The sequence below is a fragment of the Burkholderia sp. AW49-1 genome, from assembly GCF_053427845.1.
In genome coordinates, this window is the sequence record NZ_JBSAXF010000004.1 from 171,529 (window position 1) to 228,807 (window position 57,279).

The 57,279-nt window shown below is 67.6% G+C and carries 49 protein-coding genes and 1 tRNA gene (2 of these 50 cut by a window edge); 23 read left to right on the plus strand and 27 right to left on the minus strand.

Annotated elements, in window-relative coordinates:
- Together ACV22W_RS09110 and ACV22W_RS09115 are read left to right on the plus strand one after the other, a co-directional pair.
- Positions 1-34, plus strand: partial view of a porin gene (locus tag ACV22W_RS09110; protein WP_448018861.1) — the 3' portion only. Its footprint begins 1,028 nt before the window's first position; 34 of the gene's 1,062 nt are visible here — the last part of the coding sequence; the start codon falls outside the window, past its left edge; the stop codon is at positions 32-34.
- Between the two features lie 82 nt (positions 35-116).
- Positions 117-1,052: a LysR family transcriptional regulator gene (locus ACV22W_RS09115; RefSeq protein ID WP_448018862.1), complete on the plus strand. Its 936-nt coding sequence runs from the start codon at positions 117-119 to the stop codon at positions 1,050-1,052.
- Positions 1,053-1,368: 316 nt separating this feature from the next.
- On the opposite strand, the gene ACV22W_RS09120 is transcribed toward ACV22W_RS09115, so the two are convergent.
- Positions 1,369-1,453, minus strand: a tRNA-Leu gene (locus ACV22W_RS09120).
- 140 nt (positions 1,454-1,593) lie between these two features.
- On the opposite strand from ACV22W_RS09120, the gene ACV22W_RS09125 reads away from it, so the two are divergent.
- Positions 1,594-2,919 (plus strand): leucine-rich repeat-containing protein kinase family protein, encoded by a 1,326-nt coding sequence (locus ACV22W_RS09125; protein ID WP_448018863.1) that lies wholly within the window; start codon positions 1,594-1,596, stop codon positions 2,917-2,919.
- A gap of 44 nt (positions 2,920-2,963) precedes the next feature.
- Here ACV22W_RS09125 and ACV22W_RS09130 read toward each other — a convergent pair whose 3' ends face one another.
- The 8 genes from ACV22W_RS09130 to ACV22W_RS09165 form a co-directional block, all read right to left on the minus strand.
- A complete protein-coding gene (locus ACV22W_RS09130) occupies positions 2,964-3,593 on the minus strand; it encodes a LysE family translocator (RefSeq protein WP_448018864.1) in 630 nt (209 codons plus the stop codon).
- 90 nt (positions 3,594-3,683) lie between these two features.
- A complete protein-coding gene (locus ACV22W_RS09135) occupies positions 3,684-3,860 on the minus strand; it encodes a hypothetical protein (RefSeq protein WP_448018865.1) in 177 nt (58 codons plus the stop codon).
- Positions 3,861-3,891: 31 nt separating this feature from the next.
- Positions 3,892-4,338, minus strand: coding sequence for a copper chaperone PCu(A)C (locus ACV22W_RS09140; RefSeq protein ID WP_448018866.1), 447 nt, complete (start codon positions 4,336-4,338; stop codon positions 3,892-3,894).
- Positions 4,339-4,390: 52 nt separating this feature from the next.
- Positions 4,391-4,756 (minus strand): copper homeostasis periplasmic binding protein CopC, encoded by a 366-nt coding sequence (copC, locus tag ACV22W_RS09145; protein WP_448018867.1) that lies wholly within the window; start codon positions 4,754-4,756, stop codon positions 4,391-4,393.
- A 226-nt stretch (positions 4,757-4,982) separates the two neighbouring features.
- Positions 4,983-5,360 (minus strand): DUF2946 domain-containing protein, encoded by a 378-nt coding sequence (locus ACV22W_RS09150; protein ID WP_448018868.1) that lies wholly within the window; start codon positions 5,358-5,360, stop codon positions 4,983-4,985.
- 104 nt (positions 5,361-5,464) lie between these two features.
- A complete protein-coding gene (locus ACV22W_RS09155; protein ID WP_448018869.1) occupies positions 5,465-5,959 on the minus strand; it encodes an SRPBCC family protein in 495 nt (164 codons plus the stop codon).
- A gap of 56 nt (positions 5,960-6,015) precedes the next feature.
- Entirely contained in the window at positions 6,016-6,318 is a 303-nt protein-coding gene (locus tag ACV22W_RS09160) for a 2Fe-2S iron-sulfur cluster-binding protein (protein ID WP_448018870.1), read from the minus strand.
- A 99-nt stretch (positions 6,319-6,417) separates the two neighbouring features.
- The gene (locus tag ACV22W_RS09165; RefSeq protein ID WP_448018871.1) at positions 6,418-8,307 is read right to left on the minus strand and encodes a sigma-54-dependent Fis family transcriptional regulator; all 1,890 of its coding nucleotides are present in this window, start codon (positions 8,305-8,307) and stop codon (positions 6,418-6,420) included.
- A 378-nt stretch (positions 8,308-8,685) separates the two neighbouring features.
- Between ACV22W_RS09165 and ACV22W_RS09170 the strand changes: the two genes are divergently transcribed.
- Together ACV22W_RS09170 and ACV22W_RS09175 are read left to right on the plus strand one after the other, a co-directional pair.
- Positions 8,686-8,877 (plus strand): DUF2964 family protein, encoded by a 192-nt coding sequence (locus ACV22W_RS09170; RefSeq protein ID WP_059527249.1) that lies wholly within the window; start codon positions 8,686-8,688, stop codon positions 8,875-8,877.
- Between the two features lie 242 nt (positions 8,878-9,119).
- Complete coding sequence (locus ACV22W_RS09175) at positions 9,120-9,407, plus strand: DUF1488 family protein (protein ID WP_014898618.1); 288 nt, start codon at positions 9,120-9,122, stop codon at positions 9,405-9,407.
- 160 nt (positions 9,408-9,567) lie between these two features.
- Here the strand turns inward: ACV22W_RS09175 and ACV22W_RS09180 are convergent, their stop codons facing one another.
- Genes ACV22W_RS09180 through ACV22W_RS09190 form a run of 3 tightly spaced genes read right to left on the minus strand, consistent with a single transcriptional unit; the run spans position 9,568 to position 11,305 of the window.
- Entirely contained in the window at positions 9,568-10,431 is an 864-nt protein-coding gene (locus ACV22W_RS09180) for an MBL fold metallo-hydrolase (protein ID WP_448018872.1), read from the minus strand.
- Positions 10,432-10,434: 3 nt separating this feature from the next.
- Entirely contained in the window at positions 10,435-10,761 is a 327-nt protein-coding gene (locus ACV22W_RS09185) for a hypothetical protein (protein ID WP_448018873.1), read from the minus strand.
- Between the two features lie 13 nt (positions 10,762-10,774).
- A complete protein-coding gene (locus ACV22W_RS09190; RefSeq protein WP_448018874.1) occupies positions 10,775-11,305 on the minus strand; it encodes a sugar ABC transporter in 531 nt (176 codons plus the stop codon).
- A gap of 203 nt (positions 11,306-11,508) precedes the next feature.
- Here ACV22W_RS09190 and ACV22W_RS09195 point away from each other — a divergent pair, with 203 nt between their 5' ends.
- A complete protein-coding gene (locus ACV22W_RS09195; protein ID WP_448018996.1) occupies positions 11,509-12,360 on the plus strand; it encodes a LysR substrate-binding domain-containing protein in 852 nt (283 codons plus the stop codon).
- 104 nt (positions 12,361-12,464) lie between these two features.
- Here ACV22W_RS09195 and ACV22W_RS09200 read toward each other — a convergent pair whose 3' ends face one another.
- Positions 12,465-13,766: an NCS2 family permease gene (locus tag ACV22W_RS09200; RefSeq protein ID WP_059447241.1), complete on the minus strand. Its 1,302-nt coding sequence runs from the start codon at positions 13,764-13,766 to the stop codon at positions 12,465-12,467.
- 753 nt (positions 13,767-14,519) lie between these two features.
- Here ACV22W_RS09200 and ACV22W_RS09205 point away from each other — a divergent pair.
- Positions 14,520-14,798 (plus strand): hypothetical protein, encoded by a 279-nt coding sequence (locus ACV22W_RS09205; RefSeq protein WP_006480752.1) that lies wholly within the window; start codon positions 14,520-14,522, stop codon positions 14,796-14,798.
- Positions 14,799-14,970: 172 nt separating this feature from the next.
- Here the strand turns inward: ACV22W_RS09205 and ACV22W_RS09210 are convergent, their stop codons facing one another.
- The 5 genes from ACV22W_RS09210 to ACV22W_RS09230 all read right to left on the minus strand — a co-directional run bounded on the left by ACV22W_RS09210 (position 14,971) and on the right by ACV22W_RS09230 (position 19,640).
- Positions 14,971-15,345: a DUF2917 domain-containing protein gene (locus tag ACV22W_RS09210; RefSeq protein ID WP_448018875.1), complete on the minus strand. Its 375-nt coding sequence runs from the start codon at positions 15,343-15,345 to the stop codon at positions 14,971-14,973.
- 249 nt (positions 15,346-15,594) lie between these two features.
- Positions 15,595-15,882 carry a hypothetical protein gene (locus ACV22W_RS09215; RefSeq protein WP_448018876.1) on the minus strand — a complete coding sequence of 96 codons (288 nt, stop codon included), beginning with the start codon at positions 15,880-15,882 and terminating at the stop codon, positions 15,595-15,597.
- Positions 15,883-15,971: 89 nt separating this feature from the next.
- On the minus strand, positions 15,972-16,877 hold the full coding sequence (locus ACV22W_RS09220; RefSeq protein ID WP_059692079.1) for a metal-dependent hydrolase: 906 nt from the start codon (positions 16,875-16,877) through the stop codon (positions 15,972-15,974).
- Positions 16,878-16,911: 34 nt separating this feature from the next.
- Entirely contained in the window at positions 16,912-18,699 is a 1,788-nt protein-coding gene (locus ACV22W_RS09225) for an SDR family oxidoreductase (RefSeq protein ID WP_448018877.1), read from the minus strand.
- A 44-nt stretch (positions 18,700-18,743) separates the two neighbouring features.
- Complete coding sequence (locus ACV22W_RS09230; RefSeq protein WP_059692081.1) at positions 18,744-19,640, minus strand: M24 family metallopeptidase; 897 nt, start codon at positions 19,638-19,640, stop codon at positions 18,744-18,746.
- A 433-nt stretch (positions 19,641-20,073) separates the two neighbouring features.
- Here ACV22W_RS09230 and ACV22W_RS09235 point away from each other — a divergent pair, with 433 nt between their 5' ends.
- Positions 20,074-21,351 carry a haloacid dehalogenase-like hydrolase gene (locus ACV22W_RS09235; protein WP_448018878.1) on the plus strand — a complete coding sequence of 426 codons (1,278 nt, stop codon included), beginning with the start codon at positions 20,074-20,076 and terminating at the stop codon, positions 21,349-21,351.
- A gap of 81 nt (positions 21,352-21,432) precedes the next feature.
- Here the strand turns inward: ACV22W_RS09235 and ACV22W_RS09240 are convergent, their stop codons facing one another.
- The 3 genes from ACV22W_RS09240 to ACV22W_RS09250 form a co-directional block, all read right to left on the minus strand.
- Positions 21,433-22,206, minus strand: a complete 774-nt coding sequence (locus ACV22W_RS09240) for a slipin family protein (protein ID WP_448018879.1) — start codon at positions 22,204-22,206, stop codon at positions 21,433-21,435.
- Positions 22,203-23,765: an NfeD family protein gene (locus tag ACV22W_RS09245; protein ID WP_448018880.1), complete on the minus strand. Its 1,563-nt coding sequence runs from the start codon at positions 23,763-23,765 to the stop codon at positions 22,203-22,205. The genes ACV22W_RS09240 and ACV22W_RS09245 overlap by 4 nt, the downstream gene beginning before the upstream one ends.
- Before the next feature lie 121 nt (positions 23,766-23,886).
- A complete protein-coding gene (locus ACV22W_RS09250) occupies positions 23,887-24,921 on the minus strand; it encodes an AraC family transcriptional regulator (RefSeq protein ID WP_448018881.1) in 1,035 nt (344 codons plus the stop codon).
- 137 nt (positions 24,922-25,058) lie between these two features.
- Here ACV22W_RS09250 and ACV22W_RS09255 point away from each other — a divergent pair, with 137 nt between their 5' ends.
- The 6 genes from ACV22W_RS09255 (at position 25,059) to ACV22W_RS09280 (ending at position 32,580) form a co-directional block, all read left to right on the plus strand.
- Positions 25,059-26,192 carry an acyl-CoA dehydrogenase family protein gene (locus ACV22W_RS09255; protein WP_175908839.1) on the plus strand — a complete coding sequence of 378 codons (1,134 nt, stop codon included), beginning with the start codon at positions 25,059-25,061 and terminating at the stop codon, positions 26,190-26,192.
- 197 nt (positions 26,193-26,389) lie between these two features.
- Positions 26,390-28,096 carry an AMP-binding protein gene (locus ACV22W_RS09260; RefSeq protein ID WP_448018882.1) on the plus strand — a complete coding sequence of 569 codons (1,707 nt, stop codon included), beginning with the start codon at positions 26,390-26,392 and terminating at the stop codon, positions 28,094-28,096.
- Positions 28,097-28,205: 109 nt separating this feature from the next.
- A complete protein-coding gene (locus ACV22W_RS09265; RefSeq protein ID WP_448018883.1) occupies positions 28,206-29,735 on the plus strand; it encodes a CoA-acylating methylmalonate-semialdehyde dehydrogenase in 1,530 nt (509 codons plus the stop codon).
- An 18-nt stretch (positions 29,736-29,753) separates the two neighbouring features.
- A complete protein-coding gene (mmsB, locus tag ACV22W_RS09270; protein WP_059527008.1) occupies positions 29,754-30,656 on the plus strand; it encodes a 3-hydroxyisobutyrate dehydrogenase in 903 nt (300 codons plus the stop codon).
- A complete protein-coding gene (locus ACV22W_RS09275) occupies positions 30,653-31,444 on the plus strand; it encodes an enoyl-CoA hydratase (protein ID WP_448018884.1) in 792 nt (263 codons plus the stop codon). Before mmsB ends, ACV22W_RS09275 begins: the two co-directional genes overlap by 4 nt.
- The gene (locus tag ACV22W_RS09280; RefSeq protein WP_448018885.1) at positions 31,441-32,580 is read left to right on the plus strand and encodes an enoyl-CoA hydratase/isomerase family protein; all 1,140 of its coding nucleotides are present in this window, start codon (positions 31,441-31,443) and stop codon (positions 32,578-32,580) included. The genes ACV22W_RS09275 and ACV22W_RS09280 overlap by 4 nt, the downstream gene beginning before the upstream one ends.
- A 76-nt stretch (positions 32,581-32,656) precedes the next feature.
- Here the strand turns inward: ACV22W_RS09280 and ACV22W_RS09285 are convergent, their stop codons facing one another.
- The gene (locus tag ACV22W_RS09285; protein ID WP_322039389.1) at positions 32,657-33,562 is read right to left on the minus strand and encodes a LysR family transcriptional regulator; all 906 of its coding nucleotides are present in this window, start codon (positions 33,560-33,562) and stop codon (positions 32,657-32,659) included.
- A gap of 177 nt (positions 33,563-33,739) precedes the next feature.
- Between ACV22W_RS09285 and ACV22W_RS09290 the strand changes: the two genes are divergently transcribed.
- Positions 33,740-35,278 carry an MFS transporter gene (locus ACV22W_RS09290; protein WP_448018886.1) on the plus strand — a complete coding sequence of 513 codons (1,539 nt, stop codon included), beginning with the start codon at positions 33,740-33,742 and terminating at the stop codon, positions 35,276-35,278.
- Positions 35,279-35,313: 35 nt separating this feature from the next.
- Here the strand turns inward: ACV22W_RS09290 and ACV22W_RS09295 are convergent, their stop codons facing one another.
- Positions 35,314-35,895, minus strand: coding sequence for an HD domain-containing protein (locus ACV22W_RS09295; protein ID WP_448018887.1), 582 nt, complete (start codon positions 35,893-35,895; stop codon positions 35,314-35,316).
- A gap of 85 nt (positions 35,896-35,980) precedes the next feature.
- Positions 35,981-36,538, minus strand: coding sequence for a helix-turn-helix domain-containing protein (locus ACV22W_RS09300; RefSeq protein WP_448018888.1), 558 nt, complete (start codon positions 36,536-36,538; stop codon positions 35,981-35,983).
- Between the two features lie 326 nt (positions 36,539-36,864).
- On the opposite strand from ACV22W_RS09300, the gene ACV22W_RS09305 reads away from it, so the two are divergent.
- Together ACV22W_RS09305 and ACV22W_RS09310 are read left to right on the plus strand one after the other, a co-directional pair.
- On the plus strand, positions 36,865-38,268 hold the full coding sequence (locus ACV22W_RS09305; RefSeq protein ID WP_448018889.1) for a DUF308 domain-containing protein: 1,404 nt from the start codon (positions 36,865-36,867) through the stop codon (positions 38,266-38,268).
- 360 nt (positions 38,269-38,628) lie between these two features.
- Complete coding sequence (locus tag ACV22W_RS09310; RefSeq protein ID WP_448018890.1) at positions 38,629-39,360, plus strand: ribonuclease T2; 732 nt, start codon at positions 38,629-38,631, stop codon at positions 39,358-39,360.
- 69 nt (positions 39,361-39,429) lie between these two features.
- Here the strand turns inward: ACV22W_RS09310 and ACV22W_RS09315 are convergent, their stop codons facing one another.
- On the minus strand, positions 39,430-40,065 hold the full coding sequence (locus tag ACV22W_RS09315) for an isochorismatase family cysteine hydrolase (RefSeq protein WP_448018891.1): 636 nt from the start codon (positions 40,063-40,065) through the stop codon (positions 39,430-39,432).
- Between the two features lie 476 nt (positions 40,066-40,541).
- On the opposite strand from ACV22W_RS09315, the gene ACV22W_RS09320 reads away from it, so the two are divergent.
- Entirely contained in the window at positions 40,542-41,621 is a 1,080-nt protein-coding gene (locus tag ACV22W_RS09320; protein ID WP_448018892.1) for a linear amide C-N hydrolase, read from the plus strand.
- A gap of 154 nt (positions 41,622-41,775) precedes the next feature.
- Here ACV22W_RS09320 and ACV22W_RS09325 read toward each other — a convergent pair whose 3' ends face one another.
- Positions 41,776-42,690: a glutaminase gene (locus tag ACV22W_RS09325; protein ID WP_448018893.1), complete on the minus strand. Its 915-nt coding sequence runs from the start codon at positions 42,688-42,690 to the stop codon at positions 41,776-41,778.
- 224 nt (positions 42,691-42,914) lie between these two features.
- Between ACV22W_RS09325 and ACV22W_RS09330 the strand changes: the two genes are divergently transcribed.
- Both ACV22W_RS09330 and ACV22W_RS09335 read left to right on the plus strand, forming a co-directional pair.
- A complete protein-coding gene (locus ACV22W_RS09330; RefSeq protein ID WP_448018894.1) occupies positions 42,915-43,625 on the plus strand; it encodes a response regulator in 711 nt (236 codons plus the stop codon).
- Between the two features lie 64 nt (positions 43,626-43,689).
- Positions 43,690-44,820 carry an ATP-binding protein gene (locus ACV22W_RS09335; protein ID WP_059692101.1) on the plus strand — a complete coding sequence of 377 codons (1,131 nt, stop codon included), beginning with the start codon at positions 43,690-43,692 and terminating at the stop codon, positions 44,818-44,820.
- A 6-nt stretch (positions 44,821-44,826) separates the two neighbouring features.
- Here the strand turns inward: ACV22W_RS09335 and ACV22W_RS09340 are convergent, their stop codons facing one another.
- Positions 44,827-47,229, minus strand: a complete 2,403-nt coding sequence (locus ACV22W_RS09340) for a patatin-like phospholipase family protein (RefSeq protein ID WP_448018895.1) — start codon at positions 47,227-47,229, stop codon at positions 44,827-44,829.
- A 271-nt stretch (positions 47,230-47,500) separates the two neighbouring features.
- Here ACV22W_RS09340 and mreB point away from each other — a divergent pair, with 271 nt between their 5' ends.
- The 3 genes from mreB to ACV22W_RS09355 form a co-directional block, all read left to right on the plus strand.
- On the plus strand, positions 47,501-48,535 hold the full coding sequence (gene mreB / locus ACV22W_RS09345; RefSeq protein ID WP_448018896.1) for a rod shape-determining protein MreB: 1,035 nt from the start codon (positions 47,501-47,503) through the stop codon (positions 48,533-48,535).
- 810 nt (positions 48,536-49,345) lie between these two features.
- Entirely contained in the window at positions 49,346-54,949 is a 5,604-nt protein-coding gene (locus ACV22W_RS09350) for an autotransporter domain-containing protein (RefSeq protein WP_448018897.1), read from the plus strand.
- A gap of 155 nt (positions 54,950-55,104) precedes the next feature.
- Positions 55,105-57,279, plus strand: the 5' portion of a protein-coding gene (locus ACV22W_RS09355; RefSeq protein ID WP_448018898.1) for an amylo-alpha-1,6-glucosidase. The gene runs 51 nt beyond the window's last position; the window shows 2,175 of its 2,226 coding nt (coding positions 1-2,175); the start codon lies at positions 55,105-55,107; the stop codon falls past the right edge of the window.

Consider the following 57,279-nt stretch of genomic DNA (forward strand, 5'->3'; position numbering starts at 1 on the left):
CGGCGTGAGCGTCGGCATTCATCACCGGTTCTGATGCGGCACGCGGGCGCCCCGATCGAGACGTTGCGGCGAGGGGAGGCGACTATACTTGCCGCACGTGGGCAGGGTCGCTGCCCGTGAACGCCCGATTTCCCATGAATCTCCGCAAACTGCAACATGTCCTCGCGCTCGCTCGGTGCCAGAATTTCAGTCGCGCTTGCGCGGAGGTGCACCTGAGTCAATCCGCGCTGTCCCGCAGTATCCAGTCGATTGAAGCGGAGTTCGGCTTTTCGCTGTTCGATCGCAGCGCGCAACGTATCACGCTGACGCCGCACGGCAAGGTATTCGTCGAGCGGGCGCGCCGGATCGATTTCGAAGTGCGGGAGCTCAGGCGCGACCTCGCGCTGCTCGAGCGCGGGGAGTTCGGCGATCTCTGCATCGGGCTGGGCGCGACGCCAGCTGCATTGCTCAGGCAACCCATCCTGACGTTCGGGGCCGTCAACGCGCCCGAAGTGCGCGTGATACTCAAGCGCGGCAATACCGCCGACCTGCTCGGCATGTTGCTGGCGGAGCGCATCGACATGTTCGTTGGCGATATCGCGTCGCTCACACCGCAGCCGGAAATCGAGATCATGCCGCTGCCGAGATGGCGGGCCGCATTCTTCTGCGGCCACGCGCATCCGCTTGCGGGCATGGCGTGCGTATCGCCGGAGGATCTATTGAAATATCCGGTCGGCTGCACCCACCTGTCGAAGTACGCGCTCGACGATCTTCAGCGGCATCTCGGATTGCCGATCGCGGATCGCATCAAGCTCCAGAGCGACGATTTCGGCGAACTGGAGGCGGCGGCAGCCGTCAGCGATGTCGTCATTCTCGGCAGCCAGCCGGTATTCGACGAGGCGGTTCGGGCTGGAAGGTTGCATCCGGTGCCGCTCGATCCGCCGCTGGCGGGTTCGGCCCGTTTCGGGATCGTCGTGCTCTCGGGCAGAACCCAGTCGGCCACGATGCTGAGAATCAATGCCCTGGTGCAACGTGTGTTCGACGATTTCGCGGAAGATTTGTCGACAAGCTGACGTTGCTCCGGGTGCGCGCCGCGCCTCGTCGCGCAATGCGCGAGGTGATCTCGATCCCCCGGATATGGCGGCGCGTCGGCAGGCGATATCCGTTCTTTCCTGAACCGGGCGGACGAGCATTGATGCGTGTTTGCGTGCGGCTCCTCGTATGCGGGAGGCGCAGGTGCGAAAGGGCGCATGCGGATGCGGGCTGCCGTTTGCGCAGGCTCGCCGGCCGGGGTTGCCTCGGTCGTTCTGCAGCGGGCAACAAAAAACCCGCGAGGCTAAGCGCTGTCGCGGGTTTTTACAGATGCACGAAACACGGAAAAACCGCATTTGGTGCCGACGGCGAGACTCGAACTCGCACAGCTTTCGCCACTACCCCCTCAAGATAGCGTGTCTACCAATTTCACCACGTCGGCACTGCAAGGGGCCGAATTGTAGCGTTACATTGCGCGTTTGTGAAGGGGGTGTGACACGGCGAGCGGAGACCCGAATGCGATCCCGGTAGAATTCGGGCGATCGGTCCGACGACCATCGCCATGGCTACCCGTTTTCCACCGTGACCACCACCCTCGAACAACTGCAGGCCGGCCAGCTGTCGGGCGCCCGGCAACTCAAGCTCGCGTGCGGGCTGACCGAATTTCCGCGCGAGATCTTCGATCTGGCGGACACGCTCGAAGTGCTCGACCTGTCCGGCAATGCGCTGTCGGCGCTGCCGGACGACCTGTCGCGGCTGCATCGCCTGCGCATCCTGTTCGCGTCGGGCAATCGCTTTACCGAATTTCCCGACGTGCTCGGCACGTGCGCACAGCTCGACATGATCGGCTTCAAGGCGAACCGGATCCGCACGGTGCCGCGCGGGTCGCTGCCGCACGCGCTGCGCTGGCTGATCCTGACCGACAACGAAATCGATGAGCTGCCCGCCGGGATCGGCGATTGTTCGCACTTGCAGAAGCTGATGCTCGCGGGCAACCGGCTGCGCGCGTTGCCGCCCGAAATGGCCGCGTGCCGTGCGCTCGAACTGGTGCGGCTGTCGGCGAACCGGCTCGACGCGCTGCCGGATTGGCTGTTGCGCCTGCCGCGCCTCGCGTGGCTCGCGTCCGCGGGCAATCCGTTCGGCGCCGCGCCGGAAGCAGCGGCGTCGGCCGAGGCGGGCGTCGCAGACATCGACTGGACGTCGCTCGCCTTCGATCGGAAGCTCGGCGAAGGCGCATCGGGTGTCATTTATCGCGCGCAGTGGCGCGTGCAAGGCCAGGTGCCGCGTGCGGTCGCGGTCAAGCTGTTCAAGGGGGCCGTGACGAGCGACGGCCTGCCCGATTGCGAAATGGCCGCGTGTCTGCACGCCGGGCGTCACCCGAACATGATTCCGGTGATCGGCAAGGTGCGCGGCCATCCGGACGGCACGCACGGCCTCGTGATGGACCTGGTCGATCCGGCGTTGACGAACCTCGCCGGGCCGCCGAGCTTCTCGTCCTGCACGTGTGACGTCTATGCGGTCGATGCGCGCTTCGCGCCGGCCGAGGCATCGCGGATCGCGCTCGGCATCGCGTCGGTTGCAGCGCATCTGCACGCGCGCGGCATCATGCACGGCGACCTGTACGCGCACAACATCCTGCACGACGGCAAGGGCGGCGCGCTGCTCGGCGATTTCGGCGCGGCGTCGGTCTACGACGTAAACGACCGCATGCGCGCGGCGCGGCTCGAACGGCTGGAAGTCAGGGCGTTCGGCTATCTGCTCGGCGAGTTGCTGGTGCGATGCGAGCCGCGCGCGTGGGAAGGCTCGCACGCACTCGACGCGCTGGCGGCCGCCTGCTTGAACGAGGAGATCGACGCGCGGCCGTCGTTCGGCGAGATTGCGGCCGTGCTGGCCGCATCGAAGGGCTGACGGTTCAACCCGAGCCGTGGCGCCGGCCGTCGCCGCAGGAATGCTTACGCCTGCCGTGCAGTCAGCAGCTTGATCCCGAGGCCGACGAACAGCAGCCCGCTGGCGCGCTTGGCCGCGCGTACCCACGGGCTGACGCCGATGCCGCGATGGAGCCGGCGCACGCCGAACGAATAGACGCTGTGCACGACGACGACGGTGCATGCGATCGTCACGTACATCACGACGAACTGCATCGCGAGCGGGCGACCGTGTGCGATGAACTGCGGCATGAACGCCGACAGGAAGATCATCGTCTTCGGATTGCTGCCCGACACGAACAGCGCTTCGCGGAACAGCTTCCTGCGGTCGGGTTCGACGATCGCGGCCGGGCCGTCGGGCGAGCGTGCGTTGCGGTTGCCGCGCAGTTGCCGGATGCCCAGAAAGATCAGGTACGCTGCGCCGACGACCTTCATCGCGATGAACAGCGGCGGCATCGCGGCCAGCACCGCGCCGACGCCGAGCGCGACGAGCATGACTACCGCGCCTTGCGCGACGAGGTTGCCCGCGATCGTCGCGGCGGTGCCCCGCGAGCCGTAGCGCACCGTGTTGCGGATGACGAGCAGCACGTTGGGGCCCGGCGACAGCGTCGTCGCGAGATAGGCAGCGGCAAACAGCATCCAGGTCTGCATGGACATGCGTTGCTCCGAGGCGGTTCCGGCGGTGGGGACGCAGCGATGATGCCACACCAAAATGACGCGGACCGCCGCCCGAACCGACGCGGCGCGTCAGCGTGTGTCGCGCACGCAGTATGCGGCGATCGAAGACGGCGAATCGATCGCGGACGGCCGCGTCATCCACGCGATCCACGCCGCCCATAATCCGCAGGCGATCAACACGGCGACGTTCAGCGGCGTCCGGTAGCGGACGATCAGGTTGGCCAGCGGCACGCGTTCCTTGCTCATGTGCATCTCCTTGATCGTTGCGTTTTCGGCGTTACTGGCCGGTGTAGGCGGGCGCCTTCGCGTCGCAGGTCACGGACACCGTCGCGCCGTCGGCGAAATGCAGCCGGAACGGCACCTTCGCGCCGGGCGCGACGGGCTGGCGCGGTTCCTCCAGCATCACGTGATAGCCCTTCGGCCTGAACGTCACCGAGCCGTGCGCGGGCACGTCGACCGCTTCGACGTGAACCATCTTCGCGGTACTGCCGGCCGTCTGCGTTTCGTGCATCATCGCCATCCCGAACGCGGGCGTATCGACGCCCGTGAGCGTGACGGGTTTGTCGCCGTCGTTCTTCAGCGTGAAATAACCGGACGACGGCACCGTCGCCGGCATCGTGCGGATCCAGCATGCATCGGCCTGGATGGCCGATGCGGCGAACGTGGCGGGCGCCTGCAGCGCCAGCAGTGCAAACAGCAGGCTGGTCGGAATCGAGCGTTTCATCGAGTGTGTTCCTGATCGGGTAGGGAAGGTTGCCGCGCGGGCATCGTGTGCGTTATTTCACCGTGAACGTGTAGCGGCCCTGCGTGCGGTGCCCGTCGCTCGCCACCGCAACCCATGCGACCGTGTACGTGCCGGGCGTCAGGTTCGCCAGCGTCACATGCATCCGCTTCCGGTTCCCGGCGTCGATGGCGGATTTCCCGTCGGCGACCGACTGTCCGTGGCTGTCGGTGACGGCGATCGAGCTGAACGCAGGTTCGAGCGTTTCGCTGAAGTCGATCGTGACCGCGTGCGGCGCGCCCGACAGCGTGGCGTCGGCCGCCGGGTCCAGGTTTTTCGGGTGTGCGTGCGCATGAGCAGCCTGGGCGACGACGAAGCCGAGTGCGACGAGTGTGCCGCGGAGGAAAGCAGTAGTTTTCATGACGGGATGATCCGGTTGGAAATGACAAGGAGAACGATGCATTCGACGCACGGCCGCGCGTTCGTGCACGCGCAACCGACGAAGGCGGGCGAGCGCGCGCACGGCGCGACGCCGCAAGCGATACGGTCGAACATGAGATCGTCCTTCGAAACGTGACACGGCATGCACGCGCAGCGCGCGTGCGGACGGCATGATGCACAACGGCATCACGCGCGGTGACGACGAATCAGGACGCGAGCGGCGGGGCGCGCGGTTGCGCGGCCGTGAGCGGCAGCGTGCGGCGCAGGCTTTCGAAGCGGGTTGCTTCGCGATGCCGGAGCGGGTGGACGTTGGCCGCGAACGTCAGTTCGGGCGCGGGCAGGGCGGGTGTATGGGCGAGCAGGCTGCAATAGCCGCAAGCCTGCAGATGGGCCTGCAGGCTTTTCGACGACGCATCGCCGGCATGGTTGCCGCTCGCCGGCCCGGCCGTGCAGTAACCGGCAAGCAGTGAGTCGACGCGGTCTTGCGTCGTCAGCGCCTGCGAGATCGTCGGCGCGAGCGTCGTCATCAGGATGGCGAGCATCCCGATCAGACTGACGATCTTCCGGAAACGACGACTCAGCATGCGATGCGCGGGGCGGCGTGTGAACGACGATGGAGCGGATTATGCCACGCACCCGCCGCGAGGGCATGCGCGCATGCGCAGACCGGGAATGACGCGTGGCTCGCTTACGCGTGCTTTGCGAGATACTTCGTGATCAGCATCATCTGCGCGGCCCAGCCTTGATCGTTCATCTCGCGCGCCTTCGCGCGGCGCGTTTCGATCAACTGGTCGAAACCCGTTTCGGTGATCGTCAGCAGTGTGCCGCCGTTCGCTTCGGCGAGTGCGAACGTGACGAGCGTCATCGGCTCGGACGCGTAATCGACGTTCGGATCGATCGCGAACGGGTGCCAGCGGAAGGAGAACCGTTGCTTCGGCTCGACACGATCGACAACGATTTCGAACACGGTGCCGGCATACGGCTGCTGTGCCCTGGCGACGTCGTCGTCGACGCGCGTCGGCGTGATGCGGCCGAACAGCGGCCGGTCGGCGACGAACGGCCCGTCGAACGTCACGCCGAACCAGGTGCCGAATTCCCCGGCGTTGCTGACGGCTTCCCAGACGCGCGTCAGCGGCGCGGCGAGCAAGGCTTGTTTCTCGATGCGATCGGTGGACTGGGTCATCACGTTCTCCAGGCGGGCATCCTTGAGGCGGGACGGCGCACCGCCGCGCGCCGCGTTCAGTCGATCATCACCGCGTCGGGCACGTCGAGCACGACATCCGAGGTCGCGACGGCCACGCACGGCAGCGTATAGCCCTCGGCCTTTTCCTCGCGGCTCAGGCCCGGCCATTCGATCGTATAGCGTACGCTGCCGCTGACGATCCTGCACAGGCAGCTTCGGCACGTGCCGTTGCGGCACGAGCGCGGGAGCCGGACGTGCGCGAACGCGGCGGCCTCGAGCAGCGTCAGCGAATCGGGGGCGTCGAACGTCGTGCCAAGCGGCTCGATACGTACGAGTGGCGGGCGGTCGGGGGCGGTCATGGGGCGAAGCGGATGCCGGCGCGGCGGCTAGAAAGGGCAAGCACCAAGCATACCCGAAGGCGGTGCGGCCGGTGCCCGTCGGGCAGCCGGCCCGGGACGTCAGTGTCGGCGCAGGTAGCGGTACACGGTATTGCGCGCGAGCCCGAGCTCCCGCGCGGCGGCCGATACGTTGCCGCCGTGCCGCGCGAGCACCGCGTCGATCACCGCGGCCTGGTGGCTCTGCAGGGTCGTTGCTTCGCGCGTGTCGGACGGCGCGGCCTCGGTCGCGGGCGCGTCGTCGCAGTCGAGCCAGAAATCGTCGGGCAGGTGCGCGAGCGTGATTTCGGCTTCGTCTTCGGCGAGCATGCCGGCCGTGCGCAGCACGTTGGTCATTTGCCGCAGGTTGCCGGGCCAGCGGTGCCGCATGAACGCGTCGAGCACATCGGTCGCGAGGCGGCTCGGCATCGGCTCGCTGCGACCGAGCCGCGCGAGGATCCGCTCGACGAGTGCCGGCAGGTCGGTGCGCGCGGCGAGCGGCGGCAGCGTGACGGCAAGGCCGTTGATCCGGTAGAACAGGTCTTCGCGGAACGTGCCTTCGGCGATCATCGCGCGCAGGTCGCGGTGCGTCGCGCAGACCACCCGCACGTCGACCGGCACTGCGCGTGCGCCGCCCAGCGGCATCACCGCGCGCTCCTGCAGCACGCGCATCAGCCTGACCTGCTGCGCGAGCGGCATGTCGCCGATTTCGTCGAGAAACAGCGTGCCGCCGTCGGCCTGCGCGATCTTGCCGGGGCTGCCGCGCTTGCGCGCACCGGTGAAGGCGCCGTCCTCGTAGCCGAACAGTTCGGCCTCGATCAGCGAATCCGGCAGCGCCGCGCAGTTGACCGCGACGAACGGGCCATCCGCGCGCGGCGATGCCTGGTGCAGCGCACGCGCGAGCCATTCCTTGCCGGTGCCGGTCTGGCCGAGGATCAGCAATGGCAGGTCGCGTCCACGAATCTTCGCGACGCGTTCGAGCACGGCGGCCATCCGCGCATCGCCGGTGTCGAGCGTCGCGAACGTGATCGCGTCCGAGTCCGGTGCCCGCGTGCGCACGGCGGGCGCGGGCTGGGTGACGGCGACGGCCGTCTTGTGCGCTTCCGCGAATTCGCAGCGTGCGAGCACGCGCACGCCGGTCGACAGCGTGAGGCGGAACGGCGCGCCGGGTGCGCGGGCCGCCTGCTGCGCGAGCTGTCCGAAGTGCATGCCGAACAGCGCATCGCAGCCTTGATGCTGCAACGCATCGAAGGTCGCGCCGAGCTGGAATTGCGCGCTGCGGTTCGCGGCGATCAGCCCGCCGTCGGGGCCGAACGCGACGAGCCCGGCGAACAGCGAGTCGACGCAATCCTCGTGGGCGTGGAAGCGCAGCCGCAGTGCTTCCGCGCACTGGTTCGCGAACAGATGGTTCTCGATCAGTTGCGCGGACATCCGCACGAGCGCGAGCGTATGGGGGCTGAAGCCGCGCGGGTCGCCGCTCACGTCGAGCGTGCCGAGCGTGCGGCCGAACGGGTCGATGATCGGCGCGCACGAGCAGGTGAGGATATGGTTCGCGCGCAGGAAGTGCTCGGCCCCGTGCACGGCGACCGCCTGGCCCGATGCGAGCGCGGTGCCGATCGCGTTGGTGCCGCGTGCGCCTTCGGCCCATGACACGCCGGTGCACAGCGCGACGCGGTTCGCCTTTTCGATGAAATCCGCGTCGCCGATGCTGTGCAGGATCACGCCGTCGGCGTCGGTGAGCAGCACGAGGCTTTGCGTGTCGGCGATCTGCGCGTGGAGGTTTTCCATCACCGGGCGCGCATGTGCGAACAATGCGTGGTTCGTGTCGAGCAGTTCGCGCAGCGCAAGCCGCGACAGCGGCGAGAAATCGGGGCGCTCGTTTGCGCGCAGGCCGACCGCGGTCGAACGGGCATGCGCCTGCGCGAGCAGGTCGTTGCGGCCCGCGGTGGCGGGCAGCACGAAAGATTGAGGCATGTCTTGTCTCCTGTCGGCCCCAGTTAGCGCTTCAGCGCTTACTGGGGCCCCATGCTTCGCGGTCGGCCCCAGTTAGCGCTTCAGCGCTTACTGGGGCCCCATGCTTCGCGGTCGGCCGGAGTTAGCACTTCAGCGCTTACCAGGACCCATGCTTCCCGGTCGCCCCGCGTTGACGCTTTGCACCGCACCATCCGCCACCCGGGCCGCCGCCATCGATATCGCCTCATCATACAAGCGCCGCGCGCGTTGTGCGACTGCGTACAAAACCCCCTTGCTTTTAAGCGTCCGCCTGCAATGATGAAAGTGGAACACGCACGCGCCGTGTTCCGCATCGCAACATGCATGCGACGTGACATGCATCCGTTCGGGAGACCCATCATGGTTCGGACGGAACTGAGAGTCGTGTTGGCGGCCATCGCCACTTTCATCATGCTGGGCGGCATCGCCGTCGCGATCCACGGTCTGCTGTTCGACCTGAGCGATGCGGTGCAATACGGCGCCGCCGCGATCGCGGTAGGTGCCACGACCGCCGCGATCGCACTGAACATCTGGCCCACCGATCCCCACTGACGCCCCTCGGCAAAACGGTGCCGGATGTCGCGCTGGTCTGATGAAAATGCGCGTCGGAACGACGCACACCGTAAATTTTGCCTCGCGCGCGAAACCGTCTACAGTGGAATGCAACCGGCACGCGTTGTCCGCGCCATACCCCGTGGATGCTGCTGCTGCCGGCGAGCCCGCGTAAATTTTCGTCCGGCCGGTAGCGGACGACGGACGCGGTCATTTGCTTTCTACCGGACGAGGCGGCTCCCATGCAGATCCATTTCACGAATGAGAAGCCCGAATATTCGGGGCGCGACCTGATGCTTGGTTTCACGGCGCTGGTCAATGGCGAGCGCGTCCAATGTCAGATCACCGCAGAGGCGCTGGAGGATCATTTCGGTGCGGCGTCCCCGCGCTTCGAGGACATGGTCGGTGCGTACGATCAGCACCGCGAGCGTATCGAGGCGGCTGCACGGCGGTTGCTGTCCGAGACGCGCGCGCAATGCGTGACGCTGCGCAGCGGCTACGTGCGCTTCTACGAGGCGAACTGGCGCTGAGCCGGACGACCGGGCAGCGACGGAGCGGGCGCCGGATACCGGCGCCCGTGTCATATCGGCGCATGCTCGTCCGGTAGCGCGTCCGCGCGGGGCGGTGTTCGGCACGATTCGAGCGTCTTGCCGCGCGCTGGCGTGCGCGCGTTCCCGCGTTCCGTTTCGCTCAATCCGCGCCGCTCAGCACGTACGCGTCGCCGGTTGTGCCGTTCGTGCGCGCGATGCGTGCGAAGCCCGTGTCGGCGAGATGCATGCCCGCAATCAGCAAGTTATCCGAAGCGACTTCGGCGAGCGTGGCCGCGCGCGTCGATGATGCCTGCGACGGATCGTGATCGAACGCGATCGACACGTCTGGGCGAGCAACCTGAATCGGCGCGAAATGCACGAGATCGCCCCAGATCAGCAGGCGCTCGCCGCGCGATTCGATGCGATAGCCGGTGTGGCCGGGCGTGTGCCCCGGCAGCGGGACTGCGACGATGCCGGGCAGCACATCACCTGCCTCGATGGTCCGTAGCTGCGCGCGATACACGTTGAACGTGCGCCGCGCGATCCGGAAATTGCCGCGTGCGCGCTCACTTGCCCGCTCGTACATGCCATCGTCCAGCCAGAACGCGCGTTCCCGTTCGTGAATGAACACCTCCGCTTGCGGAAAGGCCGGATGTCCGTCCGTGTCGAGCAGACCGCCGATGTGGTCCGGATGTGCGTGCGTCAGCAGGACCGCGTCGATGTCGCGAGCATCGATGCCGGCTCGCGACAGCGACGGACGCAGCAGGCCGCCCCAGTTCCGGATGCCGCCGGCGCCGGTGTCGACGAGCACGGTGCGCCCGTTCCCGCGTATGACATAGCAGTTGATGTTGACGTCGGACGGCGGGTGTATGCCGGCACGGTGCATGATGCCGGTCGCGTCGTCGACGTCGATGTTCGACAGCAGGTCGAGGCCGGCCGTCAGCGTGCCGTCGCTGATCGCGGTCACCGTGAAATCGCCGACCTGGCGACGCGGGAAAGAAGGGCATGGAACGGGGGCGCTCATGGGTCAATGGCGGGCGTGAAGGTGGGTGGTGTCGTAGCCGAAGCAGCGGATCCGTGCGACGAATCCGGTGTGGCGAAGAATCTCGCGATCCAGTGCCGTCATGAACCGGTCCATCAGTTCAGTGGTGCGAAATGATGTGGTGCGAAAGCGGATCTCCGCGCTGACCGGATGTCCGCAGCCGTGCCGGACCGGCACGTATACGACATGGACCGTGCCGGGTGCGGTGCTCAACACGTCGGTGCAAAGCCTCTCGCAGGCCGACGACAACGCGTCGAGCGCCACGCTGGTCGGCATGCTCGCCTCGGGGATGAAAATCGTGACGCTGGGCATGGTCGGGCCCCGGTCAGCGTGCGGTTGCCGACGTCGGCGCGCTGGCGAGTCGATCACCCATCGGCGCATAGAGCCGGATCGCGGCATCGGACGCGAGCCGAGCCTGATCGTGCGCGAGGACGGCCAGCCAGCGCGCCGCCGGCCGGCGATCCAGCGCGACTGCATGCATGGCCGTGGCTGCGAGACCTGCTCGCGCGAACGGGGCCGGGTCGTCGCACACGGCCAGCCATTGATGGCCGGAGACGGCCGGCGCGGATGCCGCGCAGTCGTATACGTTGCGGCGCCATTCGACGATGTGCGGCTGCCAGCGCGAGAAATTGCCGCCGCCCTTGTCGCGATACTCGGCCGACGTCAGCACGTCCGGGCCGTCTATCGTATGCAGCGCGAGGTAGACGGGGCCATCGCCGCCGAGCGCGCGAAAGCGTTGCGACGTGCGAAAGCCGGATACGGAGATCAGCGCCGGCAGTTTGATCCGGCTGTAGAAGTCGTTCCACTCGGCTTCGACGGCGGGCTCGGCGATGCTGCATTCAACGGCATAGATCATGACTTCTCCAGGGGGGGGCGAGCGGCCTTCGGAATCGAACGGCCGGCTCGACTGGTTGAGTTTTTGTCATGATAATGAGCGGCCTGATGGGCGGAAAACGATGATTCGTCACCGTTCAATGACATTTGATCAAGCCATGACCAACGGCGGTCGGACCGGGAGCAATCGTGACGCGACGCAGGATTCCGAGCAATTCGGCATTGATGGCATTCGAGGCCGCGGCGCGGCATGCAAGCTTCGCGCGCGCCGCCGACGAGCTGGCGTTGACGGAAGGCGCGATCAGCCGGCAGATCGGCCGACTGGAGACGTTCCTGGGCGTCGCGCTGTTCGAGCGGGTCGGCAACCGCGTGCGGTTGGCGCCGAACGGCGTGCGCTACGCGGCGCAGGTTCGCGAAGTGCTGGACCGGCTCGAGCGCGACAGCCAGTACATGATGGGGCAGCCCGGCGACGGCGGCAGCGTCGATATCGCCGTGACGCCGACATTCGCGACGCGCTGGCTGATTCCGCGGCTCAAGGGATTCCAGGCGCAGCATCCGAACATCACGGTGCACTTCGCCGATCGCGCGGAGCCCTTCGTGCTGGCCGGCAGCGGTTTCGATGCGGCGATTCACTTCGAGCACCCGGCGTGGGCCGGCATGCACACGTACCGGTTGTGCGAGGAGGTGCTGGTGCCGGTCTGCCATCCGTCGCTGCTCGCGGGCGGGCAGCCGGACATATTGCTGGGCACGCTGCCGCGCCTGCACAAGCGCCAGATGCCCGATGCGTGGTCGGCGTACGTGCAGGAGACGGGATTGCCGGTGAGCAATCCGGCCGCCGGCGCACGCTACGACCTTTACTCGATGCTGATCGCGGCGGCGCTGGCCGGGCTCGGCGTCGCGCTGGTGCCGCGTCTCTATGTCGACGCCGAGATCGCGCAAGGGTTGCTCGCGGCGCCGTGGCCCGATGGGCGCGGCGTGGTCAAGCGCTTCTGTCTCGTGTTGCCCGACGCGCTGGAATTGGGCGACGGGCCGTTGCAGACTTTCGCGCGCTGGGTGCTTCGGCAGGCGGACTCATGACCCGAAGTCGCTTGCACCACCCGCGTCGCCTAAACAGGAACAAAACAAAAACGCCACCCGAAGGTGGCGTTCTTGTTTCATCGTGCAGCGCACCGGTGCGTGCGTCACTCGCTGCCGAGATAGAAGAAGCGGAACAGGAACACGGCCGCGATGATCCAGACGATCGGCTTGACCGTGCGGGCCTGGCCCGTCAGCAGCTTCAGGCCGCCGTACGCGATGAAGCCGAATGCGACGCCGTTCGCGATCGAGTAAGTGAACGGCATCAGCAGCGCGGTCAGGGCGGCCGGCACGGCTTCGGTCGCGTCGTCCCACGGCACGTCGACCATCTCGCGCAGCATCAGGCACGACACGTACAGCAGTGCCGGTGCCGTGGCGTAGGCCGGCACGACGCCGGCGAGCGGCGCGATGAACAGGCACGCGAGGAACAGCACGGCGACGGTGATCGCCGTCACGCCCGTGCGGCCGCCGGCCTGCACGCCCGACGCGCTTTCGATATACGCAGTGGTCGACGACGTGCCGAGCACCGAGCCCGCGACGATCGCGGTGCTGTCGGCGAGCAGCGCCTTGTTCAAGCGGTTCATCTTGCCTTCGACGAGCAGGCCCGCGCGGTTCGCGACGCCCATCAGCGTGCCGGTCGCGTCGAACAGTTCGACGAGGAAGAACACGAGTATCACGTTGATGATGCCGGTCGACAGCGCGGCGCCGATGTCGAGCTTGAACAGCGTCGCGTCGATCGACGGCGGCGCGGAGAACACGCCGTGGAACTGGTTGTCGCCGAAGAAGAACGACAGGATCGTGACGCCGATGATGCCGATCAGGATCGCGCCGCGCACGCGCAGGTGGTCGAGCGTGACGATGGTGAAGAAGCCGACGATCGCGAGGATCGTGTCGTGCTTGTGCAGGTCGCCGAGCGTGACGAGCGTGGCCGGGTTGCCGACGATCACGCCCGAGGTTTTCAGCGAGATGATGCCGAGGAACAGGCCGATGCCGGCGGTGATCGAGATGCGCAGCGATTTCGGAATGCCGTTGACGATCGCCTCGCGCACGCGGAACAGCGTGACGAGCAGGAACAGGCAGCCGGAGATGAACACGGCGCCGAGCGCGGCCTGCCACGTGAAGCCCATCCCCTTGACGACCGTATACGCGAAATACGCGTTCAGGCCCATGCCGGGCGCGCAGGCGATCGGGTAGTTCGCGTACAGCCCCATGATGATCGACGCCAGCGCCGCGACGAGGCAGGTCGCGACGAACACCGATTCCTTGGGCATGCCGGCATCGCCGAGGATCGCGGGGTTGACGAAGATGATGTAAGCCATCGTCAGGAACGTGGTGACGCCCGCGAGTATTTCGGTGCGGAAATCGGTGCCGGCTTCGTCGAAGCCGAAATACCGCTTGATGGATTCCATGAAGGCGTTTCTCCGGTCGGGTTGTCGTGTTGCTTGTTGTCTATGCCGAATTGTTGTAAGGCAGCGCGCGGCCGGCCTACTGTAACCAGCCACTATTGCGACGCTATCGGCGGATTGTAATAGCGCGGATAGCTCGGACGATATAGTTGCGGGGCATGATCGGCAGCGTTCGCGCGAGCGGTCGGACAGGCCGGCCGCGCGACGAAGGCGCGCATTTTACCGGTTCGGATCAGGCGGGCAGGTAGAAACGATGGAAACGATTCGATGGCGGGCGGGCCGTGTCGGCCGATGCGGGCGCAACGGCATGATCGACATGCGGCGCGCGGCCGCCACGCGACGGCATGCGACCGCAACGGCACGCCCGCACGAGGGGTGAACACATGATGGACGCAATGCACGCGAGCATGGCCGGCGCGGGTGCGCGACGGCGTGCAGCGGCCATTCGTCAGTCCAGGCGGTTGCAGATATCGGGCTATCCTGCGCCGAAGCCGTCGCGTCCGCAACTGTCATTTCGCGGTGCGAGCCCGACTGTGGTTTCTGTGTAAAAGATTGCAAGACGTCATCGCGTTAACCGGCAAGTCTTTCTAGGATAGATACACCGCGCGCACACGTCGGCCAGTCGTTGCCGACGCGGGGGAGTCGCAGTCCGTGCAGGCCAGGCGGTGAAGCGCGGTGACGGTCGTTGCGCTTTCGGGCAGGCGCGACCGGTTGCGATTGCCCGATGCGGGTTCGTCCGTCATCACGGAGGTCAGCATGTTGAACTGGATCAGCCGTTGGGCGATGCGGCACGCCCCCACGCCGGAAAAAACCGCTGCGTCGATGCTCGTGACGGCGCGCATGGAACTGTTCGCAGCCGAACAGCGCGTCATCGATGCGAAATTACAGGCGGATTACTGGCGTACGCGGGTGTCATTTCTCGAGGAGGTGCAAAAGCAAGGCATCGACCCGTGGGTGACCTCGCAGGCGGCGCAACGTCCCGACCTCGATTCCACGCCTCGCAGCACGGGCCCGCGTCTCGCCGCCAGCACCTGATGCACGTGATGCATGTCAGGGTTGCGCACGGCGCGCGATCGCTCGCGGCACGCGCGTGCGTGCCGCGTCATTCGATGCGCACCCGCGACGCCTTGCGTCGCGGGTGCGTCCGTTTCCGGATGCGGTGATTCCACGCGTTCCGGCATCCTGTCGCGCGCGTGACCGCGCATCGTCAATCCCGTCTTCGCCATCGTCCGACGAGCAAACGTTGCATTCGCGCGAGCGTGCGTCTCAGCCGTTCGCCGCGCTTCACGTATGCCGTCGTGATCGACGCCTCGGCCGGCCGGTCGTCATCGGTGCCGAGCCAGATGCGATCGCCGCGCGCAATGCGCAGCACGTCGCCGGGTTGTACCCAGTAGTCGTCGACGCTCGGCGGCCGCGTGATCCACAGCGGCGCGCCGTGCGCGCGGATTTCCGCATCGCTCGGCGCGCGCCAGGTGAGTGTCGTGCGCGGCGCGACCGCGAAACGGATCACGACGGTCGGTAACGCGATCGCGCCGACGCGGCGCGAATCGGGACGGTCGAACAACGGGCTTGCCTGGTCCATCGTCTTCTCCATTCGTTGAGCCGGACGGATGACGCGCACCAGAACAAAAAGGCCTCATCCGTTTCCGGTGAGGCCTTGTGACATGCGGTACTGCTCGGATGCTAACGCACAAGCGCCTCCCGTGATCCATTCTTTCGAATGTTCACCGGGCAATGATTCGCGATGGCGATGAGCTTGAACGTAGGCATGCGAACGAGTTTGTCGATGTCGTACGTTGTTGTCAACGACTATTTTCGAGATATGTGACGATCACGCGTCGCGCTGGGCGAGGCCGTTGACGAGCAGTTCGGACAGCAGGCCCGTCATCCCGTTCGGATGCGTGGCGGCGCGTGCCTTCAGCTGTTCGACGAGGTCGGCGTTGAGCTTGCACGCGAACGGCACGAGGCCCTGCTCCTGGTCGAGCTTGCGCTGCGCGCGGCGGTCGAGCTTCGCTGCGTCATCGGCGCCCTTGCCGAAGCGGGCGGAGCTGGACTGCTTCATCGCGTGCGTCAGCTTGAGCGCCTTGTTCTTTTCTAGATCGGTTTTCTTCATGGCCATCGCGGCACCTCCGGGAAATGAAGCCGCGATTGTACGCATTTCGGCCGGCGCCCCCGCCGAAACCGTCGCGAACCCGCGTGCGGGCCCGGTCACGCGCCCTTCGTCGTGCCCCAGTTGCCGCCGTGCGCGGCCGCCTGCGCGGCCGGCGAGCGCGCCAGATACGCGAGTGCCTGCTCGGTCGAGCCTTCGTGGTGCGGCGTATAGCCCGGCCTGAAATAGCGCAGCGCCGCGCCGATCACCTTCCAGAACGATGGCAGGTGCCCGCGCCGCGAACCCTTCCACCACGACAGCACGAAACCCGGATAACGGCCGGCGGCGGGATCTCGCCGGTACATGAATTTCGCGCCGCTCGTGATGAAGTAGAGCAGCAGCACGATCACGAACGCCATGTGCACGCAGCGTTCGGGATAGTTGCCGCCCATGTGGTTGTAGATGTCGAACGCGACGGTCCGGTGTTCGACTTCCTCCGCGCCGTGCCAGCGCAGCAGGTCGACCATCGTCGGGTCGGCGCGGCCTTCGTCGAGCCCGTGCGCGTTGAGCACCCAGTTGCCGAGATAGCCGAAGAAATGTTCGAGCGATGCGATCACCGCGAGTTGCTGACGCAGCCAGAAGCGCGTGTGGCCGATTTTCAGCCCGAACGGCGCTTCGCCCAGCACGCGCGTGAACAGCCAGTTCAGCTTCTGCGTGAACGGCTTCGTGTCGATCCCGTGCCGGTCGTAGTAATGCTTGAGCACGCCGCCGTGCGAGCGCGAATGCACGGCTTCCTGGCGCAGGAAGCCTTCGGCTTCGTCGCGCAGGCGCGCGTCGGTGATGTTCGGGAGCGCCTTGTTGTATACGCGGCAGAACCACAGTTCGCCTTCCGGGAACAGCAGGTTCAGCGTGTTGATGATGTGCGTGCTGCCCGGGTCGTTCGGCACCCAGGTGATCGGCGTGTCGCTGAAGTCGAACTTCACGTGCCGGGCCTTGATCTTGTGATAGTCGGCGGTAGCGGTCATCTGTGTCTCCGTTCCAGTGCGGCGCGCCGCGCCGTCAATGCGATGCCATGCTGACGCGGGCGAGCATCCGGCCGAGCCACGGCATGAAGCGGCCGACGAAGCGCAGCGCGTGCGCCTCGGTGCCCACGGCCACGACCGGCCGGTTACGCAGCACGCCGTCGACCATCGCCTGCGCGACGGTTTCCGGCTTCAGGCCGCGCATCTGGTACAGCTTCGTCGCGCGTTTGCGCAGTCGTGCCTCGTCCTGTGCGTTGGCGCCCGCGTATTGCGTCGACGCCATGATTCCGGTTTCCGCGAAGCCGGGGCAGACGGCCGTCACGCCGATGCCTTTTTCCGCGAGTTCCGCGCGCATGCATTCGCTGAGCATCAGCACGGCGGCCTTCGTCGTCGCATACGCGGGCAGATCGCGCGACGGCCCGAACGCGGCGGCCGACGCGGTGTTGACGATGTGGCCGCCCGTGCCGCGTGCGGCCATCTGCTGCGCGAACAGCCGCGAGCCGTGGATCACGCCCCACAGGTTCACGTGCAGGATGCGCTCCCAGTGCCGTTCGCTCGTGTCGAGAATGCCCCCGGCCATGCCGATGCCCGCGTTGTTGATCACGACGTCGGCGCCGCCGAGTTCGCTGCCGACCCATGCCGCGAGCGCTTCCATCTCGTCGGCGGAGCCGACGTCCACGCGTTTCGCATGCGCCTGCGCGCCGGTCAGCCCGAGCAGCAGCGCGGTGCGCTCGGCGCTCGCGAGATCGATGTCGCACGCGACGACGGTCGCGCCTTCGCGGGCGAATGCGAGCGCCGCGCAGCGGCCGATGCCGCTGCCCGCGCCGGTGACGACCGCGACCTTGCCGCTGAAGCGGCCGCTGGTCGCGCGGCGGCGGGCGTTCGCGAGCGCGGGCGGCTCGTCGCCCGATTCGACCGCGTCGATCAACTGTTCGGCGAGGCCCGCGAAGCGCGCGGGATCGGCGAGCGGCAGCCAGTGGCCGGCCGCGACTTCGCGGCGGTAATACTGCGGCACCCAGCGCGACAGGTTCTCGGACAGCGCCGGGCTCACGTATTTGTCGCCGAGCGGCACGATCGTCTGCACCGGCGCGTGCGCGTAGCGCTCGCGCGGCGCGAACAGGCAGCGGATGAAGTTCGCGCGATACAGGCGCACGCCGCGCGCGCCGTCGTCGGCCTGCGTCGCGCGCGGCGTGGCGGTGGTCTTCTCGACCCGGCGCAGCAGGCCCGGCCATGCGCGGCCGAGCCACAGCCGCCAGCCGAGCTCGGGGATGAACGGCAGATGAAACAGATACACGTACCACGAGCGCACGAGCTGCCCGCCGAGCCTGGCCAACGACGCGGGCGTCGGATGCAGCACGCGTTCGCGCAGCCAGAAGCCGACGTGGTCGAGGCATGGCCCCGAGCACGACGTATACGACGCGATGCGGCCGGCGAGCCGCGGATCCGTGACGAACTCCCAGCCCTGGATCGAGCCCCAGTCGTGCGCGATCAGGTGCACAGCGCGGCCGGGGCAGAGCGCGTCTATCACCGCGACGAAGTCGTCGGTCAGCTTCGCGAGGTGGTAATCGGCCGTGCGCTTCGGCGCGCCGGACAGGCCCGCGCCGCGCACGTCGTAGGCGATCACGTAGTGCTTGCGCGCGAGCAGCGGCGCGACGTGCTGCCAGACGCTGCTGTCGTCGGGGTAGCCGTGCACGAGTACGACCGGCGAGCGGGCCGGGTCGCCCCAGGTCCTGACCGCGAGTGTCAGGTCGCCGGAGGCGACGGCCGTCTCGCTGTGAACCGATTCGAACAGGGCCAGCGGCGCTTCATCGGAAAGAGGCTGCATCGTGAGTCCGTCGTTCAGGGATTCGGTGGAAGGCGGCGTTCGTGTCAGGCGGCCGCCGGCACGCTCGCGACGGCCTGCGCGCGTTCGGCCTGGCGGCGCTGCCAGCGGCGCACGTGCGGCAGGTCGTCGTCGAGCCAGTACGCGTCGTCGTCGGTGATCACCAGCAGTTCCTCGAATTTCGCGCCCACGCCGGCGAAGCCGAGATGCGGCTCCACGGCCCACAGGCCCGGCACCGGCGCGTGTTCGGAGCGGCGGTCGATCGACCACAGCGGAGACCAGCCTTGCTGTTTCGCCGCGCGACCCTGGTCGAGCAGCAGGTTGCGCGTCGCGTTCAGCCCGAAGCGCGCGACGAAGCGCGGTGTCGACAGCTTGTGGATCTTCGCGACGCGATGCGCGAGCACCTTGAACGGATAGGCCTTGTGGCGCGGCTCGACGCCCTGGCGGCGACACAGCGCGTCGACCGCCTGCGCGACCTCGGCCATCGGGCGACGCTCCTTCACCAGCCGCACGATCATGTCGCGATGGTCCATCAGGTCGTCCTGCAGCTGTTCGAGGATCGGGTTCTGGCCGAGACAGTGCGCGTAGCCGACGTCCGCGACGATCCCGTCGAGCACGGGCGCGACGTCGAGAATCACGGGCATGTCGGTTTCGAGCTGGCGGTTGCTCGGGAAGAACGCGAGGTTGAAGCCGCCCATGTGCTTCAGGCCGGAGAAGCCTTGGAACGCCGTGCGGTCGCCGAACCATGCGAACGGCTTGTGCAGCCAGTCGTGCACGCCGTTGTCCTGCAGCCATTCGGTCAGCAGGCGCGCGGCTTCCTTCTCGGTGATGCCGGGGTAGAGCATCGCGCCGACGGTCTCGACGCAGCGATAGGCAAGCTGCTGGACCGCGCGGAATTGCGGCAGCTCGTCGAGATGGACTTCCGGCAGCGGATGATCGGGCATGTTGCGTCTCCATGTGTCGGCCTGCGTTCGGCGACGCGGGCGAATTATTCAGTCAGCATTTAATGTGTCATTGACTGATGTAAAGATCATAGCCGGTTCGACGTGGCGCGGAGGTGAGGGCTTCTCCTAATGAAGGCCGAAATGGAGGGGACGCTCTAGGTCTCCGGCGGGCGGGGCCGGATGGCCGTCGCCGTGCACGTGGCCGGTGCGGGAGGGCCGGCCGGAGCGCGTGTGCGGTGGCGGCGCCGGCCCGGCATGTCGCGCCGGATCAATTCCCCGTCGTGTCGTGGCGAGACGCTGTCAAATTGCCGAAATAATTTCGTCACATCATTCGCCCCCGATTCGAAGCCTTTCCGGCTTCGCGGGGCGGGTGTGCCGCGCGTTGCGCGGGGCAGCGATCCAAGCCGATTCGACCATTCCACGGAGAGAGACCATGCAACGCCGCAAGTTCATGAACACCCTTGCCGCTGCGACCGCTGCGACGCCGCTGATGCTCAAGGCCGGCATGGCCGGCGCGAAGAGCGCGACCGCGCCGGACGCGCTGGACCCGGGCCGCTGGTCGCCGTTCAACGCCGCGCGCCTGCAGGCGGTGCTCGACCGGCACGGCGTCGCGAGCGCGCGCTACGACGGAAAGCGCCGCCCGTACGCGGTGTTCGACTGGGACAACACGTGCATCATGAACGACTGCGAAGAGGCGTTGCTGATGTACCAGATCAACCATCTGCAGTACAAGCTGACGCCGGACGAGTTCGTCGACGTGATGTGGAAGGACGTGCCGAAGGGCGCGTTCATGAAGGACTACACGACCGTCGACGGCAAGCCGGTGACGATGGAGGATCTCGCCGCCGACGTCGAGTCCGACTACCGCTGGCTCCATGCGAACTACAAGGGCCTCGGCGGCGACAGGAGCCTCGACGAGATTCGCGAGACCGACCAGTTCAAGGATTTTCGCGCGAAGCTGTACTTCATGTACGACGCGATCTGCGACACGCATCCGCTCGAAGTCGGCTACAAGTGGATCATCTATTTCTACAAGAACATGACGACCGCCGAGCTGCAGGCGATGGCGGAAGCGTCGAACAACTACGGTATCGGCGACGCGCTGCGCAAGGTCCGCTACGAAAGCCCGAAGACGCTGCCGGGCAAGGCCGGCGTGGTGGCCGACACGCATTTCCACGGCATCCGCATTCACGAGGAAATCCGCGCGGTGATGCACACGCTGCGCGCGAACGGCATCGACGTGTACGTGAGCACCGCGTCGCTCGACGATGTCGTGCGCGTGTTCGCCGGCAATCCGAACTATGGCTACGGCGTGGCGCCCGAGAACGTGATCGGCCTGCGGCTCGACATGCAGGACGGCAAGTACACGAGCACGTATCCGGCCGGCTGGCATTTCAACTGGGGGCCCGGCAAGACGGTGGGCATCCGCAACGTGCTCGCGTCGAAGAAGGGCTATGGCCCGCTGCTGGTGTTCGGCGACAGCGACGGCGACGCGTGGATGCTGCGCGACTTCAAGGACACCGCGGCCGGCGTGATCGTCAACCGGATGAAGAAGGGCGAGATCGGCGCGGACAGCAAGCTCGCGGCCGAACAGATCGGCAACCCGGACGCGCGCTTCCTGCTGCAGGGTCGCGACGAGCACACGGGCCTGATGATCCCGGACGAGAAGTCGATCAAGTACGGCAAGACGGATCGCAAGCTGCTGGCCTGACGCGGGCCGGGCGCCGGGCCGCGGCGGCCCCGCGCCCGTCGGCATCGGTCGCGGCATCGCGCGGGCCTGTGCCCGCACATCTCACCGCTCGTGCGGCGGGCCCAACCGATCCAGCAACGCGCTCAGCAGATCCACCGGCAGCGGAAACACGATCGTCGAATTCTTGTCCGCCGCGATCGTCGTCAGCGTCTGCAGGTAGCGCAGCTGCATCGCCTGCGGCTGCTGTGCAAGCCGCTGCGCCGCCTGCAGCAGCTTTTCCGACGCCTGCAATTCGCCTTCCGCGTGAATCACCTTCGCGCGCCGTTCGCGTTCGGCCTCGGCCTGCCGTGCGATCGCCCGGATCATCGTTTCGTTCAGGTCCACGTGCTTGATCTCGACCGTCGACACCTTGATTCCCCACGCATCGGTCTGCGCATCGAGCGTCTTCTGGATGTCGGCATTCAACTGCTCGCGCTCGGCGAGCAACGCGTCGAGTTCGTGCTTGCCGAGCACCGCGCGCAGCGTCGTCTGCGCGAGCTGGCTCGTCGCCTCGAAGAAGCGCGCGACCTGGATCACGGCCTTCTCCGGATCGACGACGCGGAAATACACGACGGCATTGACCTTCACCGACACGTTGTCGCGCGTGATCACGTCCTGCGCGGGCACGTCGAACACGACGGTGCGCAGGTCGATCCGCACGACCTGCTGGACGATCGGGATGATCAGCACGAGCCCCGGCCCCTTCACCTTCCAGAACCGGCCGAGCATGAACACGACGCCGCGTTCGTACTCGCGGAAGATGCGGATCGACGATGCGACGAGCACCACGACGAAGACGATCAGGACGCCGCTGAAGCCAAACGTGTAGCCCATCATGACGGTGCTCCCTGGTGTTGTTGTTCGTGTGCCGGCACGTCATAGAGCGGCGCGACGGTGAGCGTCAGCCCGTGGCGGCCGGTGACGCGCACGCGGCTGCCGGCGGCCAGCGGCGTGCTGCTCGCGACACGCCAGCGCTCGCCGTGCACGCGCGCCCAGCCCGCCGCCGACGGTGCGGTGCCGGCCGCGTCCTGCGGCTGGTCGGCGCGCAGGCCGTCGTCGAGCACTTCGCCGATGCTGCCGACCATCGCCTCGGCGCCCGTCACGACCGGCCGCCGCCGCGCGCGCAGCGCGACGCTCGACACGCCGGCGACGAGCAGCCCGCCGCCGACCGCGAGGCCCGCGATCACCTGCCACGGAATGCCGTAACCGGGCACGTCGGTATCGATCAGCATCAATGCGCCGATCGTGAACGACACGATTCCGCCGAAACCGAGCACGCCGAAGGTCGGCAGGAACGCCTCGGCGACGAGGCAGCCGAGACCGAGCAGCACGAGTCCGAGGCCCGCATAGCTGATCGGCAGCAATTGCATCGCGAACAGCCCGATCAGCAGGCAGATGGTGCCGGCGACGCCCGGCAGCACGAAGCCGGGATTCGCGAATTCGAAGAACAGACCGTAGATGCCGATCGTCAGCAGGATCAGCGCGACGTTCGGATCGGCGATGATCGACAGGAAGCGGCTTCGCCAGTCGGGCGCGAGCACGACGAGCGGCGCATGCGCGGTCGCGACGTGCACCGTGCCGGCAGTCGTCGTCACGGTGCGACCGTCGAGCTGGCGCGCGAGGTCGGCCGGGTCCTGCGCGATCAGGTCGACGACATGCTGCGCGCGCGCCTCGGTCGCCGACAGGCTCAAGGCCTCGCGCACCGCGCGCTCGGCCCATCCGGCATTGCGCCCGCGCAACTGCGCGAGGCCGCGGATGTACGCGGCGGCGTCCTGGGTCGCCTTGCGGATCTCGGTCGACTGCGTATCGTTCGGCAACTCGGCCGGAGTCGCGGATGCGCCGGCCGCACCCGATGCCCCGGACGGCGACGGCCGGGGCGCACCCGGCGCACCCGGCGTCCCTGGCGTCCCCGGCGCGCCACCGCCGATGCCGAACTGCACCGGCGACGCCGCGCCGAGATTGGTGCCGGGCGCCATCGCTGCGATGTGGCTCGCGTAGACGATATAGGTGCCCGCGCTCGCGGCCCGTGCGCCGCCCGGCGCGACGAACGCGGCGACCGGCACCGGCGAGCCGAGGATCGCCTTGATGATCTGCCGCATCGACGTGTCGAGGCCGCCCGGCGTATCGAGTTGCAGGATCGCGAGCGGCGCGTGCTCGCGCGCCGCTCGGTCGAGCGAGCGGACGATGAAGTCGGCGCTGGCCGGCCCGATCGCGCCGTTGACCGGAATCACGAACACCGGCGGTGCGGCGGCGGGAGGCGGGGCGGCGACGGCCGCGCACACGACGAGCAGCGCCGCGAACAGCGCGGCGCGCGCGACCCGCGCGGACAGCGGGTGACGGGGGCGGCCGCCGGGTGATGCAGGTGCCGGCGGCGGCTCATGACGGTGAATGCGCATCGGGGCGTCCGGGCGGCGCGCGGCCGCACGCCGTCCGGCTCGCGGAAAGGGCGTTGGCCCGATGCTTGAAGATTAGGCGGTTTCGGCGGAAAGCGCGAAGGCGAGGCGGCAGGCCGCGGATTCAGCCGGCGCCGCGGCCGCGCGCGAGCGCTTCTTCCCGATATTCGGCCGGGCTGCGTCCGCTCCATTTGCGAAACGCGCGGTAGAACGCGCTCGGTTCCGCGAAACCTGTGGCCGCCGCGACGTCGGCGATGGTCCGCGACGGATCGGCCAGCGCCTCGAACGCGAGGTCGCGCCGCAGCGTGTCCTTGATCGCCTGGTACGCATGGCCTTCCTGGTGCAGCTTGCGACGCAGCGTCGCCTCGGCCACGTGCAGCCGCGCGGCCATCCCGTCGGCGCCGGGCCACGCCGCAGGCGGCATGCCGCGCAGCACGGTGCGTACGCGCTGCGCGAGCGCGTTCGGGTTGCGGTACTTGACGATGAAGCTGGCCGGCGCGTTGCGCAGAAACGTTTTCAGCGTCCTGGCGTTTTGCACGACCGGCAGCGTCGCGAATTCGGGATCGAAATCGACATACGAATCGGGCTGGTTGAACCGCATGTCGTCGCACAGCATCGACGGGTATTCGTGGTCGGCCGGCGGCGTGTCGCAGCGGAAGCTCGCGTGCAGCAGCGGGATGCGCCGCCCGATCAGCCAGCAGGTCAGCCCGTACACGATGATGAAATAGGTCGCGTACGTGAACATCGCGGGCGCCGCGGTGCTGTTGCGGTGCACGAAACGCAGCCGCACGCGCTGCGGGTTGGCGTCGAGCTCCGCGTGCAGGTCGTCGAGCACGCAGTGCATGAAATTCACCGCGCGCGCCATCGCGTGCAGCCCGTCCTGCGCGGACAGCGCCGCCTGGCTCATCGCGATGAAGCTGCCGCTGCGCATCGGATGGCGATCCTGCCCGAAAAACTCGTCGTCGAGCGCGCGCGCAATGGCGTTCCACAGCGCGCCGTATTGCTGCGCGGACACCCGTGCACGCGGCTGCGCGAGCAGCGCCGGCGCGATGCCGGCCTGCGCGAGCAGCGGCTCGGCCGCGACGCCGCGCCGGGTCGCGAGCGCGACGCTGTAGGCGACGAGGCTGATCGCGACGGTTCCCTTGTCTTCCTGCTTCATCGAAGCCGCCGGTATGGCAAAAACGCTCAGTGTAAATGAGCGGCGCGAGCATCGAACAGTCGCGCGCGCTTGCCTACACTTGTTGCATCGAAACGAAAGGTCGGTCGCGGCACGCGGCCGCAGGAGACAGCAGCGCCATGGACGAGCTTTATACCGAAGACCAGCGGATGATCCGCGACGCCGCGCGCGCTTTTGCCACCGAGGTGCTGGCACCGAACGCCGCGCAATGGGACCATGACGCGCACCTGCCCGACGCCGTCGTCGCGCAGCTCGGCGAACTCGGCCTGCTCGGGATGATCGTGCCGCAGGAGCTGGGCGGCGCGTATACGGATTACGTCGCCTATGCGCTGGCGATGGAGGAAATCGCCGCCGGCGATGCCGCATGCGCGACCATGATGAGCGTGCACAACTCAGTCGGCTGCGGGCCGATCCTCGGCTTCGGCACGCCCGCGCAGAAGGATCGCTGGCTGGCCGAGATGGCTGCGGGCCGCATCATCGGCGCGTTCTGCCTGACCGAGCCGCAGGCCGGCTCCGAGGCGAACAACCTGCGCACGCGGGCGGAGCTGCGCGACGGCAAGTGGGTGCTGAACGGCGCGAAGCAGTTCGTGACCAACGGCCAGCGTGCCGGGGTCGCGATCGTTTTTGCCATGACCGACCCGGAAGCCGGCAAGCGCGGCATTTCCGCGTTCCTGGTGCCGACCGACACGCCCGGCTTCATCGTCGGCAAGCCGGAAAAGAAGATGGGCATCCGCGCATCCGACACGTGCCCGATCACGTTCGAGAACTGCGCGATTCCGGAAGAAAACCTGCTCGGCAATCGCGGCGAAGGGCTGAAGATCGCGCTGTCGAACCTGGAAGGCGGGCGCATCGGCATCGCCGCGCAGGCGCTCGGCATCGCGCGCGCCGCGTTCGACAAGGCGCGCCGCTATGCGGGCGAGCGCGTGCAGTTCGGCAAGCCGATCGCCGAGCATCAGGCGATCCAGCAGAAGCTCGCCGACATGGCCACGCAGATCAACGCGGCGCGCCTGCTCGTGCATCACGCGGCGAAGCTGCGCACGGCCGGGCTGCCGTGCCTGTCCGAAGCATCGCAGGCGAAGCTGTTCGCGTCAGAGATGGCCGAGCGCGTGTGTTCGGATGCGATCCAGATTCACGGCGGTTACGGCTACCTCGCCGATTACGAAGTCGAGCGTCACTATCGCGACGCGCGCATCACGCAGATCTACGAGGGCACCAGCGAAGTGCAGCGGATGGTGATCGCGCGACAGCTTTGAGTCCTGAATCGCGACGCGCGCGCCATCGGCAATCACACAAACCAATAAGGCAGGCAAACAGGCAGGGCACGAGGGCAGCGCGGCAAACGCGGCACGCAACGACGTGACCGTGCGCCGCGCGACACGGAACCGTGCATGCGCCGCGGCGCGTGCCCGGTCGACCGCTGGGCATGGAGACTCGAGACGGAGACGACACGATGACGGTACAGGCATTCCTGGACGCACGCGACTTTCTGCTGCGCCATCGCACCGACTACGAAACCGCGTACCGCGATTTCGAATGGCCGGTGCTCGATGCGTTCAACTGGGCGCTCGACTACTTCGACCCGATGGCGCGCGGCAACGACAAGCCCGCGCTGTGGATCGTCGACGCGGCAACCGGCACGGGCGACCCGTATTCGTTCGCGCAGATGTCCGAGCGCTCGTCGCGGATCGCGAACTGGCTGCGCGGCATCGGCGTCGTGCGCGGCGACCGGATCCTGCTGATGCTGCCGAACCGTGTCGAGCTGTGGGACGCGATGCTCGCCGCGATGAAGCTCGGCGCGATCGTGCTGCCCGCGACCACGCAACTGTCGGCCGACGACGTGCGCGATCGCGTGCAGATCGGCGGCGCGAAATACGCGATCGTCGACGAGAGCGAAACCGCGAAATTCGAACAGGCGGATCTCGGCCTCACGCAGAAAATCGTCGCCGGCGCGCCGTGCGCGGGCTGGCTCGCGATGAACGACGGCTACGCGGCGAGCGCCGCATTCGAGCCGGACGCCGTCACGCACGCGAACGATCCGATGCTGCTGTACTTCACGTCGGGCACGACGTCGAAGCCGAAGCTCGTCGAGCATACGCACCGCACCTATCCCGTCGGGCACCTGTCGACGATGTACTGGGTCGGCCTGCAGCCGGGCGACATTCACTGGAACATCAGTTCGCCGGGCTGGGCGAAGCATGCGTGGAGCTGCTTCTTCGCGCCGTGGAACGCGCAGGCGTGCGTGTTCGCGTTCAACTACGCGCGCTTCGAGCCGAAGGTCGTGCTCGACGCGCTCGTCAAATACCAGGTGACCACGCTATGCGCGCCGCCGACCGTGTGGCGCATGCTCGTGCAGCAGCCGCTCGCGTCGTTCGACGTGAAGCTGCGCGAGATCGTCGGCGCGGGCGAGCCGCTGAATCCCGAGATCATCGAACGCGTGAAGAAGGCGTGGGGCATCACGATTCGCGACGGCTACGGCCAGACCGAGACGACCTGCCTGATCGGCAACACGCCGGGCCAGCCGGTCGTCGCCGGTTCGATGGGCCGCCCGCTGCCCGGCTACCGGATCGCGCTGCTCGACCCGGACGGCGCGCCCGTCAGCGAAGGCGAGGTCGCGCTGCCGATCGGTGCGGGCGTGATGCGTCCGGTCGGGCTGATGACGGGCTATGCGAACAATCCCGACGCGACGGCCCACGCGATGCGCGACGGCCATTACCGCACGTCGGACATCGCGATGCGCGGCGACGACGGCTACTACGTCTACATCGGCCGCGCGGACGACGTGTTCAAGTCGTCCGACTACCGGCTGAGTCCGTTCGAGCTGGAAAGCGTGCTGATCGAGCATCCGGCGATCGCGGAAGCGGCCGTCGTGCCGAGCCCGGACCCGGTGCGGCTGTCGGTGCCGAAGACCTTCATCACGCTGCGCCAGGGCTACGAGGAAAGCCCCGCGCTCGCGCTGGAGATTTTCCGCTTCTCGCGCGAGAAGCTCGCGCCGTACAAGCGCATCCGCCGCCTGCAGTTCGCGGAGCTGCCGAAGACCATCTCCGGGAAGATCCGCCGCGTCGAGCTGCGCCGCCGCGAGATCGCGCGCGGCGACGATGCGACGACGCGGATGCCCGGCGAATACTGGGAAGAAGATTTCGCCGCGGAACTGAAATGACCTGTCGCGGGCCATGCGCGCCGCATGTCGCGGCCGTCGCCCGCAACACCGATTGAACCGGCCGCGCGTGGCATGACGCTACACGGCCCACTGCAAGGAGAGTGCATCGATGAACGCGAATCCGACGCCCCGCACGGGGCAAGACGTGCCGACGGTCAAGCTGCTGATCGACGGCGCCTTCGTCGAGTCCACCACGAGCGAGTGGCGCGACATCGTCAATCCGGCGACGCAGCAGGTCCTCGCACGCGTGCCGTTCGCGACCGTCGAGGAAGTCGACGCGGCCGTGCAGGCCGCGCACGCCGCGTATGCGACGTGGAAGAACACGCCGATTTCCGCGCGCATGCGCATCATGCTGAAGTTCCAGGATCTCGTGCGCGCGAACCTCCAGCGCATCGCGAAGACGCTGACGGCCGAGCAGGGCAAGACGCTGCCCGACGCCGAAGGCGACATCTTCCGCGGTCTCGAAGTGGTCGAGCACGCATGCTCGATCGGCACGCTGCAGCTCGGCGAATTCGCGGAGAACGTCGCGGGCGGTGTCGACACCTACACGCTGCGCCAGCCGCTCGGCGTGTGCGCGGGCATCACGCCGTTCAACTTCCCCGCAATGATTCCGATGTGGATGTTCCCGATGGCGATCGTGTGCGGCAACACGTTCGTGCTGAAGCCGTCGGAGCAGGATCCGATGTCGACGATGGAGCTCGTCGAACTCGCGATCGAGGCCGGTGTGCCGAAGGGCGTGCTGAACGTCGTGCACGGCGGCAAGGAAGTGGTCGACGCGATCTGTACGCATCCGCTCGTGAAGGCGATCTCGTTCGTCGGCTCGACGGCCGTCGGCACGCACGTGTACAACCTCGGCAGCCAGCACGGCAAGCGCGTGCAGTCGATGATGGGCGCGAAGAACCACGCGATCCTGCTGCCCGACGCGAACCGCGAGCAGGCGATCAACGCACTGGTCGGCGCCGGCTTCGGCGCGGCCGGCCAGCGCTGCATGGCGACCTCCGTCGCGGTGCTCGTCGGCAGCGCGCGCGACTGGCTGCCGGACATCGTCGCGAAGGCGAAGCTGCTGAAGGTCAACGCGGGCTCGGAAGCGGGCACCGACGTTGGTCCGGTGGTGTCGCGCGGCGCGAAGGCGCGCATCCTGTCGCTGATCGACACGGGCATCAAGGAAGGCGCGAAGCTCGAACTCGACGGCCGCGACGTGAAGGTCGCCGGCTTCGAGGAAGGCAACTTCATCGGGCCGACGATCTTCTCTGGCGTGAAGACCGACATGACGATCTATACGCATGAAATCTTCGGGCCGGTGCTGGTCGTGATGGAAGTCGACACGCTCGACGAAGCGATCGCGCTCGTCAACGCGAATCCGATGGGCAATGGCGTGGGCATCTTCACGCAGAGCGGCGCGGCCGCGCGCAAGTTCCAGAGCGAGATCGACGTTGGCCAGGTCGGCATCAACATCCCGATTCCGGTGCCCGTGCCGTTCTTCAGCTTCACCGGCTCGCGCGGCTCGAAGCTCGGCGATCTCGGCCCGTACGGCAAGCAGGTCGTGCAGTTCTATACGCAGACGAAGACGGTCACCGCGCGCTGGTTCGACGACGACACGACGGCCGGCCCGGTCAACACCACGATCCGGCTGCATTGAGCCGGGGAGGACACGAACATGAAGATCGGATTTATCGGACTGGGCCACATGGGTGCGCCGATGGCGCTGAACCTCCTGAAGGCCGGCCATGAAGTGCACGCGTTCGACCTGAGCGCCGACGCATTGCGCGCGCTGCAGGACGCCGGCGCGCAGGTGGCCGCGTCGCCGCGCGATGCGGCATCGGGCGCGGCGTTCGTGATCACGATGCTGCCAGCCGCGCCGCACGTGCGCTCGGTGCTCGCCGGCGAGAACGGCGTGCTGGCCGGCCTCGGCGCCGGCGCGACCGTGATCGATTCGAGCACGATCGACCCGGCGAGCGCGCAGGCGTTCGGCGCGCTCGTGCGCGAGCACGGCGGCGCGTTCGTCGATGCGCCCGTGTCGGGCGGCACCGGCGGCGCGGCGGCCGGCACCCTGACCTTCATGGTCGGCGGAAGCGACGCCGATTTCGAGCGCGTGAAGCCCGTGCTCGCCGGCATGGGCAAGAACATCGTCCATTGCGGCGCGACGGGCATGGGGCAGGTCGCGAAGGTCTGCAACAACCTCGTGCTCGGCATCTCGATGGCGGCGGTGTCGGAGGCGATGTCGCTCGGCGTCGCGCTCGGCATCGACCCGAAGGTGCTGGCCGGCATCGTCAACACGTCGACGGGCCGCTGCTGGAGCTCGGACACCTACAACCCGTATCCCGGCGTGATCGACACCGCGCCGTCGTCGCGCGGCTACAGCGGCGGCTTCGGCACCGACCTGATGCTGAAGGATCTCGGCCTCGCGAACGACGCCGCGAAGCAGGCGCGCCAGCCCGTCTATCTCGGCGCGCTCGCGCAGCAGCTTTACCAGACGATGAGCAGCCGCGGCGACGGGCAACTCGATTTCTCGGCGGTGATCCGCCTGTACCAACCGGCCACGAAGAAGGACGCCTCATGATCGAACTGGACTACGTCGACGACGGCGCGATCGCGTGCGCGACGCTCAAGCGTCCGCCCGCGAACGCCTTTACCGCCGACGGGCTGCGGCAACTGCAGGACACCGTCGCCGAATTGAACGCGAACCCGCGCGTGCGCGCGCTGGTGATCACCGGCGACGGCCCGAAGTTCTTCAGCGCGGGCGCCGACCTGAACACGTTCGCCGACGGCGACCGCGCGGTCGCGCGCGCGATGGCGGCGCGCTTCGGTGCGGCGTTCGAGGCGCTGCATGACGCGCGCGTCGTGACGATCGCGGCGATCAACGGCTACGCGATGGGCGGCGGCCTCGAATGCGCGCTCGCGTGCGACCTGCGGATTGCGGAGACGCACGCGCAGATGGCGCTGCCCGAACCGTCGGTCGGCCTGCTGCCGTGCGGGCTCGGCACGCAGACGCTGCCCTGGCTCGTCGGCGAAGGCTGGGCGAAGAAGATCATCCTGGCCGGCACGCGCGTCGACGCGGCGACGGCGCTCAGGATCGGCCTCGTCGAGGACGTGGTCGAAATCGGTGCGGCGCGCGATGCGGCGCTGGCGCTCGCGCGCAACGTGGCGCGGCAGAGCCCGCACGCGGTTGCGTACAGCAAGGAACTGATCGGCCTCGCGCGCCGCGGCGTGCCGCGCAGCGCGGCGCTCGCGATCGAGCGCGAACGCTTCGTCGACCTGTTCGACACGAACGATCCGCGCGAAGGCGTGGCCGCGTTTCTCGGCAAGCGCGCGCCGCAATGGCATACCGATGGAGAGCCGCAACGATGAGCACGCCGGTCACGACTCATGGCAGTTTCGCGCAACCCGCACCGGAGGTGCTGTTCCGCGTGGTGAACCGCGTGGCGCTCATCACGCTGAACCGGCCGGCCGCGCTCAATGCGTTGTCCTATCCGATGATCGGCGAGCTGGCCGCGCACCTCGAACGATGCCGCACCGACGACCAGATCGTCGCGGTCGTGCTGCGCGGCGCGGGCGAGAAGGGCTTCTGCGCGGGCGGCGACGTGCGCGCGCTGCACCGGATGGTCGCGCAGCGCGAGACCTGGCTGCCGTTCTTCGTCGACGAATACCGGCTCGACTACGCGATCCATACGTTCCCGAAGCCGATCGTCGCGCTGATGGACGGCGTGACGATGGGCGGCGGAATGGGCCTTGCGCAAGGCGCGGCGCTGCGCGTCGCGACCGAGCGCAGCAAGATCGCGATGCCGGAGACGCGCATCGGCCTCGTGCCCGACGTCGGCGCGACGCATTTCCTGTCGCGCATGCCGGTCGAACTCGAACTGTACGTGGGGCTGACGGGCGCGATGCTGTCGGGCGCCGATGCGCTGACCGCGAAGCTCGCGGACCTGTGCGTGCCGTCGTCGTGGCTCGATACGTTCGAGACGCGCATCGAGAGCGTCAAGTGGGATGGCGACGTGCTGCCGGCGCTGCGCAAGGTGTTCGAGCCGCCGTGCAACGTCGTGCCGCATTCGGCGCTCGACAGCCAGATGGCGTGGATCGTTCGTCACTTCGACAAGCGCTCGACCGTCGAGCGGATCGTCGCGACGCTGAAGCAGGATCTCGAGCGCGACGAGCTGGCGCGCGAGCACCGTCAATGGCTGCAGGCGACGCTCGACGCACTCACCGGCCATTCGCCGACGATGTTGTGCGTGACACGCGAAGCGCTGCTGCGCGGCCGTCAGATGACGCTCGCCGAGTCGTTCCGGATGGAGCTCGGCATCGTGGCGCGCGCGATCGAGGAGGGCGACTTTTGCGAAGGCGTGCGTGCGCATCTCGTCGACAAGGATCGCAAGCCGCGCTGGGCGCCGGCGTCGCTCGTCGAGCTGCGCGCCGAGCGCGTGCGGCATTTTCTGACTTCGCCGTGGAAACTGTTCGCGCATCCGCTCGCCGATCTCGGCGCGGCGTGAGGTGACGCGATGTGCCGACGCGCCCGTGCGGCGCGTCGGCTTCAACTTGTTTTCTCCCCGCGCTTCCCTTCCGCGCTCAGCGCTCGATCATCGGCGGCACCGCCTGCACGAGCGCGTCGATCACGCAGCGCGTCTTGCGCGGCAGGTAGCGCGTTTTCGGCCAGATCGCGTGGATGTCGCCTTCGCACACGAAGCAGCGATCGAGCACGACGACCATCTCGCCGCGCTTCACGTAATGATCGAGCAGCCAGCTCGGCAGCCACGCGATTCCGAACCCCGAGGCGCCTGCCGCCGCGATCGCCTGCACGTCGTCGAAACTGAGCTGGTGCGGCATGTCGATGCGCACCGTCGAGCCGTCCGGCGCGCGCAGGTCCCACGGCTGCACGACGCCCGAACGTGAATACGCGATCGTCCGGTGGTGCCTGAGGTCGTCGAGCGATTGCGGTATCCCGTAGCGCGCGAGATACGACGGCGCCGCGCCGAGACTGCCGTATTGCGTGCCGAGCCGCCGCACCGCGAGGCTCGTGCTGTCCGCGAGCGTGCCGATCCGCACCGCGAGGTCGATCCCTTCCTCGACCAGATCGACGAAACGGTCCGTGATCGACACGTCGATCCGCAGATGCGGATAGGTGCGCGCGAGGTCGAGCACGATCGGCGTCACGCAGTGATGCCCGAATGCGAGCGGCACGCTCAGCCGCAGCTTGCCGCGCGCTTCGTTGCGGCCGCAATCGAGATCGGCTTCGGCCGCTTCCAGCTCCGCCAGCGCGCGCACGCAGCGGTCGTAGTACGCCTGGCCGTCGTCGGTCAGGCTCTGGCTGCGGGTCGTGCGCTGCAGCAGCCGCGCGCCGAGCCGCTTCTCGAGCCGCGCGATCGCCTTGCCGACCGCCGAGCGCGTCATGTCGAGCCGTTCCGCGGCGAGCGCGAAGCTGCCGGATTCCACGACCTGGACGAAGGTCGTGACGCCGTCGAGTCTGTCGGTCATGGCGGGATCGGTTGATTGCGTCCTGTGATTCCCCAGTCTGGAGAAATGGTCGCGTCAATGGGGATGGAAATTCTCACTATAGTACCGATTCCCGTTCAGCGTGCGTTGCCGGCCGCACGCGGCGCATCCTTCTTATCTGGAGGCGCGCGGCCCGTCGCGGGCCGTCGCGCAATACGCATGACGCTATCCGACTCCCGCAGGAATGCGGTCGCGCTCGCGGCCGTCTGTCTCACGTCGCTGATGTTCGGCCTCGAAATCTCGAGCGTGCCGGTGATCCTGCCGACGCTCGAACACGTGCTGCGCGGCGACTTCAACGGCATGCAATGGATCATGAACGCGTACACGATCGCGTGCACGACGGTGCTGATGGCGGCCGGCACGCTCGCCGACCGGTTCGGCCGCAAGCGCGTGTACGTGATCGGCACGGTGCTGTTCGGCGCGACGTCGTTGCTGTGCGGGCTCGCGCCGAACGTGCCGGTGCTCGTCGCGGGCCGGTTGCTGCAGGGCGCGAGCGGCGGCGCGATGCTGATCTGCCAGATCGCGGTGCTGTCGCACCAGTTCCGCGAAGGGCGCGAGCGCGGTCGCGCGTTCGGAATCTGGGGGATCGTGTTCGGGATCGGTCTCGGCTTCGGGCCGATCGTCGGCGGCGCGATCGTCGCGCTGGCGAGCTGGCCGTGGGTGTTCCTCGTGCATGCGCCGCTCGCGGCCATCGCGCTCGTGCTGATCGGCGGCGCGGTTCAGGAGTCGCGCGATCCGCATGCGGGCACGCTCGACGTCGCGGGCATCGTCACGCTGTCGCTCGCCGTGCTCGGTCTCGCGTTCTATATCACGCAGAGCGCGGAGCTGGGGCTCACGAGTGCGGCCGGGCTCGGCGTGCTCGGCGCGACCGTGCTCGCGCTGGCCGGCTTCTCCATCGCGGAGCGCACGAGCGCGCGGCCGATGTTCGACTTCTCCGTGTTCCGGATTCGCGCGTTCACCGGCGCGATCTTCGGCTCGATGGGGATGAACTTCAGCTTCTGGCCGTTCATGATCTACCTGCCGATCTGGTTCCAGGTCGCGCTCGGCTACGACAGCGTGACGGCCGGCCTCGCGCTGCTCGCGTACACGCTGCCGACGCTCGTCGCGCCGCCTGTTGGCGAGCGGCTCGCGCTGCGCTACGGGCCCGGTGTCGTGATTCCGGGCGGCCTGTTCACGATCGCGGCCGGGTTCGCGCTGATGCGGATCGGCAGCGGCATCGAGCATGCCAGCTGGCTCACGATGCTGCCGGGCTGCCTGATCGCCGGCATCGGGCTCGGGCTCACCAACACGCCCGTCACGAACACGACGACGGGCGCGGTGCCAAGTTCGCGCGCCGGGATGGCGTCGGGCATCGACATGAGCGCGCGGATGATCTCGCTCGCGCTGAACATCGCGGCGATGGGCTTCGTGCTGGTCGCGGGGATCGTCGCGAGCCTGAAAGCGGGCGTCGCGGGGGCGGTCGATGCGGGGACGCTGCGCATGCTGGCGCAGCAGATCGCGTCGGGCCGCACCGACGGGCTGCAGGCGATCGCGCCGGCGCTCGCAAAGGCCGACCCGACCGGGACGGCGCTGCACGCGGCGCTCGTGCACGGGTTCGGCTGGGTGATGGTGTACGGCGCGGCCGGCGTCGCCGTGCTCGCGACCGCGAGCGCGGTGGTGTTCGCGCCGGCAAGGCGCAGGGCGGCGGTGTGCGAATGATGCGCGCAGTGTCGCGCGCGGCCGGTTCCGCGTGCTTACGCGCCGTCGCCGCGGGCATCGATCCGGCGCTGCGTGTCCGCGTCGACGATTGCGCGGATCGCGCCGAACAGCGGCGCCGCGTCGGTGTAGCGCCGGCCGTAGCCGAGATTGAACGCGTAGTCGAAATCCGGCGGATTGCTACCCTGGTTGTGCTGGAGGATCGTTTCGAGCTTGTCGAGCGCCTTCGCGGCGCGCGCTTCCGGTGATGCCGCCGCCTCGTATTCGTCCCACAGCGCGACGATCTCGTCGCGCAGCGCGCGATCGAGACCGGCCGTCAGCGTCAGCAGGTCGTCGCGTTCGTGCGTGCTCTTGTCCGGATGCGCGGCCTGCTCGATCGCGGGGATGTCGCCGTGCAGCGCTTCGCCGAGATCGTGAACGACGCACAGCTTCAGCAGCTTCGTCGTGTCGACGTCGGGCATTGCGTCGGCGAACACGAGCGCCATCAGGCACAGCCGCCAGCTGTGTTCGGCCGTGCTTTCGGCGCGCCCGGTCGACGTATGGCCGCTGCGCAGCACGTCTTTCAGGCGTTCGGCTTCGCGCAGGAAATCGAGTCGCGCGTGGATCGTGTCGAGGTTCATGGCAAGGAAGTGCTTGAATCGAGCCGTCAAGGGTACGTCGCGCGGACGCGATACGTCCACGCATGAAATATGCGCGCCGCGCTTGCTACAGCGTTTCGACGAGCCGCGCGGCGGAGCCGTCCGACAGCGTCATCCGCGTCCATCGGCAGGTGCTGCCGCGGATCGGCACGATGCGCGACGCATTGGCGCCCGTCGCGAACTCGACGCTCGGCGGCCCCGCGCGATCGTGCCAGCCGAGCGGGTCGAGCGCGGCTTCCATGCGGACGATTTCCGGCGTCGCGTAGCGCCACAGCGACGTACCGAGCAGCATCGGCAGCGGCCGCGTAAACTCGGCCGCGCGCGACGGCGAGCAGGCGAGCAGACGATGCGTGAGGTCGCACACGAGATGCATGCGGGCCGTGCTGTTCGCGATCAGCCGGGCGAGCGCGTGGTCGCCCGCCGAATCGAGACGCGCGGCAAGCAGCCGCTCGGCCATCGCGCGCTCGTCGGGCGACATCTGCCGGATGCCGGCTTCCCAACGCGAGATCGTCGATTGCGCGACGCCGAACAACTCGGCCGCATGGCTCTGCTTCACGCGATGCAGCGTGCGCCAGCGCTTGAGTTGCGGGCCGAGCGGCGGAGTGTGAAGTGGTGAGGCTGGCATGTTCGTGTTCCGTTCGGGATGCGGGCCACGCTGGCGCCGCGTTGCGAAATGGATGAATCGGCCGTTATTCCGGGGATGTCTGGATCACGACGAGCTTGACGTCGGGCGTCAGGACTCGCCGGATTCGTTTTCGCCAGGCTTTCAACCGGCCCGTCCATATCTTATTATTCGGCAAAAGCGGAGTGCTCCGGCCGCCATCGATCATGTAGAAGCGTGATGTGCCGGACAGCGTTACCGCCTTCCGACTTCCGCGTGGCACGATGCGCAGTCGGCACGACGGGAGACGCGTGGCCAGCGCGTATCCCGAAAAAACATACGAGGGCGCCATGGTACGACTGGTCTTGCTGCTGCTGGGCATCGAATATCTGCGAACGCGCTGGCGCGGGCTCACCGTGCTGGGCTGGCTGTGGGTCGTCGCGGGCGTCGGCATCTTCATCGACGCGCTCGATGGTGCGCTGCATTTTCCGATCGAACTGTTCGCGTGGCTGTTCCTGATCGAGGGGCTCGCGACGCTCGCGGTGGCCGGCAGCGGCGTGGGCGGGCAGCGCATCCTGCGCTACGTGAAGGGCGTCGCGGTCGTCGTGGCCGCCGGGCTCGTGTTCGCGGGCCATCATCACGGCCACTTCCTGCTGTCGATGATCTTCGGCACGCTGTTCCTCGTCGACGGGCTGCTGCAGTGCACGTCCGCATGGATGGTGCGTTACCGGCGCTGGAACGTCGCATTCGCGTGGGGTGTCGTCGAGATCCTGCTCGCGGTCTTCTTCTATCAGCCGTATCCGACCCACTATGTGGGCACCGTGCCGTACTGCCTCGGCCTGCTGCTGCTGTTCGGCGGGATGCACATGCTGAGCCTCGCCGCGCGCGTGCGGCGGCTGACGCGCAACCCCGCGTTCGTCACGTCGCCGGCGCCGTCGATCGTGCCGGACATCGACGCGGCGCCCGACATCCCGCGCTTCACGCAATCCGAATGGGACGGCCCGCCGGCCGACCACGAGCACGCGCTGACCGTGCACGTGTGGACGCCGACCGGCACGTCGAAGGCCGAAGCGCAGCGCTATCCGGTGATCGACCGCTACATCGCAGCGGTGGACGTCAACGGCGTGATCTCCACCGGCCACGCGGCGCTGGAGTCGCCCGAGGGCATCTACATCAGCCTCTATCCGGCCGTCGAGATCGATCGTTCTCCGGATGAATTCACGCGGATCCTGCGTGCGACGCGCGAGAACGACGTACCGGGCCTGTTCCAGCCCGACTATGCGACCGAGTCGAAGGCGTGGTGTCCGTCGACCGTGCGCGTGCGCATCCGCAACTACGATCCGGCGAAGCTGGCTGCGTTCTGGTCGTCGTATCGGCAGACCGTCACGTACAACCTCACGCACCGCAACTGCTCGAGCACGGTGTCGAACGCGCTCGAAGCGGCGCTCGACGGCGCGGCGTGGCGGCTCAGGGGCACGCGGGCCGGGTGGGGCGCATTCCTCCGGCTGCTGCTCACGCCCGAGCTGTGGGTCGCCGCGCAGATCCGCAAGCGTGCGGTGACGATGGCCTGGACGCCCGGCCTCACGCTCGACTATGCGCGCGCGCTCAGCATGCTCGCCGATCCGCGGCCGTTCGCGTGGTGGAAGGTCGCGCGCTCGGCCGTGAAGGCGATCATGGCGTCGCGCCGCGCGTGGCGCGAGCAGGACAGCGCGGCGCTGTCGCCGGGTGGATCGGAAGCCGCGTCAATGAAATAGTCGCGTGGCGCCGGGCGATCCGGCGGCGCGGCCTGCCTCATAACGTGCTTGGCGAACAATGATGAACTCCATGAGCGCGAGGCTTCGCCGTTTCCGATCTCGACGCGGCAGGGTTTGTTCGGCCGTCATCGTGTGGGTGCCCCGTTGCAGGATGAAAATGGCGACGCGGCAGGCCGGCGTCTCAGGCGGAGGAAGGCGAGCGTCGGTGCCGGTGCTGGAAGTAGCTGGTTCAGCGTTGCACTACGAATTCCTTCGTCCACCTTCATATTGATGCCACGTTGCGCGAGCAACAATCGCGGGCAGACATTCGACAATCTTGCGGCGCATCCCGCGACCGCGAGCCTTTTCCGAGGAAACGCCATGCTCAAGACGCTAGCCCGCGCCGCGGCCGCACTCGCCGTCGCATCTGCCTCGCTGCACGCCGTCGCGCAAACCAGCTACGACTACCTGTTGCTCGCGGCTTCGTGGGAACCCGGATTTTGCGCGTCGCACGACACGCCGGAGTGTACGAACCTCGCCGGCGCGTATGCGGCAACGAGCCTGTCGCTGCATGGCCTGTGGCCGAACAGGTATGACGGCAACCAGCCGTTCTACTGCGGCGTGCCACAGAGCGACATCGATCTCGACAACGCGCACCAGTGGTGCAGCATGGATGCGTATCCGATCAGCACCGCGACCCGCAACACGCTGTCGACCTACATGCCGGGCGTGGCGTCGTGCCTCGACAAGCACGAATGGTTCAAGCATGGCACCTGCTCGAATTCGGCGTCGCCGGACGCGTACTGGAATGAGGCGGCCGGCATGATCAGCCGGCTCGGCAACACCTCGTTCAACGCGTTCCTGCAGGCGAACGCGGGTAAGACCGTGACGCGCAACCAGCTGTTGTCCGCGTTCGAAGGCGCGTTCGGCAGCAATACGCGCAGCGCGGTGTCGCTGAAGTGCACGAAGACGAACGGCGTCAGCTATTTCACGGAAGCGTGGATCGCGGTCAAGACGAATGCGACTACCCAGTTTCCGAGCGCGGCGTCGCTCGTGACGGACGGGAATACGCAGGGCACGTGCCCGACGTCGGGCGTGTATATCGCGAAGTAACGCGCGAAGTTGCGTTGGGAGGGCGCCGGTCGGATCCGTTCCGGCCGGCGTGGTGCGGACGGTGCGCGTCTATGCGAGCAGTCGGAGTGCGTCCGCGAGAGACAGCACCGTCGTGCGGGTCTCGAACGCCGTCGCGAACAGATGCTCGTGCACGATCTCATCCGGGTCGTAGCAGCAGTCCTTCACCGTATACAGCCGGAAATCCGCGTCGCTTGCGTGTGCAACCGACGACAGCACGACGCCTGTGGACGCGATCCCGACGAGGATCAGCGTGTCGATACCTTGCGCGACGAGCCGTGCCTGCAAGTCGGTGCGAAAGAAGACGCTCGCGCGATGTGCGATGGTCAGCGGCTCGCTGTCGAGCCGCCCGAGTTCCGGGCACAGGCCGTCGTCGATGAACAGGCCGAGTTGCTTGATTCCTTGGCCGTTCTTGTTGCGCGGACTGACCTCCGGATAGCCGGGGCTGAAGTGGAGATTCGCGAAACAGACGTGGACCCCGCCCGCCCGGGCTGCATCGCACAACTTGCGCGTGTTGGCGAGCAGGGTCGGCGCGACCGATGGAAAGAGACCGAGGATGTCGGTCTGGTAGTGCATGACGATCAGTGCGGTTTTTGCCGGCACAATCGCGGGAATCGCTGTCTGCGTGCGGCCTTCCGCGTTTGCGTGGCGAGTCGTTGCGAAATCTGAAGCGTGTTCCGGTTGCATGACCGATGCTCTCCCATGAGTCATTTCGGTGTCTCAGAAAATCGATCGCTCGTTATACGTCGTCAACCATTTCAGTGCAAGTGGATCGGAACTCTGTCGATATGACCGGAGATGCAATCTCGTCGGGCGCGTGGAGAGGCCGTTGACGACTGATTTCGGCCGGGAAGCGACATTCACTGCGCTATCCAGAATGGCCGTTTGTCGGCGTTGAGGAGCCGATCGCACTCCGCTGAAAGAGTAACGAAATTGCACCGCAAGGAGAGAAGGTACAACCCGGCGTGCACGCCGATCTCACACGTGACTGCAACGGCCCCGTTGACAACTGCATTACGGAAATCCAATACTTCCTTTTCCTCGGACGTTGTCGACGCGATATTCCCGGGTAATCAATGCGCAGCAGGCGGACGCGAGTCGCCTTCGCAGCGAGCGTCGGCGTCGAGCAATATGCAATCACCAACACAGCGTGAGGAATTGCCATGCGCCGCCCTATTTGCGTCGTTCTGACCTGCCTCGCCGCAGCAGCGACGCTCCTCGTCGATCCGGCAGGATCGCTAGCCTGCACGCGCGTCGTCTATCTCGGCAACAACGAGGACGTTATCACGGCCCGATCGATGGACTGGAAACTCGACGTCGCCACCAATCTTTACATCCTTCCGCGTGGCATCGCCCGCACCGGTGAATCCGGTCCGAACTCTCTCAAATGGACCGCCAAATACGGTAGCGTCGTGGCGACCGGTTATGACGTCTCCACCACCGACGGCATGAACGAAAAGGGGCTAGCCGCCGAACTGCTCTGGCTCGTCGAGTCGCAATATCCCCCCTTCGACAAAAACTCGAAACCGGGACTCACCATCGCCGCATGGGCGCAGTACGTGCTGGACAATTTTGCGACCGTCGCGGAAGCCGTCGCTGCGCTTGAAAAAGAGCCGTTCACAATCGTCACTGACAACGTCCCCGGAGAACAGCGCCTCACCACACTGCACCTCGCCATGTCAGACGCGACTGGCGACAGCGCCATCGTCGAGTACATCGGCGGCAAGCAGATCATCCATCATGGTCGGCAATATCAGGTCATGACCAACTCGCCGACCTTCAACGAGCAGCTTGCACTGAACGAATATTGGAAGCAGATAGGCGGCACCGTCTGGCTGCCTGGCACCAATCGCTCTGCTGACCGGTTCGCTCGCGCCTCGTTCTACGTCAACGCTATCCCCAAGAGTGAAGACCCCGCCATTGCACTTGCCAGCGTTTTCAGCGTGATCCGTAACGTATCGGTGCCGTTCGGGATCACCACCCCGGGCGAGCCGAATATATCGTCCACACGCTGGCGCACCGTTGCCGATCACAAGCGCATGCTTTACTTCTTCGAATCGGCCGTCACTCCGAGTACTTTCTGGGTCGATCTCAACAAGGTCGACTTCTCCGCTGGCGCACCTGTCAAACGTCTCGACCTCGGCAAGGATCAGCGCAACTCATTCGGCGGCGAAGTCTCCAAGGACTTTCGACGCGCACCCGCGTTTCCCTTCCTCGGCACCGACGCGAGCAAGTCCCGCTGAGGTGTGGCGTCACGGCTTCATCGTGGACGCATTCGGTGAGTGCCATGACTCGTTCCGGCCGGATGCCGGTCGCCAGCACGTCACATCTCGCGGAGGTATCGCCGGCGCCGAGTCGGCAACTTGCGCCAAATGAGGCGCGCCCAACTTCGCGCCCTCAAAAAATCGACCTCCCCGTATAAGTCGTCAACCACTCCAACGCCAGCGTCCCCGCCAACGAGTTCCCGTTCGCATCGAGCCCCGGCGCCCACACGCACACGGCCATGTCGCCCGGCAGCACCGCGACGATCCCGCCGCCGACACCGCTCTTGGCAGGCAAGCCGACGCGATAAACGAAGTCGCCCGCCGCATCATAGGTGCCACAGGTCAACATCAGTGCCGACAACCGCTTTGCCGAACTCGCATCGACAACCCGCTCGCCGGTGACGGGCGCAATGCCGCCGTTCGCGAGAAACAGCGCCGCTTGCGCGAGCTCCACGCAGTTCATCGTGATCGCACACTGGCGACAATACGCGTCGACCACCGTGTCGGGCGGCATCTGCATGTTCCCGAAGCTCGCCATGAAATGCGCCATCGCGCGGTTGCGTTCCGCATGTTCCAGTTCCGACAGCGCGACGCGCGAATCGTAGTCGACGTCGCCAACACCGATCAGCCGCCGCACGAATTCGACGAGCGCCGTCTCGGCCTTGACGAAGCGGCGGCACAGCACGTCGGTGACGACCAGCGCGCCGGCGTTGATGAACGGGTTGCGCGGCTTGCCGCGCTCGCTTTCGAGCTGAACGAGCGAATTGAACGCGGTGCCGGACGGCTCGCGGCCGACCCGTTCCCACAGCGCATCGCCCAGCAGCTGGAATGCAAGCGTGCACGCGAACAGCTTCGAGATGCTCTGGATCGAAAAGCGCTCGTGCGCGTCGCCGACCGTGTAAACGTTTCCGTCCAGCGTCACGACGGCCATCCCGAACTTGTCGGCGGGCACTTTCGCGAGCTCGGGAATGTAGTCGGCGACGCGTCCCTGGCCGATCCAGGGGGCGAGTTCGGTATGGATGCGTTCGAGGATCGGCTGGTAGTTCATCGTGTGTGAGGCAGGGCGAGTGCGCGGCCCGGTTTCCAAAGAGCCCGTATGGAACCGTTTCGGCGCCGATTCGTCAAGCATGACGGCCATCGAGCCCTTATTCTCCATATCTTCAAACGGGCAATCGGCGGGCGCAGTATCATGCGGTACGTTTCGGCCGATGGCCGGCAGTAGGTGCAAGCCCGCCGCCGCCCCGGTCTCCCCGTATGATCCGACCGTTGCCCATGTCTTTTCGCATCCTGCTCGTCGAAGACGACACCCGCCTGTCCACGCTGATCGCCGGCTACCTGCGCAAGAACGACTATGAAGTCGACACTGTGCTGCACGGTGACGCCGCCGTGCCGGCGATCCTGTCCACGCGCCCGGATCTCGTCATTCTCGACGTGAACCTGCCGGGCAAGGACGGCTTCGAGATCTGCCGCGAGGCGCGCAAGCAGTATGACGGCGTGATCATCATGGTGACGGCGCGCGACGAGCCGTTCGACGAACTGCTCGGTCTCGAATTCGGCGCCGACGACTACGTGCACAAGCCGGTCGAGCCGCGCATCCTGCTCGCGCGGATCAAGGCCCAGCTGCGCCGCGTCCCCGCACGCGCGGCCGAAGGCGCCGCGCCGCAGCCGGAGCGCTACACGTTCGGCCAGTTCTCGATCGACCGCACCGACCGTTCGGTCGTGTTGCCGGGCGGCGGCTCGCCCGACCTCACGTCGGCCGAGTTCGACCTCCTGTGGGTGCTGGTGTGCCACGCGGGAGAAGTCGTCAGCCGCGACGACCTGATGCTGCAGCTGCGCGGCGTCGAGTTCGACGGTCTCGACCGCACGATCGACGGGCGCATCTCGAAGCTGCGCCGCAAGCTGCACGACGATGCGGGCAACCCGCAGCGGATCAAGACGATCCGCAGCAAGGGTTACCAGTTCAGCAAGCATGCGTGGGAATGACGCCGCCCCGGCACGACGCCGTCGGCCGCCGCATCCGCGCATCGCACGATAGCCGGAAACCGCGATGATCCGACGCACCCCTTCGCATCCCGATGCAGCGCCGCTTTCGGCGCCGCGCTATGTCAAATGGCGCTGGCTGCATTTCCGCCGCGCGTGGACCGACACGCGCGCCGACCGCATTCCGAGCTGGTCGCGCCTGTACGTGCGGACTTACCTGCATCTGCTCGGCCTCGTGCTGCTGACCGCGCTCGTGCCGGCGCTCGCTTTGTGCGTGGTGCTGTCGCCGGAAGTCGTGTGGCACGCGTTCGACGCGCTGCCGGGCGATATCTGGATCGTGCTCGCGTTCGTGTTCGCCGCGCCCGCGCTCGCCGCGTATCGATGGATGCGGCCGGTCTGGTCGGATCTCGTGATGGTGCGCGAGCGCGCGATCGATTTCACCGGCGGGCGCTTCAACACGCGCGCGCGGGAGTCGCACAGCGTGATCATCGGGCCGCTCGCGCGCACGCTGAACGCGCTCGCGATGCGCATGGAGCGGCTGATCGCGGCGCAGCGCGACCTGACGAACGGAATTTCACACGAGCTGCGCACGCCGCTCGCGCGCGTGCGTTTCGCGCTCGAGATGCTGCGCGAACCAGGCTCCGCCGCCGAATACCACGGTGCGCTGGAGAGCATCGCGCAGGACGTGACCGAGCTCGAGGAACTGATCGACATGAGCCTTACGTATGCGCGGCTCGAATACAGCTCGCTGCAGTCGAACCTCGAACTGACCGCGCCCGTCGCGTGGTTCGAGCACCAGATCAGCGACGCGCAGCTGCTGTATCCGGAGCGCGCGATCGAGTCGCGCATCGCGATCGCGTCGGACCTGCGCGTGAAGATGGACCGGCGGCTGATGTCGTATGCGATGCGCAACCTGCTGCGCAACGCGAGCAAATATGCGGCGTCGCGGATCGTCGTCGGGATCGCGATCGAGCACGGCAACATCGCGATCTTCGTCGAGGACGACGGCCCGGGCGTGCCGGAGAGCGAGCGCGAGCGTATCTTCGATGCGTTCGTGCGCCTCGACCGCCGCACGGGCGGCTACGGGCTCGGCCTCGCGATCACGCGGCAGGTGCTCCACGCGCACAACGGCCGGATCGCGGTCGTCGATCCGGTCGAGCTAGGCGGCGCGCGCTTCGAGATCAGCTGGCCGATCTGAGCGCCGTCAGTACGTGCGGCCGAGCTGCAGGTAGATGTTGCGCCGCCCGCCCGGCGCGAGCGCGACACCCATGTACAGCGGACCGAATGCGGTCGACAGGCTCGTGAAGAACGTGTAGCTCTGCTTGAGCGTGCCGCCGCCGACCTTCACGCCGCTCGACCACACGTTGCCGAGTTCCGCGCTGGCGCCGACCGACAGCGCCTTGATCGGGGACGCGTTGAACGTCATCAGCTGGTTCATGTAGGTCACGTTGCCGTACGCGAGTTCGTTGCCGGTCAGCTGGTCGGCCGCATACGCGGCCAGATGCTGGAACCCGCCGAGCGTGAAGTTGAACGCGTTGATCAGGTTGGTGCCGCCGATGCTCTTGCCGCCCTCGATCGTTGCGCTGACGCTGTGCCGACCGAACTGCTGCGCGATCATCGCCTTGCCGTAGAGCTCGGTATAGGGCGTGTTGGACGCATCGGCGAGGTCCTCGGCGGACTGGGTGTTGTGCGACCACAGCGACCGTTCGACACGGAATTCGCCGTAGTAGCCGCGCCGCGGGAACATCGGGTCGTCGAGCTGATCGATGACGAGCCGCGCACGCGCAGTCAGCGCCTGTGACGTGAAGCTCGGCCAGATCAGCGTCGAGCTGCCGTCGTCGAACGGGAATGGCAGGTTGTAGTTCGGCGAGCCGTGCCCGGTCGCGTAGCCGATACCCATCCGGAAGTCGCCGAGCCGTGCGATCGGCAGGCCGAAGTCGAGCCCGGTGCGCGCCGTCTGCATCAAGTATTGATTCAGCTTCACCTCGCCGCTGTTGTCGTACAGGTTCACGTAGCGGCGCTGATATTCCGCGTAGGGTGAAATGTACAAACCGTATGCGGCCGGCAGCGGCTGGCGCAATTCGACGCGCGCCGACTGCAGATCGCTGCCGATCGTCGTGTCCGCGCGGAACTCGAGGCCCGATTCGGTGAGCCACGGCCGTCGATAGCCGACGTGCAGGCGGAAGCCGCCCTCGTCGGTCGAGCTGCTCGACATCCCGACGCCGAACAGCAGGAAATTCGGCCCCCAGTATTTCTCCCGCGCATCGATCTCGAGCACGTTCTCGTCGCCGTGGCTCACGATCTGCTGCGTCACGCTCTCGAAATTGCCGCCGGTCGTCAGCCCGAGCAGGTCCTGGCTGACGGTCGCGGGGTCGTAGGTGTCGCCCGGTTTCACATGCAGCGCGTCGCTGACGACACGCTTCGGCACGCCGCCGGTCGTCTTGATCTCGATCCGCGTGATGCGGATCGGCGGCGGCAGCGGCTGCGCATGCGCGGACCGGTAGGCCGCGTACTGTTCCGGCGTGAGAGCGAAGTGCCTGAGTCGCGGCAGCGCCGCGGTCGCGGCGGCCGCGCCGGCGGCGATCGCCTGCTTCGCGTTCTGGAAATCGGTGAACGCGAGCGCGCCGAGGTCGGGCGTGAGCAACACGTCCTGCGCGGCGAGCTGCTTGCGCTGCGACGTCACGTTCTGGCGAATCAGGATGCCGACCATCTGCTGCATCACGTCGGCCGGCGATGCGAGCGCGTCGAGCGGGCGCAGCGGCGAGCCGATGTCGACGGCGATCACGACCTTCGCCCCCATCTGGCGCGCGGTGTCGACCGGCAGGTTGCTGACGAGCCCGCCGTCGACGAGCGCGCGGCCGTTGATCTCGGCCGGCGCGAACAGGCCGGGCATCGCCATGCTCGCGCGGATCGCGAGCGGCAGCGAGCCGTGGTCCAGCACGACCATCTGGCCCGTCTGCAGGTCGGTCGCGACCGCGCGATACGGGATCGGCAACTGGTCGAACGGCTGGTTGGTCGGCACGGCGGCGGTCCAGTTCGCGAGCAGCGCCTGCAGCCGGTTGCCCTGCACGAGGCCGACCGGCGCCTTCACGCCTTTCTTGCCGAAGCCGAGCGTCAGGCTGTTGATGTACAGTCGCTCGTCCTCGCGGCTGCTTTGCGGCAGGTCCGCGCGGTCGGTCACGTCGAACGCGATGTCGGCCAGGTTCACCTCCGACAGCTGCTTCTGCATCTCGTCGGCGGCCATCCCGCTCGCATACAGGCCGCCGACCACGGCGCCCATGCTGGTGCCGGCGATGCAGTCGATCGGGATGCGGTTTTCCTCGAGCACCTTCAGCACGCCCAGGTGCGCGTATCCGCGGGCGCCGCCGCCGGACAGCACCAGGCCGATCGCCGGCCGGCCGGCCGGCCCGCCGTCTGCGTTGCAGGTCGGCGCGGGTTTGGCGGTCGGGGGGGCGGCCGGTGCGGCGGCAGTGGCTGCCGTCACGGGGCCGGCGGGGGTGTCGGCGGCCGGCAAGGGCTGCGCGGCAACGGTGCAGCACCAGAGCGCAACGAGCGTTGCGCCGAGTTGGCGCACCCCGAGCCAGCGGGGAAAAGCGGTCGCTGTCATGGAGGAATACCTGGCGTGATCGGGCGTCGGACGCCTGCCGGGAGCAGGCAAGACCGAGAGATTACCGTGTTTTACAAGCGCGACGCGAGAGGCCGATGCGTAGCCGCGGGCCTGCCGAAACGCACATTCGGCAATCTCGTCGCGAAAAAATCATCGGAATTGTCTAAAGTACCGGAACGATTTGCCGCTAAGTCCCTGATGGGGCGGTAAAAGCGCGCCGCGGGGACGCGGCCTGGCCGTTGCGGCCGGTTTGTTCAAAAAAAGGCTCGATATGTCGACACCGCTGTTCGGAAAGTTGTTTGCGCAACCCGTTGCGATCGACCCTGGAACGGCGAGTACGCGGATTTACACGCACGAGCGCGGGGTGGTGCTGAACCAGCCGTCGGTCGTCTGCTTTCGCAAGGGCGGCGCGACCGACGCGCGACCGACGCTCGAAGCGGTCGGCGAGCTCGCGAAGGCGCTGCTCGGCCGCGAGCCGGAGCATCTGGAGGCCGTGCGGCCCATGCGGCATGGCGTGATCGCCGATGCGCACGCCGCCGAGCAGATGATCCGCCGCTTCATCGACATGTCGCGCACGCGTTCGCGTTTCAGCCGCCGCGTCGAGGTCACGCTGTGCGTGCCGTCGGATGCGACGGCGGTCGAGCGCCGCGCGATCCGCGAGGCCGCGTTCGCGGCCGGTGTATCGGACGTCGAACTGATCGAGGAAGCGCTCGCCGCCGGGCTCGGCGCGGGCCTGCCGGTGACCGAGCCGGTCGGCTCGATGGTGATCGATATTGGTGGCGGGACGACCGAAGTCGCTGTCATCGCGCTCGGCGGCATCGTCTACCGCGAGGCGATCCGCGTGGGCGGCAACCAGTTCGACGCGGCGATCGTCAACCACGTGCGCAACCTGTACGGCGTGCTGCTCGGCGAGCAGTCCGCCGAGCGCGTGAAGAATTCGATCGGCTCGGCCACCAGCGCGGTGCCGCGCACGTCGACGCGCGCGATCGGGCGCGGGGTCGCGGACGGCCTGCCGCGCTCGATCGAGTTGTCCAACCACGACGTGGCGGATGCGCTGGCCGCACCGCTCAAGCAGGTGATCGGCGCGGTGAAGTCGGTGCTGGAAAATGCGCCGGCCGAACTCCTGACCGACATCGCGCATCGCGGCGTGGTGCTCACCGGCGGCGGCGCGCTGCTCGCGGGCCTCGAACGCCTGCTGCGCGACGAGACCGGGCTGACCGCGCGGATCGCCGACGAGCCGGCCACCTGCGCGGTGCGCGGCGCAGGCGAGGCGATGGGGCGGCTCGCCACGTGTCCGGTGGATTGACGCCGGCCGGGCCGGCGCATCGGCGTTCCTTGCCGGACTTTCGAACCACGAATTTCCATCATCCCGAAAGTCGTCCGGATTCGGCGGACCTGCTCGGCACGTCGTGTCGACCTCGTTGCCTCGCCAGGCGCCTGCGAACCGTGGCAGCATGCCGGGCCGTGTGCCGCGCAAACCGGCGGCACGCTTTCCCAGAAGTCCGACACCTTTGAACCGGCGTTTCAAGCTCATTTCAACGCGACGATTTCATGTGCGCGTGATGCGAACGTGCTTTGCGGGGCGTTGAAAATCCATGCCTGTAATCAGAAAATCAAACGGGTCCGGATTTATTTGTGCCGACTGACGCCGTCATCGTGCATATCGCACCGCGAAAATCCGGCCGGCGACTCGGGGCTGAATATCCGTGTTTTCACGGATTCCACGGCGTCGGCAGCCTTGCCGGGTTTTGCCGGAACGGCCGGGAAGTTTGCCAAACCGGTTACTTCGCGCATTTACTCAAGTAAAAAGTACCAATTCCCTTGACCTTGATCAGATCACCAAACATCGACTGGAAAACCATGTTCTTTTGATATAGCCTAGTCTGACAAAAGCAGGCGGTAATCAAATCAACCAGAAAGTCGCTGCATAAAAAGACAAGGGGCCACGATCATGCCATCCGGTTAATTTTGCGTTCGCAAACGAGAATCGATTAACCAGCAGTTCATCCACGAATAAACCGACGTCGTTCCGCGACCGCCGGAGGGCAGGCTTGCGTCCCGGATTTTCCACTGTCGCCGGTCCGATTCAGCGTCCATGTCGATGACGAGGGGAAGCATGAACATTGCGCATGCGAAGAAGAGCGGGGAGCCGTTTCCGAGATTTCTGTTGCCGACGGGCGTTTTCCTGGCATTGTCCGGCGCGGGAATCGTTCCCGCGTACGCGACCTGCAGCACGGCGGGCACCACGGTGACTTGCTCGGGCGTCGCGAATCCGCTGGCGCCGAGCTATGCAAACAGCGCCAACAACCTGAACGTCACCGTCAATCCCGGCGCGAGCGTCGGCGTGCTGCTGGGCGTCGGCGGCACCGCGATGTCGCTGACCGGGAGCAACAACACGCTGACCAACAACGGCTTGATCGACCCGTCCGCGCTCGGCTCGGGGCTCGGCGTGCTGTCGAGCGGGGCGGTGGTCGGCAATGCGTCGGCGAGCACCACCACCGTCACCAACAACGGCACGATGAACGGCTCGACCGGGGTGGCGATCAGCGGCGTGACGGGCATGGCGCTGTCGGTCGAGAACGGCACCGGCGGCACGTCGACCATCAATAACACCGGCACGATCGGCTCGAATCCGCTGGTCGGTGCGACGCTGTCCGGCGCGGACGCGCCCGTGGTCGCCGCGTACGGCGGCGGCCAGGTCAACATGACGAACAGCGGGACGATCACCGGGCGCGTGTCGCTCGGCTCGAGCGGCACGCCCGGGCTCGGCAACACGTTCGTCAACTCCGGCACGATCAATGGCGGCGTGTCGATGGGCGCGAACAGCACGAATACGTTCACTGCGGTCACCGGCTCGTCGGTCAATGCGGCGGGCGGCACGGGCGGCGCGTTCAACATCACGGTCGGCCCCTTCACGCTCGGCGTCGCGGCGACCGGCGTCGTCGACGGCGGCGCGGGCGGCAACAACACGCTGGTGCTGCAGCAGGGTGCCACGGCGAACGGCACCATCGCGGTCAACAACTACATCAACTTCAATCATCTCGACGTCACGAGCGGCAACTGGACGATCAACGGCCCGTCGACCGCGCAGGACGCGACGCTCGCGGGCGGCGTTGCAATCATCAACGACAACGCATCGCTCGGCACGGGCACGATCACGGCCACCGGCGGCGCGCTGCAGGCGGGCACGGCGGGGCTCAACGTGTCGAACGACGTGGCGCTCGGCACTGCGCTGACGGTGCAGGGCGCGACCGGGCTCACGCTGTCGGGCACGGTGTCGGGCAGCGGCGCGCTGACGAAGAACGACGGCGGCACGCTGACGCTGTCGGGCGCCAATACCTATACGGGCGGCACGAACCTGAACGGCGGCGGCCTCGTGGCCGGCAGCAACGCGGCACTCGGCACGGGTGCGTTGAACGTCAATGCGTCGGCGTCGCTCGACACGAGCGCGAACGTCACGCTCAACAATGCGGTCAATCTCAACAACAGCGCAACGCTGACGCTCGGCGGCAGCAACGACCTCGGGCTGTCCGGCACGATCAGCGGAAACGGCGGTCTCGTGAAAAACGGTGCGGCGACGCTGACACTGAGCGGCGTGAACACCTACACGGGCGACACGACGATCAACAGTGGCACGGTCGCGCTGAGCGGGGCCGGCAGCCTGGCGGCGACCGGCACGGTCAACCTGACCGGCGCGGGCGCGACGTTCGACCTGAGCGGCGCGTCGGGTGCGCAGGCGATCGGCTCGCTGGCGGGCGCGGCCGGCACGAACGTGAACCTCGGCAGCAATTCGCTGACGCTCAACGGCACCATCAATTCGACCTACGCGGGCACGATCGCCGGCGCGGGCAGTGTGACGCTGTCCGGCCCCGGGACACAATCGCTGACCGGCACGAACATCTATACCGGCGGCACGAACCTGAACGGCGGCAACCTCGTCGTCGGCAGCAACGCGGCGCTGGGTTTGGGCGCGGTGAACGTCAACGGCTCGTCGACGCTCGATGCGACCACCAACGTGTCGCTCGCGAACGGCATCAACGTCGCCACTGGCACGACGCTGACCGTGGTCGGCAGCACCGATCTCGGGCTCGGCGGCACGATCTCCGGCGGCGGCGGGCTCGTGAAGAACGGCGCGGCGACGCTGACGCTAAGCGGCGCGAACAACTACACGGGCGGCACGACGCTGAACGCGGGCGTCCTCGCGCTCGGCAATGCCGCGGCCCTCGGTACCGGCACGTTGACCGTCGGCGGCGCGGCGACGCTCGATGCGACCACGAACCTGGCGATCGGCAACGCGATCGATCTCGGCGCGAGCACGGCGCTCACGCTGGGTGGCAGCAATGCACTCGGGCTGGGCGGCGGGATTTCCGGCACGGGCGCGCTCGTGAAGAACGGCGCGGCGACCGTGACGCTGACGGGCGCGAACACGTATACGGGCGGCACGACGATCAACGCGGGCACGCTGGCGATCGGCGCGGGCGGCAGCCTGGCGGGGACCGGCGCGATGAATCTCGCGAACGCGGGCGCGACGCTCGACCTGAGCGGTGCGACCGCGGGCACGCAGTCGATCGGCGCGCTGGACGGCGTGGCCGGCAGCAACGTGAATCTCGGCGCCAACACGCTGACGCTGGGAGGGACGACCGGCGGCACGTTCAACGGGGCGATCGGCGGGACCGGCAGCCTGACGCTGGCGGGCACCGGCACGCAGACGCTGAACGGCGCAAGCACCTATTCGGGCGGCACGAACCTCAATAGCGGCGGCCTGGTGCTCGGCAACGCCGCGGCACTCGGTACCGGCGCGCTGAACGTCGGCGGCGCGGCGACGCTCGATACGAACACGAACCTGTCGATGACGAATGCGGTCGCTCTCGGCACGGGTGCGACGCTGACGCTCGGCGGCAGCAATACGCTCGGATTGGGCGGCGCGATCTCCGGCACGGGCGCGCTCGTGAAGGACGGCGCGTCGACCACGACGCTGACGGGTGCGAACACCTACACGGGCGGCACGACGATCAACGCGGGCACGCTGGCGGTCGGCGCGGGCGGCAGCCTGGCGGGGACCGGCGCGATGAATCTCGCGAACGCGGGCGCGACGCTCGACCTGAGCGGTGCGACGGGTGCGCAAACGCTCGGCGCGCTGTCGGGCGTGGCCGGCAGCAACGTGAATATCGGCGCCAACGCGCTGACGCTGGGCGGGACGGGCAGCGGCACGTTCAGCGGGGCGATCGGCGGGACCGGCAGCCTGACGCTGGCGGGCACCGGCACGCAGACGCTGAACGGCGCGAGCACCTATTCGGGCGGCACGAACCTCAATAGCGGCGGCCTGGTGCTCGGCAACGCCGCGGCACTCGGTACCGGCGCGCTGAACGTCGGCGGCGCGGCGACGCTCGATACGAACACGAACCTGTCGATGACGAATGCGGTCGCTCTCGGCACGGGCGCGACGCTGACGCTCGGCGGCAGCAATACGCTCGGATTGGGCGGCGCGATCTCCGGCACGGGCGCGCTCGTGAAGGACGGCGCGTCGACCACGACGCTGACGGGTGCGAACACCTACACGGGCGGCACGACGATCAACGCGGGCACGCTGGCGGTCGGCGCGGGCGGCAGCCTGGCGGGGACCGGCGCGATGAATCTCGCGAACGCGGGCGCGACGCTCGACCTGAGCGGTGCGACGGGTACGCAAACGCTCGGCGCGCTGTCGGGCGTGGCCGGCAGCAACGTGAGTCTCGGCGGCAACGCGCTGACGCTGGGCGGAACCGCCAGCGGCGTGTTCGGCGGGGCGATCGGCGGGACCGGCGGCCTGACGGTCGCGGGCACCGGCATCCAGACGCTGACGGGCGCGAACACGTATACGGGCGGCACGACGATCGCGGCGGGCGGCACGCTGCAGCTCGGCAACGGCGGCACGTCGGGCAGCGTGGTCGGCAATGTCGTCGACAACGGCGCGCTGATCTTCAACCAGTCCGCCAACGTGACGCTCGCGAGCGTGCTGTCCGGCACCGGCTCGCTGACCCAGGCCGGCAGCGGACAACTGACGCTGACGGGCACCAGTACGTTGAGCGGTCCCACCACCGTCGCCGCGGGCACGCTCGCCGTCGACGGTTCGCTCGGCCAGTCGACCGTGACCGTGCAGAACGGCGCGACGCTGACGGGCACCGGCACGGTCGGCGGCCTCGTCGTGCAGAGCGGCGCGTTCGCGGCCGTGTCGCAGCCGGGCGCGGCGCTGAACGTCGCTGGCAACGTCACGTTCCAGCCGGGCTCGACGCTGCAGGTCGCGGTCACGCCGCAGCAGGGTGGCAGCATCGCGGCGAGCGGCACGGCCACGCTGAACGGCGGCACCGTGCAGGTGCTCGCGAACCAGGCCAGCTACCAGCCGACCACGAAGTACACGATCCTCACCGCATCGTCGGGGGTGCAGGGTACGTTCAGCCAGGTGAATTCGAACTACGCGTTCCTGATGCCGACGCTCAGCTACGATCCGGACCACGTGTACCTGCAGCTCGTCACGAACGGCACGTCGCTGCCCGATGTCGCGACGACGCCGAACCAGCGCGCGGTCGCGACCGCGATCGGTGCGCTCGGCACGGGCAACCCGCTGTACGACACGATACTGACGACCGACGCGGCCACCGCGCGCCGGGCCTACGGGATGCTCGACGGCGAACTGCAGGCGAGCCTGAAGAGCATGCTGCTGCTCGACAGCCGCTACGTGCGCGATGCCGTGACCGATCGCGTGCGCCAGGGCCTCGCTCCCGGATCGGGGCCGCTCGCCGCGCTGTCGTCGGGCGGCGCTGCGCTGTGCGGCGACAACACGGCCGGTGTCGCCGACCCGACGTTGCCGCCGGAACGCCGGATCGGCTCGCGGGAGGGTTGCTATGGCGGCACGCCTTATCAGCCGGTGGTCTGGGGGCAGGCGTTCGGCGGCCGCAGCAGGCTCGCGGGCGACGGCAACACGTCGGCGATCAACCGCAGCATGACGGGCTTCATCGCCGGTGCCGACATGGCGCTCAACGACAAGTGGCGTGCAGGCCTGGCCGCCGGCGTCACGCACGGCTCGCTCGACAACGACCAGAGTTCGTCGGCGTCGGTCAACAGCTATTACCTGTCGCTGTACGGCGGCGCGCAGTACGGTGCGCTCGGCGTGCGCGGCGGCGCGTCGTACACGTGGTACCGGATCAACAGCGATCGCAATCCGGGCTTCGCGGGCTTCTCCGATCACGATTCGGCCGGCTACAACGCGAATTCCGCGCAGGTGTTCGGCGAAGTCGGCTACGCGCTGCCGGTCGGCCCGGTCGCGCTCGAACCATTCGCGGGTCTTGCCTACGTGAACCTGCATACCGACGGCTATACGGAAAGCGGCGGTGCTGCCGCGCTGAGGGCCGGCGGCGAGACGACCCACGTCGGTTTCTCGACGCTCGGCGTGCGTGCCGCGTCGCAGCTCGGCACGATCGCGAGCGGCACCTTCACCGCGCGCGGGACGGTCGGCTGGCGGCATGCGTTCGGCAACGTGCAGCCGTCGTCGGCGTTCACGTTCGCGAACGGCGGTACGTCGTTCCAGGTATCGGGCGTGCCGATTGCTCGCGACAGCGCGGTGCTCGAAGCGGGCATCGACGCGACCATCACGAAGCGCCTGACGCTCGGCCTCACGTTCAGCGGCCAGTACGGCAGCGGCGTGCGTGACAACGCGGTGCTCGGCAACATCCTGTGGAAGTTCTGACCGCCGCCTGATGTGCCTGTGCGCGACCCCGTGCGGCGACGGCAACGCCGCGGGGGTCGCGTCTTTTTCGTCGCTGCGCGCGGCCCCCGTTCTGGCCTATCCTGTGCGAAACACGCGACGCGCACCGCGCGTTGCGCCTCGACACAGGAGCATCGATGCCGAATCACGCCGAAGCCACCACGACGCAGGCGCCGCAAGTCGCGCCGGTTCCCCCGACCCAGGCGACGGGCGCCGCGTTCATCGCGCCCGAAGCCGATCCACAGGCACTCGCACGCAACAACCAGTACGTATTGAAATCCGGCGACGCGTTCGTGGTCAGCGACGCGCTCGGCGATATCGGCGGCCATGACGACGGCCTGTTCGTCGACGACATGCGCGTGCTGTCGACATGGCGCCTGACCTTCGGCGGCCGCGCGCCGTCGCTGCTGTCGGGCGCGACGAGCGCGGACAACGCGTCGTTCACCGCGCACCTGACGAACCGCCCGCTGCCGCCGCTCGGCGGCCGCGAGACGCCCGAGGGCGTGATCCACATCGAACGGATGCGCGTGCTCGCGGGCGACGTGCTGCACGAAGCGCTGACGCTGACGAACTATGGCGCGAGCGAGGCCGAGGTGCCGCTGTCGCTGTCGTTCGCGGCGGATTTCAAGGACATGTTCGAAGTGCGCGGCACGCCGCGCCCGAAGCGCGGCACGGTGGTCGCGCCGCGCGTCGACGCCGGTGCGGTGCGCTTGCGCTACGACGGCCTCGACGAGGTCGAGCGCAACGTGACCGTGCATTTCTCGCCGGCGCCCGACGCGCTGTCGGTCGATCGCGCCGATTACAGGCTGACGATCGCCGCGCAGGCGTGCGTGTCGATCTACCTGACTGTCGACGCGACGCTCGGCCCCGCGCACGACGGCGAAGGCCCCGGATGCGGACGCGTCGCGCTGCGCACCGCGCTCGTCGGCGTGCATCGCGAGATGCGTTCGCGGCGCGAGTCGATGGCGCGCGTGAACACCGGCAATCCGCTGTTCGATGCATGGCTCGACCGGTCGCTCGCGGATCTCGGGCTGCTCACGACGCAGCTCGACACCGGGCCGTATCCGTATGCGGGCATTCCCTGGTTCTCGACGCCGTTCGGCCGCGACGCGGTGATCACGTCGCTGCAGATGCTGTGGCTGCAGCCGTCGCTCGCGCGCGGTGTGCTGCGCTTTCTCGCGGAGCACCAGGCGCGCGAGACGTCCGCGTTCCGCGACGCGGAGCCCGGCAAGATCATGCACGAGTTCCGTCGCAGTGAGATGGCCGCGACGGGCGAGGTGCCGTTCGCGCTGTATTACGGTGGCGTCGACACGACCCCGCTGTTCATCGTGCTCGCGGGTGCGTACGTGGAACACACCGGCGACGACGCGCTGATCGACGAGCTGTGGCCCGCGCTCGAGCGCGCCGCGCAGTGGGTGATCGACAAGTGCGACCGCAATCCGTACGGGCTGCTCGATTACCAGCGCACGTCGGAGCGTGGCCTCGCGAACCAGGGCTGGAAGGACAGCCACGATTCGGTGTTCCACGCGGACGGCCGCTTCCCCGACGGCCCGATCGCGCTGGTCGAAGTGCAGGCGTATGCGTGCGCGGCGCTCGATGCGATGTCGATGTGCTCGCAGCGGCGCGGCCACGCGGCCGATTCGACGCGCTATGCGCTGCGCGCGAAGGCGCTGCGTGACCAGGTCGACGCGCTGTTCTGGATGCCGGAGGGCGAGTTCTACGGGATCGCGCTCGACGGTCACGGCGACTTGTGCCGCGTGCTGGCGTCGAACGCGGGCCATCTGCTCGCATTCGGGCTGCCCGACACCGAGCGCGGCGCGGCGGTCGCCGGCGTGCTCGGCTCGACGCTGTTCCAGACGGGCTGGGGCATTCGCACGCTCGCGGCCGGCCAGCCGCGCTTCAACCCGATGGCCTATCACAACGGCTCGGTGTGGCCGCACGACAATGCGCTGATCGCGCGCGGCCTTGCGCGCTACGGCGACAAGACGGCCGCGGTGAACCTGCTGCGCGCGCTGTTCGAAGCCGCGGTCAGCTTCGAGATGCGGCTGCCGGAGCTGTTCTGCGGGTTCCCGCGCCGGCGCGGCGAGCCGCCGACGGCCTATCCGGTCGCGTGCCTGCCGCAGGCGTGGGCGGCCGGTGCGCCGTTCATGATGCTGCAGGCCTGTCTCGGCGTGAGCGTGGACGCGGCGCGCCACGAAGTGCGCGTCGAACGCCCGGCGCTGCCCGAAGGCGTCGACTGGCTGCGCATCGACGAACTGCGGGTCGGCGACGAAACCGTTTCGCTGACGTTCCGGCGCGTCGACGGCCAGGTG

Bases quoted from the DNA above. Each gene is read 5' to 3' on its own strand.
- ACV22W_RS09130 (WP_448018864.1), bottom strand. From the start codon at position 3,593: ATGTCCATGCAGACCTGGATGCTGTTTGCCGCTGCCTATCTCGCGACG.
- ACV22W_RS09135 (WP_448018865.1), bottom strand. From the start codon at position 3,860: ATGAGCAAGGAACGCGTGCCGCTGGCCAACCTGATCGTCCGCTACCGG.
- ACV22W_RS09140 (WP_448018866.1), bottom strand. From the start codon at position 4,338: ATGAAACGCTCGATTCCGACCAGCCTGCTGTTTGCACTGCTGGCGCTG.
- copC (WP_448018867.1), bottom strand. From the start codon at position 4,756: ATGAAAACTACTGCTTTCCTCCGCGGCACACTCGTCGCACTCGGCTTC.
- ACV22W_RS09150 (WP_448018868.1), bottom strand. From the start codon at position 5,360: ATGCTGAGTCGTCGTTTCCGGAAGATCGTCAGTCTGATCGGGATGCTC.
- ACV22W_RS09155 (WP_448018869.1), bottom strand. From the start codon at position 5,959: ATGACCCAGTCCACCGATCGCATCGAGAAACAAGCCTTGCTCGCCGCG.
- ACV22W_RS09160 (WP_448018870.1), bottom strand. From the start codon at position 6,318: ATGACCGCCCCCGACCGCCCGCCACTCGTACGTATCGAGCCGCTTGGC.
- ACV22W_RS09165 (WP_448018871.1), bottom strand. From the start codon at position 8,307: ATGCCTCAATCTTTCGTGCTGCCCGCCACCGCGGGCCGCAACGACCTG.
- ACV22W_RS09170 (WP_059527249.1), top strand. From the start codon at position 8,686: ATGGTTCGGACGGAACTGAGAGTCGTGTTGGCGGCCATCGCCACTTTC.
- ACV22W_RS09175 (WP_014898618.1), top strand. From the start codon at position 9,120: ATGCAGATCCATTTCACGAATGAGAAGCCCGAATATTCGGGGCGCGAC.
- ACV22W_RS09180 (WP_448018872.1), bottom strand. From the start codon at position 10,431: ATGAGCGCCCCCGTTCCATGCCCTTCTTTCCCGCGTCGCCAGGTCGGC.
- ACV22W_RS09185 (WP_448018873.1), bottom strand. From the start codon at position 10,761: ATGCCCAGCGTCACGATTTTCATCCCCGAGGCGAGCATGCCGACCAGC.
- ACV22W_RS09190 (WP_448018874.1), bottom strand. From the start codon at position 11,305: ATGATCTATGCCGTTGAATGCAGCATCGCCGAGCCCGCCGTCGAAGCC.
- ACV22W_RS09195 (WP_448018996.1), top strand. From the start codon at position 11,509: ATGGCATTCGAGGCCGCGGCGCGGCATGCAAGCTTCGCGCGCGCCGCC.
- ACV22W_RS09200 (WP_059447241.1), bottom strand. From the start codon at position 13,766: ATGGAATCCATCAAGCGGTATTTCGGCTTCGACGAAGCCGGCACCGAT.
- ACV22W_RS09205 (WP_006480752.1), top strand. From the start codon at position 14,520: ATGTTGAACTGGATCAGCCGTTGGGCGATGCGGCACGCCCCCACGCCG.
- ACV22W_RS09210 (WP_448018875.1), bottom strand. From the start codon at position 15,345: ATGGACCAGGCAAGCCCGTTGTTCGACCGTCCCGATTCGCGCCGCGTC.
- ACV22W_RS09215 (WP_448018876.1), bottom strand. From the start codon at position 15,882: ATGGCCATGAAGAAAACCGATCTAGAAAAGAACAAGGCGCTCAAGCTG.
- ACV22W_RS09220 (WP_059692079.1), bottom strand. From the start codon at position 16,877: ATGACCGCTACCGCCGACTATCACAAGATCAAGGCCCGGCACGTGAAG.
- ACV22W_RS09225 (WP_448018877.1), bottom strand. From the start codon at position 18,699: ATGCAGCCTCTTTCCGATGAAGCGCCGCTGGCCCTGTTCGAATCGGTT.
- ACV22W_RS09230 (WP_059692081.1), bottom strand. From the start codon at position 19,640: ATGCCCGATCATCCGCTGCCGGAAGTCCATCTCGACGAGCTGCCGCAA.
- ACV22W_RS09235 (WP_448018878.1), top strand. From the start codon at position 20,074: ATGCAACGCCGCAAGTTCATGAACACCCTTGCCGCTGCGACCGCTGCG.
- ACV22W_RS09240 (WP_448018879.1), bottom strand. From the start codon at position 22,206: ATGATGGGCTACACGTTTGGCTTCAGCGGCGTCCTGATCGTCTTCGTC.
- ACV22W_RS09245 (WP_448018880.1), bottom strand. From the start codon at position 23,765: ATGCGCATTCACCGTCATGAGCCGCCGCCGGCACCTGCATCACCCGGC.
- ACV22W_RS09250 (WP_448018881.1), bottom strand. From the start codon at position 24,921: ATGAAGCAGGAAGACAAGGGAACCGTCGCGATCAGCCTCGTCGCCTAC.
- ACV22W_RS09255 (WP_175908839.1), top strand. From the start codon at position 25,059: ATGGACGAGCTTTATACCGAAGACCAGCGGATGATCCGCGACGCCGCG.
- ACV22W_RS09260 (WP_448018882.1), top strand. From the start codon at position 26,390: ATGACGGTACAGGCATTCCTGGACGCACGCGACTTTCTGCTGCGCCAT.
- ACV22W_RS09265 (WP_448018883.1), top strand. From the start codon at position 28,206: ATGAACGCGAATCCGACGCCCCGCACGGGGCAAGACGTGCCGACGGTC.
- mmsB (WP_059527008.1), top strand. From the start codon at position 29,754: ATGAAGATCGGATTTATCGGACTGGGCCACATGGGTGCGCCGATGGCG.
- ACV22W_RS09275 (WP_448018884.1), top strand. From the start codon at position 30,653: ATGATCGAACTGGACTACGTCGACGACGGCGCGATCGCGTGCGCGACG.
- ACV22W_RS09280 (WP_448018885.1), top strand. From the start codon at position 31,441: ATGAGCACGCCGGTCACGACTCATGGCAGTTTCGCGCAACCCGCACCG.
- ACV22W_RS09285 (WP_322039389.1), bottom strand. From the start codon at position 33,562: ATGACCGACAGACTCGACGGCGTCACGACCTTCGTCCAGGTCGTGGAA.
- ACV22W_RS09290 (WP_448018886.1), top strand. From the start codon at position 33,740: ATGACGCTATCCGACTCCCGCAGGAATGCGGTCGCGCTCGCGGCCGTC.
- ACV22W_RS09295 (WP_448018887.1), bottom strand. From the start codon at position 35,895: ATGAACCTCGACACGATCCACGCGCGACTCGATTTCCTGCGCGAAGCC.
- ACV22W_RS09300 (WP_448018888.1), bottom strand. From the start codon at position 36,538: ATGCCAGCCTCACCACTTCACACTCCGCCGCTCGGCCCGCAACTCAAG.
- ACV22W_RS09305 (WP_448018889.1), top strand. From the start codon at position 36,865: ATGGTACGACTGGTCTTGCTGCTGCTGGGCATCGAATATCTGCGAACG.
- ACV22W_RS09310 (WP_448018890.1), top strand. From the start codon at position 38,629: ATGCTCAAGACGCTAGCCCGCGCCGCGGCCGCACTCGCCGTCGCATCT.
- ACV22W_RS09315 (WP_448018891.1), bottom strand. From the start codon at position 40,065: ATGCAACCGGAACACGCTTCAGATTTCGCAACGACTCGCCACGCAAAC.
- ACV22W_RS09320 (WP_448018892.1), top strand. From the start codon at position 40,542: ATGCGCCGCCCTATTTGCGTCGTTCTGACCTGCCTCGCCGCAGCAGCG.
- ACV22W_RS09325 (WP_448018893.1), bottom strand. From the start codon at position 42,690: ATGAACTACCAGCCGATCCTCGAACGCATCCATACCGAACTCGCCCCC.
- ACV22W_RS09330 (WP_448018894.1), top strand. From the start codon at position 42,915: ATGTCTTTTCGCATCCTGCTCGTCGAAGACGACACCCGCCTGTCCACG.
- ACV22W_RS09335 (WP_059692101.1), top strand. From the start codon at position 43,690: ATGATCCGACGCACCCCTTCGCATCCCGATGCAGCGCCGCTTTCGGCG.
- ACV22W_RS09340 (WP_448018895.1), bottom strand. From the start codon at position 47,229: ATGACAGCGACCGCTTTTCCCCGCTGGCTCGGGGTGCGCCAACTCGGC.
- mreB (WP_448018896.1), top strand. From the start codon at position 47,501: ATGTCGACACCGCTGTTCGGAAAGTTGTTTGCGCAACCCGTTGCGATC.
- ACV22W_RS09350 (WP_448018897.1), top strand. From the start codon at position 49,346: ATGAACATTGCGCATGCGAAGAAGAGCGGGGAGCCGTTTCCGAGATTT.